The organism is Vibrio scophthalmi, assembly GCF_040869025.1.
Lineage (GTDB): Bacteria > Pseudomonadota > Gammaproteobacteria > Enterobacterales > Vibrionaceae > Vibrio > Vibrio scophthalmi.
The window spans coordinates 2,420,656-2,478,326 of sequence record NZ_CP134271.1 but is presented as its reverse complement, the minus strand read 5'-3'; the positions used below and the strand labels follow the sequence as shown (position 1 = coordinate 2,478,326).

General features: G+C 43.0%; 45 protein-coding genes, 1 tRNA gene and 4 pseudogenes (2 of these 50 only partly in view). 22 read left to right on the top strand and 28 right to left on the bottom strand.

Going from position 1 to position 57,671, the window contains the following annotated elements:
- A protein-coding gene (locus RJD38_RS11410) for a MalY/PatB family protein (protein WP_065545530.1) crosses the window boundary here: on the top strand, positions 1-1,074 show its 3' portion. It extends 123 nt beyond the left edge of the window; only the last 1,074 of its 1,197 coding nucleotides appear in the window; the start codon falls outside the window, past its left edge; the stop codon is at positions 1,072-1,074.
- A 134-nt stretch (positions 1,075-1,208) separates the two neighbouring features.
- On the opposite strand, the gene RJD38_RS11405 is transcribed toward RJD38_RS11410, so the two are convergent.
- Positions 1,209-1,604, bottom strand: a complete 396-nt coding sequence (locus RJD38_RS11405) for a hypothetical protein (RefSeq protein WP_065545531.1) — start codon at positions 1,602-1,604, stop codon at positions 1,209-1,211.
- A gap of 174 nt (positions 1,605-1,778) precedes the next feature.
- On the opposite strand from RJD38_RS11405, the gene RJD38_RS11400 reads away from it, so the two are divergent.
- The 3 genes from RJD38_RS11400 to RJD38_RS11390 are packed head-to-tail and all read left to right on the top strand — an operon-like array spanning position 1,779 to position 5,421.
- Positions 1,779-3,119, top strand: coding sequence for a DASH family cryptochrome (locus RJD38_RS11400; RefSeq protein WP_065545532.1), 1,341 nt, complete (start codon positions 1,779-1,781; stop codon positions 3,117-3,119).
- Positions 3,119-4,714 carry a cryptochrome/photolyase family protein gene (locus tag RJD38_RS11395; RefSeq protein ID WP_065545533.1) on the top strand — a complete coding sequence of 532 codons (1,596 nt, stop codon included), beginning with the start codon at positions 3,119-3,121 and terminating at the stop codon, positions 4,712-4,714. Before RJD38_RS11400 ends, RJD38_RS11395 begins: the two co-directional genes overlap by 1 nt.
- Positions 4,714-5,421: an SDR family oxidoreductase gene (locus RJD38_RS11390; RefSeq protein WP_005594588.1), complete on the top strand. Its 708-nt coding sequence runs from the start codon at positions 4,714-4,716 to the stop codon at positions 5,419-5,421. Before RJD38_RS11395 ends, RJD38_RS11390 begins: the two co-directional genes overlap by 1 nt.
- 44 nt (positions 5,422-5,465) lie before the next feature.
- Here the strand turns inward: RJD38_RS11390 and RJD38_RS11385 are convergent, their stop codons facing one another.
- Complete coding sequence (locus tag RJD38_RS11385) at positions 5,466-5,618, bottom strand: DUF2256 domain-containing protein (RefSeq protein WP_081467367.1); 153 nt, start codon at positions 5,616-5,618, stop codon at positions 5,466-5,468.
- A gap of 369 nt (positions 5,619-5,987) precedes the next feature.
- On the opposite strand from RJD38_RS11385, the gene RJD38_RS11380 reads away from it, so the two are divergent.
- Positions 5,988-6,683, top strand: coding sequence for a VC0807 family protein (locus RJD38_RS11380; protein ID WP_065545534.1), 696 nt, complete (start codon positions 5,988-5,990; stop codon positions 6,681-6,683).
- Between the two features lie 392 nt (positions 6,684-7,075).
- Positions 7,076-8,338, top strand: coding sequence for an HD-GYP domain-containing protein (locus RJD38_RS11375; protein WP_231893133.1), 1,263 nt, complete (start codon positions 7,076-7,078; stop codon positions 8,336-8,338).
- 612 nt (positions 8,339-8,950) lie between these two features.
- Here RJD38_RS11375 and RJD38_RS11370 read toward each other — a convergent pair.
- The gene (locus tag RJD38_RS11370; RefSeq protein ID WP_197497773.1) at positions 8,951-9,778 is read right to left on the bottom strand and encodes a hypothetical protein; all 828 of its coding nucleotides are present in this window, start codon (positions 9,776-9,778) and stop codon (positions 8,951-8,953) included.
- A 289-nt stretch (positions 9,779-10,067) separates the two neighbouring features.
- Between RJD38_RS11370 and RJD38_RS11365 the strand changes: the two genes are divergently transcribed.
- Positions 10,068-11,245 (top strand): IS3 family transposase gene (locus tag RJD38_RS11365; protein WP_367971291.1). Its coding sequence is split into 2 segments (ribosomal slippage): positions 10,068-10,326 and positions 10,326-11,245, totalling 1,179 coding nucleotides; the frame shifts between segments, so codons are not numbered across the junction.
- Between the two features lie 936 nt (positions 11,246-12,181).
- Here RJD38_RS11365 and RJD38_RS11360 read toward each other — a convergent pair.
- The 4 genes and pseudogenes from RJD38_RS11360 to RJD38_RS11345 form a co-directional block, all read right to left on the bottom strand.
- Positions 12,182-12,448, bottom strand: a pseudogene (locus tag RJD38_RS11360) (HU family DNA-binding protein); the annotation flags it as partial.
- Positions 12,449-12,961: 513 nt separating this feature from the next.
- On the bottom strand, positions 12,962-14,479 hold the full coding sequence (locus RJD38_RS11355) for an ATP-binding protein (protein WP_065545537.1): 1,518 nt from the start codon (positions 14,477-14,479) through the stop codon (positions 12,962-12,964).
- A 426-nt stretch (positions 14,480-14,905) separates the two neighbouring features.
- Positions 14,906-16,618, bottom strand: coding sequence for an ATP-binding protein (locus tag RJD38_RS11350; RefSeq protein ID WP_231893134.1), 1,713 nt, complete (start codon positions 16,616-16,618; stop codon positions 14,906-14,908).
- Positions 16,615-17,925 (bottom strand): SIR2 family protein, encoded by a 1,311-nt coding sequence (locus tag RJD38_RS11345; protein WP_231893135.1) that lies wholly within the window; start codon positions 17,923-17,925, stop codon positions 16,615-16,617. The genes RJD38_RS11350 and RJD38_RS11345 overlap by 4 nt, the downstream gene beginning before the upstream one ends.
- A 583-nt stretch (positions 17,926-18,508) precedes the next feature.
- Between RJD38_RS11345 and RJD38_RS11340 the strand changes: the two genes are divergently transcribed.
- Complete coding sequence (locus tag RJD38_RS11340; protein ID WP_065545539.1) at positions 18,509-18,973, top strand: hypothetical protein; 465 nt, start codon at positions 18,509-18,511, stop codon at positions 18,971-18,973.
- A 371-nt stretch (positions 18,974-19,344) separates the two neighbouring features.
- Here the strand turns inward: RJD38_RS11340 and RJD38_RS11335 are convergent, their stop codons facing one another.
- A complete protein-coding gene (locus RJD38_RS11335) occupies positions 19,345-19,902 on the bottom strand; it encodes a recombinase family protein (protein ID WP_065545540.1) in 558 nt (185 codons plus the stop codon).
- A 307-nt stretch (positions 19,903-20,209) separates the two neighbouring features.
- On the opposite strand from RJD38_RS11335, the gene RJD38_RS11330 reads away from it, so the two are divergent.
- A complete protein-coding gene (locus tag RJD38_RS11330) occupies positions 20,210-20,506 on the top strand; it encodes a hypothetical protein (RefSeq protein WP_065545541.1) in 297 nt (98 codons plus the stop codon).
- 132 nt (positions 20,507-20,638) lie between these two features.
- On the opposite strand, the gene RJD38_RS11325 is transcribed toward RJD38_RS11330, so the two are convergent.
- The 4 genes and pseudogenes from RJD38_RS11325 to RJD38_RS11310 form a co-directional block, all read right to left on the bottom strand.
- A complete protein-coding gene (locus tag RJD38_RS11325; RefSeq protein ID WP_065545542.1) occupies positions 20,639-21,100 on the bottom strand; it encodes a hypothetical protein in 462 nt (153 codons plus the stop codon).
- A gap of 121 nt (positions 21,101-21,221) precedes the next feature.
- Positions 21,222-22,478, bottom strand: coding sequence for a GIY-YIG nuclease family protein (locus RJD38_RS11320; RefSeq protein WP_065545543.1), 1,257 nt, complete (start codon positions 22,476-22,478; stop codon positions 21,222-21,224).
- Between the two features lie 4 nt (positions 22,479-22,482).
- Positions 22,483-24,507, bottom strand: coding sequence for a DEAD/DEAH box helicase (locus RJD38_RS11315; protein WP_065545544.1), 2,025 nt, complete (start codon positions 24,505-24,507; stop codon positions 22,483-22,485).
- A 23-nt stretch (positions 24,508-24,530) separates the two neighbouring features.
- Positions 24,531-24,824 (bottom strand): annotated as a pseudogene (locus RJD38_RS11310) (type IIL restriction-modification enzyme MmeI); the annotation flags it as partial.
- A gap of 104 nt (positions 24,825-24,928) precedes the next feature.
- On the opposite strand from RJD38_RS11310, the gene RJD38_RS11305 reads away from it, so the two are divergent.
- From RJD38_RS11305 to RJD38_RS11275, 7 genes and pseudogenes are all read left to right on the top strand, one after another.
- Entirely contained in the window at positions 24,929-26,137 is a 1,209-nt protein-coding gene (locus RJD38_RS11305; RefSeq protein ID WP_032073033.1) for an IS4 family transposase, read from the top strand.
- Between the two features lie 64 nt (positions 26,138-26,201).
- Positions 26,202-26,696, top strand: coding sequence for a hypothetical protein (locus RJD38_RS11300; RefSeq protein ID WP_065545547.1), 495 nt, complete (start codon positions 26,202-26,204; stop codon positions 26,694-26,696).
- Between the two features lie 125 nt (positions 26,697-26,821).
- Positions 26,822-27,151 (top strand): hypothetical protein, encoded by a 330-nt coding sequence (locus RJD38_RS11295; RefSeq protein ID WP_065545546.1) that lies wholly within the window; start codon positions 26,822-26,824, stop codon positions 27,149-27,151.
- A 160-nt stretch (positions 27,152-27,311) separates the two neighbouring features.
- Positions 27,312-29,447, top strand: a pseudogene (locus RJD38_RS11290) (class I SAM-dependent DNA methyltransferase); the annotation flags it as partial.
- A 107-nt stretch (positions 29,448-29,554) separates the two neighbouring features.
- On the top strand, positions 29,555-30,763 hold the full coding sequence (locus RJD38_RS11285) for an IS4 family transposase (RefSeq protein WP_032073033.1): 1,209 nt from the start codon (positions 29,555-29,557) through the stop codon (positions 30,761-30,763).
- Between the two features lie 16 nt (positions 30,764-30,779).
- Positions 30,780-31,049: pseudogene (locus tag RJD38_RS11280) on the top strand (type IIL restriction-modification enzyme MmeI); the annotation flags it as partial.
- 107 nt (positions 31,050-31,156) lie between these two features.
- Positions 31,157-32,365, top strand: a complete 1,209-nt coding sequence (locus RJD38_RS11275; protein WP_032073033.1) for an IS4 family transposase — start codon at positions 31,157-31,159, stop codon at positions 32,363-32,365.
- Here RJD38_RS11275 and RJD38_RS11270 read toward each other — a convergent pair.
- The 8 genes from RJD38_RS11270 to RJD38_RS11235 form a co-directional block, all read right to left on the bottom strand.
- Positions 32,334-34,415, bottom strand: coding sequence for an AAA family ATPase (locus tag RJD38_RS11270; protein ID WP_367971284.1), 2,082 nt, complete (start codon positions 34,413-34,415; stop codon positions 32,334-32,336). The two genes, RJD38_RS11275 and RJD38_RS11270, sit on opposite strands and share 32 nt — an antisense overlap.
- Positions 34,402-34,935: a hypothetical protein gene (locus RJD38_RS11265; RefSeq protein WP_065545549.1), complete on the bottom strand. Its 534-nt coding sequence runs from the start codon at positions 34,933-34,935 to the stop codon at positions 34,402-34,404. The genes RJD38_RS11270 and RJD38_RS11265 overlap by 14 nt, the downstream gene beginning before the upstream one ends.
- Before the next feature lie 5 nt (positions 34,936-34,940).
- Positions 34,941-35,570 (bottom strand): hypothetical protein, encoded by a 630-nt coding sequence (locus RJD38_RS11260; RefSeq protein ID WP_065545550.1) that lies wholly within the window; start codon positions 35,568-35,570, stop codon positions 34,941-34,943.
- A complete protein-coding gene (locus RJD38_RS11255) occupies positions 35,563-38,025 on the bottom strand; it encodes a hypothetical protein (protein WP_367971282.1) in 2,463 nt (820 codons plus the stop codon). Before RJD38_RS11255 ends, RJD38_RS11260 begins: the two co-directional genes overlap by 8 nt.
- Before the next feature lie 53 nt (positions 38,026-38,078).
- The gene (locus tag RJD38_RS11250) at positions 38,079-39,287 is read right to left on the bottom strand and encodes an IS4 family transposase (RefSeq protein WP_032073033.1); all 1,209 of its coding nucleotides are present in this window, start codon (positions 39,285-39,287) and stop codon (positions 38,079-38,081) included.
- A gap of 103 nt (positions 39,288-39,390) precedes the next feature.
- On the bottom strand, positions 39,391-40,287 hold the full coding sequence (locus RJD38_RS11245) for a hypothetical protein (RefSeq protein ID WP_367971281.1): 897 nt from the start codon (positions 40,285-40,287) through the stop codon (positions 39,391-39,393).
- Positions 40,287-41,708, bottom strand: coding sequence for a site-specific integrase (locus RJD38_RS11240; RefSeq protein ID WP_065545552.1), 1,422 nt, complete (start codon positions 41,706-41,708; stop codon positions 40,287-40,289). The genes RJD38_RS11245 and RJD38_RS11240 overlap by 1 nt, the downstream gene beginning before the upstream one ends.
- A gap of 150 nt (positions 41,709-41,858) precedes the next feature.
- A tRNA-Arg gene (locus tag RJD38_RS11235) sits at positions 41,859-41,935 on the bottom strand.
- Between the two features lie 310 nt (positions 41,936-42,245).
- Here RJD38_RS11235 and folD point away from each other — a divergent pair.
- Positions 42,246-43,106 carry a bifunctional methylenetetrahydrofolate dehydrogenase/methenyltetrahydrofolate cyclohydrolase FolD gene (folD, locus tag RJD38_RS11230; protein ID WP_005594575.1) on the top strand — a complete coding sequence of 287 codons (861 nt, stop codon included), beginning with the start codon at positions 42,246-42,248 and terminating at the stop codon, positions 43,104-43,106.
- A 579-nt stretch (positions 43,107-43,685) separates the two neighbouring features.
- Here the strand turns inward: folD and RJD38_RS11225 are convergent.
- From RJD38_RS11225 to RJD38_RS11210, 4 genes are all read right to left on the bottom strand, one after another.
- Positions 43,686-44,885 carry a NupC/NupG family nucleoside CNT transporter gene (locus RJD38_RS11225; RefSeq protein ID WP_005593253.1) on the bottom strand — a complete coding sequence of 400 codons (1,200 nt, stop codon included), beginning with the start codon at positions 44,883-44,885 and terminating at the stop codon, positions 43,686-43,688.
- 227 nt (positions 44,886-45,112) lie between these two features.
- A complete protein-coding gene (locus RJD38_RS11220; RefSeq protein WP_065545554.1) occupies positions 45,113-46,057 on the bottom strand; it encodes a LysR family transcriptional regulator in 945 nt (314 codons plus the stop codon).
- Between the two features lie 64 nt (positions 46,058-46,121).
- Positions 46,122-47,096 (bottom strand): lytic murein transglycosylase, encoded by a 975-nt coding sequence (locus RJD38_RS11215; protein WP_065545555.1) that lies wholly within the window; start codon positions 47,094-47,096, stop codon positions 46,122-46,124.
- Positions 47,097-47,122: 26 nt separating this feature from the next.
- Positions 47,123-47,404, bottom strand: coding sequence for a YcgL domain-containing protein (locus RJD38_RS11210; protein WP_005593255.1), 282 nt, complete (start codon positions 47,402-47,404; stop codon positions 47,123-47,125).
- 182 nt (positions 47,405-47,586) lie between these two features.
- On the opposite strand from RJD38_RS11210, the gene minC reads away from it, so the two are divergent.
- From minC to minE, 3 genes are read left to right on the top strand one after another with little or no spacing between them, the layout of a single operon-like run.
- Positions 47,587-48,249 (top strand): septum site-determining protein MinC, encoded by a 663-nt coding sequence (minC, locus tag RJD38_RS11205; RefSeq protein WP_065545556.1) that lies wholly within the window; start codon positions 47,587-47,589, stop codon positions 48,247-48,249.
- Positions 48,250-48,269: 20 nt separating this feature from the next.
- Positions 48,270-49,082, top strand: a complete 813-nt coding sequence (minD, locus tag RJD38_RS11200; protein ID WP_009387670.1) for a septum site-determining protein MinD — start codon at positions 48,270-48,272, stop codon at positions 49,080-49,082.
- Positions 49,083-49,088: 6 nt separating this feature from the next.
- Positions 49,089-49,352 (top strand): cell division topological specificity factor MinE, encoded by a 264-nt coding sequence (gene minE / locus RJD38_RS11195; protein WP_005593259.1) that lies wholly within the window; start codon positions 49,089-49,091, stop codon positions 49,350-49,352.
- A gap of 916 nt (positions 49,353-50,268) precedes the next feature.
- Here the strand turns inward: minE and adhE are convergent.
- Positions 50,269-52,965 carry a bifunctional acetaldehyde-CoA/alcohol dehydrogenase gene (gene adhE / locus RJD38_RS11190; protein ID WP_005593958.1) on the bottom strand — a complete coding sequence of 899 codons (2,697 nt, stop codon included), beginning with the start codon at positions 52,963-52,965 and terminating at the stop codon, positions 50,269-50,271.
- A gap of 650 nt (positions 52,966-53,615) precedes the next feature.
- Here adhE and RJD38_RS11185 point away from each other — a divergent pair.
- Both RJD38_RS11185 and RJD38_RS11180 read left to right on the top strand, forming a co-directional pair.
- Positions 53,616-54,257, top strand: a complete 642-nt coding sequence (locus RJD38_RS11185; protein ID WP_005593959.1) for a YchE family NAAT transporter — start codon at positions 53,616-53,618, stop codon at positions 54,255-54,257.
- A 77-nt stretch (positions 54,258-54,334) separates the two neighbouring features.
- Complete coding sequence (locus tag RJD38_RS11180; protein ID WP_005593960.1) at positions 54,335-55,186, top strand: ion transporter; 852 nt, start codon at positions 54,335-54,337, stop codon at positions 55,184-55,186.
- 113 nt (positions 55,187-55,299) lie between these two features.
- Here the strand turns inward: RJD38_RS11180 and RJD38_RS11175 are convergent, their stop codons facing one another.
- The 3 genes from RJD38_RS11175 to asd form a co-directional block, all read right to left on the bottom strand.
- Complete coding sequence (locus tag RJD38_RS11175) at positions 55,300-55,821, bottom strand: type II secretion system protein (protein ID WP_065545558.1); 522 nt, start codon at positions 55,819-55,821, stop codon at positions 55,300-55,302.
- A 169-nt stretch (positions 55,822-55,990) separates the two neighbouring features.
- Complete coding sequence (locus tag RJD38_RS11170; RefSeq protein WP_005593951.1) at positions 55,991-56,647, bottom strand: GntR family transcriptional regulator; 657 nt, start codon at positions 56,645-56,647, stop codon at positions 55,991-55,993.
- 327 nt (positions 56,648-56,974) lie between these two features.
- On the bottom strand, positions 56,975-57,671 hold the 3' portion of the coding sequence (asd, locus tag RJD38_RS11165; protein WP_005593950.1) for an aspartate-semialdehyde dehydrogenase. 422 nt of this gene lie beyond the right edge of the window; only the last 697 of its 1,119 coding nucleotides appear in the window; its start codon lies beyond the right edge, outside the window; the stop codon is at positions 56,975-56,977.

The window sequence follows — 57,671 nt, the reverse complement described above, 5'->3', positions numbered from 1 at the left end:
GCCTCCGCTCCTTGCATCACCGAGGCACTGCAGCAACGACTAGATCATGGTATTTTTGGCTACAGTCGCTGGAATCATGCCGATTTTAAACAGTCCATTTGTCACTGGTTTGCCAACCAATATCAAACAGAGCTAAATGAAGAGAGTTTGGTGTATGGTCCGTCGGTCATGTACATCATCTCTCGTCTGATTCAGCTTTGGTCCAAGCCTGGTGATGGCATACTCTATTTTGATCCTGCCTATGATGCCTTCAAGCCAATCATAGAGAGCGCTGATCGCATCGCGATACCGAATCCGCTGCAAGCCATCCCCCGTTCAGCACAAGATGCACAGCGCAGTGATTATCAGATCAATTGGTCACTGCTGGAACAACAAGCGGCCGATCCTAACTGCACAATTTTATTGCTGTGTAACCCACACAACCCGACTGGAAAAGTTTGGACCCAAGAAGAACTGAGCAAAATAGCTGAGATTACCCAACGGCATAAACTCTGTGTGATCAGTGATGACATCCACATGGATATTTGCTTTGAGCCTTACACTCCTTGGACAAAAGTAGCGCAAGATAACCGATGGGCGCTGGTGAGCTCAGCCTCAAAATCATTTAACGTCCCTGCGCTAAGTGGCGCTTATGCCGCGATTGGATGTGAGCAGACCAAGCAAGCGTATTTAGAGATCCTCAAACTGACCGATGGCCTGTCCTCGCCGTCTATTTTTGGCGTGATTGCCATGATGACCGCCTATCGCGAAGGAGCGCCTTGGCTTGGTGAACTCAGAGAGTATTTAGGCCAGAACCTTGAGTGGGTTGCTGAACGTCTCAACCAAGCGTTTCCGCAACTGAATTTTTGCCCGCCACAAGGCACATACCTCGCCTGGATCGATCTGACGCCATTAGGAATTGATATGGATGCGCTGCAACATACTCTGATCCACGATCATAAGATCGCCATCATGCGTGGTGACGCCTACGGTCCATTAGGTCGCAACCATTTGCGTTTTAACGTCGGCTGTCAGCGTAGTAAAGTGGAGCAAGGGCTAGAAGGGCTGATTAAGGCGATTGAATCGTTGAGATAACAACAAATCATCGTGACAAGTAGCGAACTTAAAATACAAGGGCTGATGAGAACGTTCTCATCAGCCCTTATTATCTTGAGCGATGTTTACAAGAAGTCTTTATCGAAGCTTGCTACATCATTGAAGAAAAGCGATTACCCTTCAATAGACTCATCGTCTTCGATACCACACTCAGTACAGCTTTGTAGTGCAATGTCATGCTCAAATACAGCAACTGTATTACCATCAGCCAATAGCTCAGCGATTTCATCTGCGACTTCTTTCTCATCGTCAGCTTCAATCTGGCCATCCAACTCTTCTTCCGAGTAACCGTAGAAATTCAGCAATAGATAATCACGCGCTTCTGCAGCCGTGCATGTCACGTTTACGGAAAGATCCGCTTCAATGTTGCCTTCAGCTATGATCGTAGAAAGTTGCGCTAAAACATCTTCCTTCATCGTTGCCGTTAGCCAACCAAGATCAACGTTTACTTGCGTTTTTTTACAGCCAAAGCAAGGTAGTTTCTGAAAGTAATATTGAAAGTTAGTCATAGTAAATATCTTCTTTAAGGTTTCTATAGCCAGATTATGCGCGTTTTTTTGCAAAATACTATCTCTAATACCTGGCCAAATTTCTTTGCTCCATTATCACCTCAACACTGATCGACTAACGCTTGCTCTCGTACCTAAAAAAGCCTGATAAAATAATGAACTTGGGAACTTAACGTGACAAACACAATAGGTCTATATTGGTTTACGCAGGATCTGCGCATTGAAAACAACCCGCTGCTGCAACGAGCTTCTCAAGAAGTCGATACGCTAATCTGCCTCTATTGCTTCCCCAAAATGACACGGTTTATCACTCATTACGCGCAGGAACATCGCTTCTCCGCAGCAAAAATACAGTTTCTATCTCAATCCGCAAAGTGCCTCCAAAAATCACTTACCGCACTAGGTCAACAACTTGTGGTCACCACATCGACTCCTTATGCCAAATTACAACGCATTATCCATGACCATTCGGTTGATCACTTATACTGCGACGCCTTCGTCGGCACTGATGAAAAACAGGTTTTACGGCAACTTAAAGAGCAATTCCCCTCACTGATTGTAACTCAAGACCATGTACGCAGCCTTTTCCGCAAGTCCGACTTACCATTTGAACTGAATGCTCTACCATCAACGTTTACCCAATTTCGCAAACAAGTTGAAGAACTCGACAAACCAGCACGCAATACAACAACTACAAGGTTACCACCGCCACTACAAATTCAATTTGAGGAAACATGGCCTAAGTTACCCCCCACTCAACCCGCGCTTTTTGAGGGCGGCGAACTTGCTGGGCTAACGCATTGTCAGCGCTATTTTTCCTCCCCCCTACCACAACACTATAAGCAAACTCGCAACGAGCTAGATGGCATGGATTATTCAACCAAACTGTCACCTTGGTTGGCGATAGGTTGCCTCTCACCATGTACCATACTTTCGATGTTAGCAGAACATGAGCATCAATTCGGCCGGAACGAATCCACCTACTGGATCTCTTTTGAATTGCTCTGGCGAGAATATTTTTATTGGTCAGCAATGAAACATGGTGCAAGGTTGTTTCGCTTTTCAGGCAATAAACCTAGCGCGCCACTGACGAGTTTCTATCCGCAAAGATTTTTGCAATGGAAGCGAGGCGAAACCCCTTTCCCGATCGTGAATGCGTGCATGCACCAACTCAACCAAACTGGCTTCATGTCCAATAGAGGTAGACAGATCGTCGCCAGTTGTTTGATCTATGAATTGCAACTGGATTGGCGCTACGGCGCGGCGTATTTTGAAACTCAGCTAGTCGATTATGACGTCGCATCAAACTGGGGAAACTGGCAATACCTTGCAGGCGTCGGTGCAGATCCGCGCGGTTCAAGACGTTTTGATCTCAACAAACAAACTCAGCACTATGACGCTGACTTGTCCTTCATTCGTCGCTGGCAAGGCCATTGTTCACACGCGCAAACAGATGGTGTCGATATGGTCGATTGGCCTATCGTGCCCCAAAAAGGTAATCAGGAGTCCATCTAATGCACTACACTCGAGTTCGCCTTATTTTGGGCGACCAGTTAAACGCCCAACACAGTTGGTTTGAACAGGTTGATGATACCACCTTATATTTAATCGCAGAGCTGCATCAAGAAACCCATTATGCGCCACACCACATTCAAAAAGTATGCGCCTTTTTTCTTGCTATGCAGGCATTTGCCAACGAGCGACAACAAGAAGGTCACCATATCCTACATTTGACCTTAGATGACACTCAGCACTTCGCCGATATTACTGCATTGATTGCCCACTACGTCGCCAAAGTCAATGCCTCTATTTTTGAATACCAGCGTCCCGACGAGTACCGATTACTCGCTCAACTCGCTAACCTGAAACTCCCTCCGCTAGCCAACAATAAAACCCCGTCGTCGCCAAGCAGGATAAGCACCACCAGCGTCACGACAAATTGTGTCGATAGCGACCACTTTATGCTGCCATATAGCGAGATAGAGCAACAATTTCCAGCGCAAAAACACATCATGATGGAACACTTTTATCGCCGTATGCGAAAGCGCTTCAATGTCATGATTCATGACGGTAAGCCCGAAGGGGGAAAATGGAATTTCGACGCCAGTAATCGTAATAAACTCAAATCTCAAGATATCGAGCAGCTCCCGCAACCTATGCTGTTTGGCACAAAGACCTGCGAAGTCCTCCAGCGCTTAAAACGACATAACATCAATACTATTGGCTCAATTGGTGACCAACTAATTTGGCCAATTAACCGTTCTCAAAGCCTCTCTTTACTCGCTTATTTTTGTCAAATTTGCTTACCTTTGTTTGGCCGTTTTCAAGATGCGATGACACAAGAACACAACGCCAAGTGGAGCTTGTACCATAGTCGCTTATCCTTTTCTCTTAATAGTAAACTGCTCAGCCCTGCAGAAGTGATTGATGCCGCACTTGAAGCCTATCGTAATAGGTCTGACATCGATATCGCTCAAGTAGAAGGCTTCATACGCCAAATACTCGGTTGGCGTGAGTATATTCGAGCAGTTTACTGGGCCAATATGCCCAACTACCAAACCTTAAACGCGCTCGATGCCACACAAGCTTTGCCTCACTACTTTTGGGATGGCGAAACCAAAATGTCGTGTCTACATCACGCGATTCGTCAGTCTCTCGATTATGCTTACGCGCATCATATTCAACGTTTAATGGTGACAGGGAATTTCTGCTTGATTACCGAAATCGCCCCCGATCAAGTCGACCAGTGGTATCTGGGTATTTACATCGATGCAATAGAATGGGTCGAGATGCCCAATACTCGTGGTATGGCTTTGTTTGCTGATGGCGGTATCGTCGGAACAAAACCTTATGCGGCGAGTGGCTCATACATCAACAAAATGAGTGACTACTGCAAAGGATGCCATTACAGCGTTAACCAGCGCAGTGGCGAAGGTGCGTGCCCATTGAATAGCCTTTATTGGCGCTTCATGCATAAGCATCGCCAACGTTTAGCCAATAATCCTCGCATTGGAATGATTTATCGCTCTTGGGATCGCACCGATCCGCAAATACAAGATGAGATATTGCTCACCGCAGAGCAATACATGCAGAATATCGAGGAGCTATGATGGAAATATTGGTCGTTGGCGGTAATGGCGGGATCGGCTTTGCAATGGTGCGTGAACTACTTATGAAATATCCAGATGCTCTTGTCCATGCCACTTACCGGCATGCTCTGCCTAAATGGCAGCATGACCGCCTGCAATGGCATCAATTGGACATCACCAAAGAAACACAAATCGCGGTATTCAGTGCACAGCTAACCAAGCTCGATTGGTTGGTGAATTGCGCGGGTATGCTACATACCCCGACAAAAGGGCCAGAGAAGAATTTAGCCTCAGTTCAAAGTGATTTCTTTTTGCATAACATCTCAGTCAATACTTTACCGACGTTGTTGCTTGCCAAGTATTTTTCGCCAATATTAAAACAGAGCCAAGCCCCTAAATTGGCCGCTATTTCCGCTCGAGTCGGTAGTATTACAGATAACCATCTTGGAGGTTGGTACAGTTATCGAGCCTCCAAAGCGGCGCTCAATATGCTTCTGAAAACCATTGCGATTGAATGGCAACGCACGATCAAACACGGCACCGTACTCTCTTTACATCCAGGAACAACGAACACGCCCCTTTCCGTGCCATTTCAGGCGAATGTACCACAAGGAAAACTGTTCGAATCACAGCAAGTGGCCTGCGATTTAGTCCGAATAATTGAAACGGTAACCCCACAACAAAATGGCGCATTTTTAGCTTACAACGGAAAAGTATTGCCTTGGTAGAAAGGAGAATAATCGACAATATCGGCAGATAAACTTTTATAGTTCTATTGATTCGACGCGATTTTTTTTGCGCGGCGACAACGTTGAGAACAATACACAACTTCATCCCAGTTGCGCTGCCATTTCTTTCGCCAAGAAAATGGCCGCAAGCAGACAGGGCAAACTTTGTGTGGCAGAGCCGATTTGAAACCTTTCACACTGTACTCCAAAACAAAATCAAACTGGATAATGAGTTTATAGACCGAAAAACAAACGAATTAAACACGCATCATTCCTTAACCGATAAGCATTGAACATCAAACCAATCTTCACCCCTATGACTTTATTCCCTTGGCCTCAAAATGCGTTTGAAGCAGGCTCAGAACACAGCACAACTTGCCCATACTCTTACGCTCAAATTGAAACGCATCACGTCCAAACTAGGTCTCTCGTATCCCAAACAATGTGACCGACATCATAAGTCGTTACATAACTCGACGCTTTAATGCTTTACATCTGATGCTAGGCAATTGACACTTCGTCTCGAATTGAAATCGCAGCCGACAGAGTAAAGTCAGTAGGAAATTATGAATAACACGACCGCGAAAAAGTCGAATCCTCTCTTCGAGATCCTCTTTAACGTCTTCATCCCTTCATTTATCTTGATGAAATTTAGTGGCGATGAACACCTAGGCACCGCAATGGCACTTGTCGTCGCGTTGCTATTCCCCATTGTTTACGGTGGCATGGATCTCATCCGCAACAAGAAGTTTAACTTTATCGCCGCGCTTGGCTTTGTCAGCGTTTTATTGACCGGTGGTATTGGCTTGCTAGAACTCGATACACGTTGGTTAGCACTTAAAGAAGCCTTAATTCCGGGTCTAATTGGCTTGGCCGTTCTAGGTTCAACCTTTACTCGTTACCCGTTCATGCAGAAGATGATCCTTAATGACACCATCTTAAATCTTTCTCTCATTAATGAACGCTTGCAACAAAGTGGGGGTAAAGCCGCTTTCGACCGTTGCCTTGTATCATCAAACTACCTGTTTGCGAGCACCTTCGCTTTTTCTTCTGCGATGAACTATTTCCTTGCCACTTGGATTGTCACCAGTCCTGCGGGAACAACGGCATTTAATGAAGAATTAGGTAAGCTAACCCTATACAGCTACCCGATCATCGCCATCCCTAGCATGCTGATGATGTTCGGTATCTTTTACTACGTCTGGCGCCAAATTCGCTCGTTGACCTCTCTAAAAACCGAGCAAATTTTTCATACTAAGTAAACTTTCAAAACTGAACCTGATGTTGATGACATTAGGTTCAGTTTATTGCGAGAGCACCTTATTTCGATAGCCACTCCCGGACCCTTTTCATTCGCTCCATCTCTTCAACAAACCCCCATATCAAAAACTTTTCGTATCAAAAACACTTTCTCCAAAACAGACCCCTCGAACTCAACTCAATAACCAAACAGACTAATTTTCAATCGTTTAAGTTAAAATTTAGCTTCAATTTCATCACATGGTTTAAGCAATGAGCAATAGCGCTCACCGACATCAACTTTCCGCTGAAATAAGATAGAAAAGTCCCGAACTCCGGAGTAGAGTCAGGCTGAAATAAAATACCAAGCATTCGTGCGAATAAGGTATTGCAGTTAATTTTGATATGAATGAGTATGAAAGTAAGACTTGATGTACAGCAGCTGCGTGTCGGCCATTATATTTATCTACCACTCAAATGGGGCCTGCACCCTTTCTTACTCAATTCTTTTAAAATCAAAAGTGATGAGCAGCTCAATATCATCAAGCAGCTTGGGCTAAAAACCATCACGATTAATGCACTGAAAAGTGATGTTCAAGATGTGGAAGCTCAACCAAGCAATCCCCCTCCAACGGAACAGGTATGCCATGAGCATTTACTCGAATCCGTTGCAGAAGATGCACTCGACCAAATGTGGCTTAAAAAGCAAGACAGTTGCAAGCAGTTTGCCGCCATTGAAGACCGTATTCATCGCTCTAAAGAGGCCTTTGCCAGCACGCTTAATGATGTTCAAGACCTTTTTGATCTTGATAAGCTAAGTGCAAATCCCAGCATCAGCCAATCGTTATCAATAGTAAACTTCCTCTACAAAAACATTGATACCGAGAGCGGCAGTGCAATTCATTTAATGAATGATTCTGTAGGCTACAGCCGATTGCATTACCATTCGCTCAACGTGTCGTTGTTATCGGTTTTGATCTGCCAGGCAAAAGGGTTTAACCCCAAGCAATGTCAGTTAGCGGCCTTCTCTGCGTTGTATCACGATATTGGCAAAAGCCAGTTGCCGATGAGTTTGCTGTCTAAACCAGAACCACTGGCAGAAGATGATCGCCAGCGGCTCGCTTCTCATTTAGAGAAAAGCCTAAAAATTTGCGCAAAGATCCCGAAGTTCCCAGAAGCCGCTTTAAAGTTAATTGGGCAACATCATGAGCTCAACGACGGTTCCGGCTATCCAAATAGTTTGAACCAAGATGAGATCCATCAACTCTCACGCGTGCTCATTTTAGCCAATGCTTATGACAAACTATGTAATGGCGTAAACAGCCAACATAGCCCTCATAGTGCACTGACCTACTTATACAATAAGTGCCGTGGGCAACATGATGTAAAAGACATTATGGCGTTAATTAGCGTTGTTGGCGTTTATCCGCCAGGCACCATTGTTGAGCTCTCTGACCATCAAATTGGGGTCGTGATTTCCACCAACAAAGAGACACGCCTAAGCCCATACATCTTGGTCTATGATCAAAATGTGCCTCGCACCCAAGCAGCCATCATCAATATTGCTGAATTTGGTTTGAGCATCACCAATGTCTTGGACAGTAAAGATCTCACACTCGATCAGTATCACTACTTGAACCCTTCAGCACAATCGACTTACTTTATTGATGTTGAATAGTCGAATTAGACGAAGCTAATTCATCGTAAGTGGACTTACGTATCAGTATTGTGGCTATTCGGTAAGATGAAGGAATCGGCATTATCGAATAATGGTCTAAGATCGCAAAAGCCCCGACAACTCATCGAGTTATCGGGGCTTTTAGAATATATGGCACGCCCTGCAGGATTCGAACCATTATAGAGTATAAATCATATACCCACTCAGTGGGTGGGTGGGTGAAGCAACTCTTAATCAAATCAATAGAAGCAAAGAATTTCAAATTAAAACACATAAAATACAACAAGTTACATTGACAAGATTTAAAACACCCTCTATAAAACACTTCTACTTTCACTTTTAAAGCCAAACCAACACGCGCGCACTAAAGTGCAATCGCAAATAGCAAATTAAGTGCACACGAGTGCGTGCGTGAACCTGACTTCATCATAGAGTGACGAAATATTGTTCGCAGTTTGGGCACCCTAGGGCACAAGTGTATTAGCGATGATCACAGTATTAGCGATGATCGTGCTGGCACGTATCTGGACATTATCGTGTTAGGGCTTTTGCACTAGTGAAGGCATTTCAGATTACCAAAAGTATGGAAAAGCCCTAGACCTGTGGCCAGTTTTACTTGCCCACTACATATCGATTCCTGATCGTTCGAATAGTGTCACCAAGGATGAGCTTATCTTCCGGAGAATCTAAAACTACATTGATAATGTCTGCCATCGCTTGATTGCTAAATCTAAATCCGCTAGGTAGCTGATTTAGTTCATCAAATTGGGCGTCAAACGAAAGGACAAAATCTTTATGGTCTGACGCTCTTCCATCTAGTACCGCATCAGGGATTTCAACATGTTGTGGTATTGGTTGAAGCGCTTCAAACTCACCAATGGCTTCTACGACATCAGCCCGTGAAGGCCAGTATTTAAGGTCATATTGATACGCCAGACTTTCAAGCTCATTTTTAACGTAAGCCCCAAAAAGATGGTTATGCTCTCCGCCTTGCACCAACGAATCGACTGCTGTTTGAAAATCATACCGACGAAAACCAGAGTACTCATACAATTCACTCTGGCGTCTTAGCATATCGGCTAGGCGACATGAAAGCTCCGAGATATCTTCTTGTATTTTGAGTAGCTCACGTCTATTGATTCTTGCTTGGATAAACTCTTCCTTCGCAAAATCTTCGCTCATCCAGATATGTTCCAATGTCAACCAAACAGCTTCAGCATTTGGCCTTTCTGATTCATAAAGGATTGCTAGTTTGTCAGCGTAACCAAACCGTTTGATTAGCTCGTTGAACACCCTTTCAAGATTTGATGCCTGATCAATCATCCGTTGCATAAGTGACCAGCGACTCATCAAAATTTTTTTCTCTCGGCTATCTTCAAGTTCCCTTTCTATAAAGGCTACGCAAAAGTCAGTTGGTGAGTTTGTTGGTAATTTCGTCACGATAGGCACCTCTAGTTTCTTTATTTTCGTACTAATATATCGCTTAGTAAAACGAGTTACCGTGTCTCAATATTTTTATTTATTGGTCTTCAGACACGCACACCTTCTGCAATTGATTTGGACATAAATATGTCAGTGAGTTTACTAATTTAGCAAATAATGAATTAAATCAGGTATTGTAAGTCTCTTAATGGCTGGCTAAATTCGCTATGCCACTTGTAGTGGCATAGTGAATTTGGTCACTTAGTTAGAGGTGATATCATCGCCTCATAAGTTAACAGGTGACATTATGACAAAACGTACAAGACGACTATTTAGCGCAGAATTTAAGTTAGAAGCGGCGCAGTTAGTCCTAGACCAAAACTATTCAGTGACTGAAGCAGCCCAAGCCATGAATGTAGGTAAATCCACGATGGATAAATGGGTTCGCCAGTTAAGAGAAGAGCGCCAAGGGAAAGCACCGAAAGCTTCACCTATGACCCCTGAGCAAATAGAAATTCGGGAACTAAAAAAGAAGCTGGCTCGCCTTGAAGAGCATAATGAAATACTAAAAAAAGCCACGGCTCTGTTGATGTCGGACTCACTGAACAATTCTTGATCATCAAGAAACTCAAGCAGAGCTACAGCGTAAAAACATTATGCGAAGTCTTCAATGTTCATCGAAGTAGTTATAACTATTGGCTTAAACGTCCAACTGTAATTAATGCTGAAACAGTAAACCTTCGCAGCTTGGTTAGCGAGGCCCATACTGCAAGCAATGGCTCAGCAGGAGCGAGAACCATTGCAGATATAGTCACAAACCAGGGCATAAAGCTTAGTCGTTACCGAGCGACTAAGCTGATGAGAACTCTTGGTTTTGTGAGTTGTCAAGAGCCAAAGCATCGTTACAGAAAGGCTTCACAAGAACATATTGAAATTCCAAACCACTTAGGTCGTCAGTTTGCGGTTACCGCGCCAAATGACGTCTGGGCTGGCGATGTTACGTATATTTGGACGGGTAATCGGTGGATGTATTTAGCGGTTGTTATCGATCTTTTTGCCCGCAAAGTGATTGGTTGGTCGATGTCGTTATCACCAGATTCTAAGCTAACAGGCAAAGCTCTCTCGATGGCTTATGAGTCTCGTGGAAAGCCTAAAGGTGTCATGTTCCATAGCGATCAAGGTAGTCACTATACCAGTCGTAAATACCGCCAATTACTGTGGCGTTTTCAAATAAAGCAGAGTTTATCTCGCCGAGGAAACTGTTGGGATAATGCGCCGATGGAACGCTTTTTTAGAAGTCTGAAAACGGAATGGGTGCCAACGGTGGGTTATCGTAGCTTTGCAGAAGCTCAACAAGAGATCACTCGATACATCATTGGATATTACTGCCAACTCAGGCCACATCAGTATAACGGTGGTCTAACTCCCAATGAGTCAGAACGATTATATTGGGAAAACTCTAAAACCGTGGCCAATTTTAGTTGACCACTACAATTTGACCTATGGACCCATGATAGGTTTAAGGTTTGGGTAAGTACCCAAACCTAATTTTTGTCATTTCTAGTTTGATGCAAGTCTGTTGAAGTTTAATTCCAAAAATATATCTTCTAGAATGGCAGGCTGGTTAGCATAAGCCTTTTTGACACTTTGTAAGAAGTAAATTTGGTTGTCTTCTTTGTCAAACGTTGTGAACCAATAACGTACTTTGACCGGGTTCACATCGTAATCTATATCTAGCTCCGAAAGTAAGCCTGCGTTTTGGAGTATAGAAGCGTGAGTGTCTATATCGTGATCAGAGCACCGCAAATAAAGTTTAATTTCTCTTGGATCGAAACCAATAGAGTATTCGTCTGCGATAAAAGCTCGATAGAAAGCTCTTAGATAGAAGCTTCTTGTAGTTCGTGGTAAGTCCGCTACTTTCTTAATATAATCCAGAGAATCATTAAAAAAGTTAGGATTACAGTCTGAAAGGTTAATATCCAAAACATTTAAGTTAGTGGGTAGTAAAGCTGACTCTTCCAATCCGAAGTCTATGAAGCTATCAGGTAGATCTACAGTTATTTTCTTCTCACGAACCTTTGCTTCATGATCTGCCTTTATGCATTTTAGCTTGTTAACGGGGTATTGGATGACATTATTGGTCACTTTGTGGTGAGTGGGGCACATAAGCATGAGATTTGATATGTGACGCCTTTGTTCGTTGGTTTGCTTTGGATTAAACCTTTGACCATTAGCTTCAGCTGCTTCAATATGACATATTTCCCCAATAAAGTGGTTATATTCATCTAGCATTTTGTGCGGGCAGTTTGGAAAAACACATTCATTTCCAGATAGAATGTATAATTCTCTCTTTGTTTTGAAGGTTGGATTTAAGCGTTTTACAGGCTCAACTAGTGATTCATTTATATTTTTACAATTAGCCACAGTATCTTTAAGTGCTTTACCAGCCACGAAAGCAGGAACGTTTGCAGCAGCAATGCGAATTTGTTGATCGGTTTTAGGGTTGATACCTGTTCGAGCTGCACGATGATTTACTTTAAACGTACCAAAACCAATTAGTTGTACTTGGTCACCTTCAGCTAGAGCATCAGACACTCCATTAATTATCATATCGAGTGCCATTTTTGCTTGGCCTTTCGATAGATCAGCTTTTTCTGCAATAAAGTCTATTAACTGAGTTTTGTTCATTTAGTCATCCTTTGTTATTCATAATAAACAGTCAATTCAATATGCCGTTGTTATATTTACCAATCTCTTTACTTCTGATGAGATTACTAGCCAATTAACGCTTTTTAGACTGCCTTTATCCGTCTTTCATTTTGGTCTATCTTGCGCTCTCTTTTTTATCAACTCAATTAATATTAACAAGTTACGTAATTTTTGTAGGTGGACAAAAGAGGAATTACTGAAAAATGCCACCTAATAGCTCTGTAGCAAATCATTAATGCCAGTAGGGCAGAACTAACATTAACAGAGCATGAATGAGCTTTTGTACTAACAAGAAATGGGGCATAGACGTCCCAAAACAGATAGACCTAGGGAGGGGCAGAAACAGCTTAGAATTGGTGTCCTAAGCCATGTTGTTCGGATACGCTGAATTTGAGGACGTTGCTTCCTAAATCAATGAACTAATCATCCGTACCGCGAACAGTTCATCAGAATCTGCACATGAATTAGGATGATGGGCACTATCACGTCACCCTAAGGATTGCCGAAAAACCTTGCCCAAAAACCTATCTTTTTCTTTGGAGTTGAGTCTTGATTCGATGTTTGTGGGTATCGCGATGAAGTATGGGTTTCAGGTAATCGGGCTCTTGTGTGCTCGTCGGCGATAGTGATTAGGGCTTTCGATGCAACCATCCCGAGAAGTGAGGTCAACTCTTGTTCGAAACCGATTGTGACGTCGACCTCTCCGCTTCGAGCATGAGCTATTTCGTGAAGCAGGGTCGACGCATAGCTCTCGACAGAAGCAAGTTCGTCGCGCTTGATGATGATTTCCGTACCTGTCCAAAGCCCCCTAGCTTCCGAGAAGCCCCCCGTCTCGGGGCGCATCGTTTCCGAGATTTTTACCGACTGAACCCTCGAAGGAAGTCCACCGACTAGATCTGCGAGCCTTCCGGTCATGTCGAACACCACTCTTTCGGCCTGTGAAAGCTTTTCTAGTGGGACAAATTTGAACTCGAAACAATCGTTCCACCCAGAAATGAAATTGCCTAAATCCTGTATTACGTTTCCTTCAGTATCAACCTGTCCCGACAGCTTTTCTTTGACGTTACTCGGAATTGTGATTATCTGCCGCCCATTTGCCCGAGCTTCCTCGACGAAACGCGGAGCATTCATAATCTCCTCATCCGTCAGGAACAGGACGTTTCCCGACGCATTGGTGATCTTCGATGCATGAACGGAGACATCCGTCCATTTCATTTCGTCGTGGAGTAAGCCGCTCCCAAAGTTACCGAGGTCATTGACGAGAGTTTGAGCAACTGCCTCCGAAGAGGAAGCTAGCAGAATGGATTTAACTCGGTCGGAGTAGGCGGTTCTCCCGACATTCGTTCGTTCGCGATTGAGAGCCTTCTTGATAGCAGTCGTCAGCGAAGTGATGTTGTAGGAAAACAGAAAATTTTCTTCTTCGGCGACGCGAATACCGTTAATGTAAATGAAAGAGACTCTACCCACTTTCTGCAAGACTTCTCCATATTGGTTTTTCTCTAGGCATTCTTCACCGGAGAAACATAGGAATAGACTCTTCGCCTTCTCAATATCATCTGTAGAACAGCCTTTCAAGATGAACTCTGTTCCGATGAATGCAGGGTCGGACGGTTCGGAGATGCAGGCATGTAGCGTGATGACATCAGAAAAATCATGTTTTTCAGAACGGTCGAAGGAGACATCGCAGAACTTAGAGCGGATACGGGTTTCGATTCCCAAGCGATCGAATGTGGCTAGAGCGTCCTTCAAGCCCACACCGAACTTTCCGATTAGTCCGGGATGTTCGAGCTTTTCTTGATTCTCGTTCATCGTGAAGTGCTCGTGTCTAAGACCACGGCCAAAGTCCCTTATACACCACTGACCTCGGTCATCACGTGAGATAATAATGTCCGCTGTGTCAGTCAATATCTGCTCGTCGAGAGCATTTGCAATGATTTCCCGAACGGCATGGAAAACGTCCCAGTTTTCAAGCATTCGATCTATATTTAGGTCAAACTTCTTAGTTACCATATTCACTCCGCTTCGACTCTTCCTGATACCCACGCCGTTTTAACTGTCTAAAAATAGTTGGATTAAATTTTGAGAGGTACAAATGTCCACTTCATAAAGTGGTGTAATGCTGACTTTTTGGACGCTATCACAATCGAATATTCGCAACTGATGCTCATATCAAATAAATGGCATATTTTTAGAATTTATGGGGTGTTGATGGGATTACTTTTAGTAGGGAAAACATGCTGATTTTCTGTAGCGTAGATAACTTGCTCTAAACGACTTTGGGGCACTTCTGAGTTACGAAGTGCCATTTGTAACGGTTCTGGGCAATTCCGTTTTGCGATTTCTGGTGAATGCCGGACTTTCGGATAAATCTTTCTAGGGTAAAAAGAAAAACATGACTTCAGAATTTTCCTTATCTCATACCAATAGATAGCTATATTACCAGTACAACTGATAACTTGGGCTATCAGACAATGGTGGATGCTCAGGTTTATGCACCTGAATTGTCAGAGGAATCGGGAAATCGACCCCAACAACAGCAAGTTCCCCTTGTTTTAGATTAGGTAAAAACTCGATCATCGACTTATCCACTTCTCCGCACGCTCGTTCTACAAGTTCACGGTCATTACTGTTAGTTAAGCGATGGACAAGTAAAGTACCCATTTGGCTTATAACACCTTCGGTAATATCCCTAGGTCGTTGAGTGGTAAGGCAAATATTCAAACCATACTTACGCCCTTCTTTTGCAATGATTTCAAAAGCATCAAGACGAGTTGCATACTCTTCAAATCCTACCTTCTTTCCAAGAAAGTTATGAGCTTCGTCGACTACAGCAAGTAAAGGTCGATTAGTAAATCGTTCATTTCTCGCATAAGACAGCAACTTACGTCCAATAACATTAGCTAGTATCTCCCTTGCATTAAACTCGTAACTAGTAGCACTTAAACACAAACGGAGAACACGACTATGTGAACTGAGAAATTCATCTAAAACTTGACCAAGAGAGTCCCCTTGAGATTCGTCAAACACTACTTCGAACGATGGTGATTTGAGTACAGACTGAATTCTTGTAAAAAGAGAAGAACAATAGCCTAAATCGTTTGTTGGGTCTCCCCAAGCATCATTATTTGACCAGCAACATTCTTGCTCTATTTGCCGCATGAGTTTTTTAACATCAAAAGGCTGTGTAGGTAAGTCCACCAAGGCTGAGAAAGGTAACTGAGTATCAGGATGTCGCTTTCGCATTGAAGCTCTATAAGCCTCTTTGCTTCGCTTAACTTTCATTAAAACACCATGCTCAGCTATAGACGGATCCAAGTGAACAAGCCTCAAGCTTCTTATAGCCTCCCTAAGTTTGGGCCCTTGAACTTTCCCTGATGGTTCAAAGAGAGTTAAAAAGTCAGATTCAACGAAGTCAGTTGGCGGAATTCTAAAACAAGTGGAGTCTTGATGCGTATTTATAGGATTCCCTAAATGACGGTGCATGGTATAGGACGTGGGTAGGCTTCGATACTCTCCTGTGGCATCAATAACGATAACTTTAGAGTTCGGAAACTTAGCGCACTCCTGAATAAGCCTAGAAGTTGTCCAGTTTTTTCCTCCTCCGGTTGAGCCGAGAATTGCACAGTGTCTACCAAAAAGCTTTTCGGGGCTTACTGCAACATCACTAGAAACACCTTCAGCTATAGAACCTAGTTTGATTAGTCTAGGCTGTTCCTTTGATATGGCACGATCTGATAGCTCAGGTAGCTTTGCAATAAACTCAGCAGGTGCTGAATAAACGCTATCCCCTATTCTTGGGTATGTTGTTACACCTGCAGAAACTGCCAATGTACTAAGGCAAACGGAGCCCAGAACCTGCATGTAACCTATTGCATCTATCTCATCGTCAGAACTTACATTAGCCAGAACTTGTCGTGCTTTTTCAGGTAGCCTAACATCTAGAACCTTCCCCAGAGTTAACCCCGTTTGTCCTTCAATAAGAACTAACTCGCCGACTTCTCCTCTACCGTAGCGCCCTCCGTTGTGATAACTCGCTGATTTCAATCCAGCCTTTGTCAGATTCAGCGTGATACCTTTTGCGTTAACTCCCGCGATCACTCCAACCTTAAGGGAAGGGTTTAGGATCCCACTATTCAATAAACAAATCACCCATTACCTCCTACCAACAAACGTTGAACGTCTTTACCGAGTTGTTCAGCAGGGCTCAGTGCGGCTAAGTTGGGTATCAATCCAGATAACTGCTTAAAAGAAGCATTAATGAATGTTACATCGGCTCCACAGGAAGATAAGTCTTGCCAATAATGACTACCACCACCGTTAATCTGCTCATATGCAGCATAATCAGAAACAATTAACTTCAAGCTAGGGTTAGATTTAATCGCAGAAAGAATAGGTTCGGATAAATGGTCATCATTAAAACCAAATCCGCTTACCACCAAGCAAGCGTTTGGTAACCGTAGAAATTCTAAGTAACGAGACAAAAGCTCTAGATGAGGTTGTATAAATGCTTGTTGGTACTTGCCTTTTGCTGGATAGATAAGACATGCTATTTCAGGAGATGGCTGCTGAACTTCATACACATCTTTATCTTGGTATTCCCAACTTACGGAGCCATGTAACTTATATAACTGAATCACACCTTGAATGAAGGACTGCTCTTCATTGGCTCTGTTAACCACATCAAAATTGAAGTATTGACCATTAAAACGACGCTTTCTTGTGTAGGAAAATCCATCAACGACCATCATCCCCAAATCAGAAGACGCTGTTTCAAAGCACATGTCATAGTTAGTTGTGAATACTTTTAGTCTTGGATCTCTTGTACGCCGCCTTGCTAACTTTCTGAGCGTTTCTGTATATGCTGAAATATCTGGGTTACCTATCGATAAAAAATCAGAACAAGCTTCAAGTATTTTAGCTTTACAAGAAGTTAAGAACGGCCTCACTGACTGGTCTTCTGGGTAAACGGTAAGGTATGCATCACAAGCAGACAAAAAGTGCTCAATATTAGGTGATTCAAGATCTGTATAGCGTAACTTGTCGCAAATGGCTTTGGCTTCCTCATGAAGCTGTTCGACTGCGTTCTCGATGCCATTATCTTCGGCGTTCACGAACATACATTTTACCCATAGGTCCCACATAGATGGGCCATTGGGCTCTCCAAGGGAAGCACCACTCCCAGCAAAGAGAGCTAGATTTGGAAGCTGAAGAGATGTTGAAAGGAACTCTGAAGCCTTTTGCTGGTTCAGTTCTAGACTATTACGAAGTTCATCGCTAAGGACACCTGTTTGTCGATGAACTCTTCTCATTGTTGGTTCGTCCAGTGGTAACCAGAAGGTAGAGTTAGAAAACTTTATAGCTAGCTCTCCTTTTTCAATATTACAAAAAGGTGGGAGAGGTGTTTGTGAACCAAAAACTTGCGCTGCAAGGTCATCAGGAGAAGATTCGTTAGTCATAATTAGCATCCAGTTCAAAAAGTAACTACTGGAGTCTACTTCGTTAGCTTGATAGAAACCATGATACAACCACATTAAAAACAATACTTTGGGATAAAGCTTATTGTTTGGTGTACGACCCCAATGCGGTAGACATTACATAGATAAGAGAAAGTAGGTCAAATCGCCCACTATGATTTGAGAGGTTGAGCGTCGCTGGCACGGAAAGGGGCAAAAGTGAGCTAACCGTGTAGCAAGCTCGGTGTCGAACTAAAGCTCGCTAATGGTTGCTAGAAAGAAGGACAGAATCGAAGGGACGGCGTCACCAGATCGCAAAAATTGAATTGAGCAGCTTTTGTTATAGACCCGTGGATTCTTATTTGTACGTACTAGTTATTGGGTTTAGACTGTTTTTGCCCTATCTGTTGATAGCACTAAAAGTAACCGTAGTGTCACATGTCAAAAATGCTGGTAAAACTGTTCCCCACAGAGTATTTATCTATGCGAACAACTATGCAGCGTTTTATGGAGCAGTTGAGCACGGGAGATCAAAATTGTGGAACAATAAGTCTTGTCTTAACTGAGCATAAAAAGAAGGTTTTCGATGCGTAAAAATGAGCTTTTCACCTTTGATAGTTGGCCTGTAGGTACACCAGAACGCTTAATTCATGGCTATTGGCAGCTAGGCATGATGAGATTTCATGCATTTGCAAGTGAATGCCGTAAAGAGTATCAAGATTCGTATAATCGCATTAACCATGAACTAGGTGCTAGTGTAGCGTACATCGACCTAGCTTCGATGGGAGAAGACTACAGATATAAATCGGAGATTTTAGATATAATTCGAAGTAATGAGCAAACTTGGGTTTGGTTTGCGAGTTGCAATGCGCTTCTAGATACTTCTCTTGCTGGCTGGTTACGGTCTGTTCTCACCACAACATATAACGTAAATCATATTCGAGCCACTTTTGTGTTCGACAACCCTGATCAATTCAATAACATCTGCCAAAGTTACTCGGCACCATTGTACAAATCGACCATAGATCTAGAGCTTATAAAGAGCAGTTAGCTTTGCTCAAAGTCATTGGACTTTTCTGTGTTTTTGAACTAGCACGCATACGCAAACACCTTGGTAAATGCTCTGCTCTGTAGCACCTTCACTCGTACGTGATTCAGTGATTGTCCACGCGTGGACAATGGGGGACAACAGGTTCAAAAAGAATGATGCGTAATAAACAACCTATAGCATTAGAAATGATGACATTCCCCCTTAACATACGATAGAAGCGACATCACCAAGCTTTGACCGCATTTCAGCTGTAACAGACCTTTGGACTGAAGTTTGTGGAGCTATCTCTCTGATCTGATTCGCTCTCTGAGAAAGGTGAGCGTGTATCCTCACTTATCCACCAAATTGAACCCATTTGAGTCTAAGAAACTTTATGTATCCTTCAGGACGCGATATACCGTTTGTCGAGACACACCGCATTCCTTACTTATTTGAGTCTTACTTAACCCCTCTACGGCTTTCTTACGTATCTCATTTATTACATCTGATGATAGCGAAGGGCGACCTATATGTTTTCCCTTTGCTTTTGCAGCCTGCATCCCCTCTCGTTGCCTGATGTTAATCAGTTTTCTTTCGAACTCAGCAAATGCACCTAGCATTTGCATTGTTAGTTGGGCGAATGGGTCTTCCTTGGTAGAAAACTCAAGCTGCTCACTAACAAACGTAATAGAAGCCCCTTTCTTGTTTATCTCCCCAATTATGCTTTGGAGATCTAGGAGGTTACGTGCTAATCGATCAATAGAATGAACATAGAGTTCGTCGCCAGTGCGAAGGTAATTAATGCACTCTGTAAGAACAAGTCTGTTATGCGCAGCCTTAGCAGACATTTTTTCAACAAACGTTCTGTCCAAATCCATATCGACTAGCTGCCTATCAACATTCTGTTCTGCACTAGATACTCTTATGTACCCAACTTTTTGAGTTGTCATTAACACACCTGATTATTATTTTGTGTAACTAAAATATAATACCTTTAGTTACAGAGTGTCAAAAAAATAATTTACACCTTATGTTACATACAAAACAGCACTTCAACAGGTGCTGCGCTTGTGTAACTAAAGTGTACCTTTTGATACAAAGCATCACTCATCCGTGAATAGATATTTTAATATTTGCTATCCTTTCAAACTTGTTCTGACAGTAAAAAAGTGGCATACATTCATAGACCAGATATGGCATGATGAACCGTTGAACTAAATGTCATGACGTTTGGGAAATTTAGAGGATAAATTACTTATGAAAGATTTAGTTGCTGAGGTAGAACAACTAGATAAGGGTGGGCTTTATGAATTTCAAATCGACAACGTTACTCTACAGGATTGTAAAATCGAGTTTTTGCTAACCATCACAAACTCCAGTAAGAACCTCGTTTTGAGTCGTTGGCGAGTTGCTTGTAGTCAATGCCGAAATATCGTAATTGATCGTTGTGAAATTCCACGTGATTTTAGCCTAAAGTACGATACTTTGATGATCGGTAAATCAGGTATCAACGGTTCACATTTTAGCGCTACTAAATTGGGCGTTCTAGTATAACATCCCAACCGTTTAAGAGAACAAGAGCACTTATATGAATTAGTCAGGACTCAATCTGTCAGTTTGCAAACCACTACAATGTAATCAGGGCTGACAGGTTTATGTCTTAATTAAACATGCAGGTTCATTCGGCTAAATGTTAGTTATTGCGGCACTACAGTAGAGAGGCATAGAACTATCCTTAAATAGGATATCTATACTTTGTTTTTTGCTGGAGAAGAAAATCACGGCTGTTGTATCGAAACAATCAAGAAGTCCGCGAAACTTAGTATGGAAAGTTGTTAGGTTCTGGTCAAGCAGGCGTTCAGTGTTTCTAATAATTAACAATGGTCGCTGCTCGTCACCGCATTCTCTAAGCAAGTCCTCTATACCGCCAATTTCACACACACCTAGTTGCTCACTTGCCAACTTAGACAAGTCAACAACTTTGCATACAAAGCCCAGCTTCCTAGCTAACGGCTCTAAGATACGTGTAGTATAGCTAGCAGAGTCGAAGTAATTACCATGCATTACAACGAGCCTAAATGTTGGTCCAAGTCCGACAGCTCTTATGCAGCGTTCGGCAAAACGCTCTAACTCGGGATCGATAACCATAATATTCCTACTATCAACCGAGAGATACTCGGTAGTTGTTAACTTTATATCTAATCGCTTACGATCAACAATTGCCTCCAAAGGGAGACATGTCATCCCCCCTGATTTATAGCAAACACTATTAAAGCGATGATTTCTTCACAACCCTACCAGTGGTATTGTCTATCCTGTACAGCGAAATCGTCCCATCAAGAATATATTTGATGACCTCTAAGACAGTAGTTAATGGCACATAAAACCACTCTTTGGGACTATAAGTTTGACCAGATTGTCCTTTGAGCGTGATGTTTAACCGTCGGTGTCCTAAGAAACCATGAATAAGCGTTTCGAGTTTGTGAGCATCAATGTTGTAGCACTCTGTTGTCATAACCACACGCACAGGCGCTTCTAAGAATGTCTTATCTTTCTCTGCATATTTGATACGCTCATCCACTGTACCATCTGTAAATCCAACCTTATAAAGGTTCGACTTATATTCAGCTAAAGCACTATCCGTACTCTTTGTTGCTAATACGTAGACAAGCCCTGTTGGAATGGGAGTATCATCAGGAGCCAGAGGTAAACCCTCACGCACAACTTTAGAACCCTGTTCATCGCGAACCAAACCATGTGTCAACGACTGAAACAACATGTGCATCTCAGTGCCATTTTCGAAGATTAGATGCAAACGAGCATTATAAGTACTATACCCCTCCAATCTTTCTCCGGCTGAATGAACATACCCCATAACCCCGTTAAGAATAAAAGCATCCCCAACATGGATCTTTAGCTCATGGCGAAATCTATCTAAAGACGATAAACCAGATTTTAGCTCTTGCTGTACCGTATCGAATATCGATGAATAACGGTGAAAATCTGCGCATGGCTGACGTTTCGCGATTTCGTCTGGTTGAACTTTCTTTTCCGCTGGGACATGACGCATTGTAAATAGATCTGGGGCATCAAAATCCAAAAGATCGTCATCATCCTCAAAAATATCGTCAAGAGATGTGACTAACTCCGATTTATCAGGTTTAACAGATAGCGGCTGATCTGCAACTTCTTCAGTGAGCTCATTTATGGCTACGGTAGCTTCGCCCTGCAATAAGCTATGAACATCAAATTGGAGCAGCGCCTTACATTGCTCGGGATTCGATTGAAATGCTTTTAAACGGCGGGCAAGGCGCTTCTCATCAAATGTTGGAGCATCAACGCTCGGCAGACGACCATTTAGCTCGTAAAAATGAGCAACTTCTTCAAACTGACTCGCTAATATATTTCCAGCAGGTGCTTTGACTTTCAGAGGGGTTACATCGAGTAACCCCAAATCATCCTCTTCAGAAAAGATGTCATCCAGATTGATCTTTTCTACCGCCTTAGAAGAACGTAATCGAATCATTTAGTTACCCTTGCTTTGCCATTCGTTGTTGTTTCATTTTTCGAATGTAAGCGAGCACCTCTGCATAACGTATCTCTATCGGGTCTGATGAGTTAAGTGACGGTTCACGTTGAAACTCCGCCTTAAAAGCTTTAATTCGAGGCCAAAGCATTACTGCTTCTTCTTCAGAAACCTTTGCTTGACTGGCTCGTACTGCTTGCTGAATAGTCTTCAAAACCGCAGCATCAACAGATTTAGACAGTATTTCGTAAGCGCCATGGAAAGGGTTTACCGAGTCAATCAAGTCAATATCTAAATTCTCAATATTAATGAACTTATCACCCAATTTTATGAACTGATTATTCAGCCCAGAATCTCCGTTCTCATTTGAGCGATTTTCTTTACTATAAGAAGCGCCACCATCTTCAATTACGGCATCATCAGGAAGATCTTTACCATCAATTAGACCGCCGTGCTGACCTATATACAGGCTTTGTAAAACTCCAGTTCTGACTTGTTCTATCTCGTGCTCTTCTAGATCTGGATATAAAGTCTGAATGACTGATGGAAGCTCTATTTCATTAATCACTTCAGCAGGGATCGTTTCCGTTATCGCCCCCTTGGTCACAGATTCTTTAGCAAGCAAAGCTGTTAGGATCTCACCCTTATCACCATTAAGGATATCTAATACCTTCTGTGAAACAGGGGTTGCTGTATCATCAACAATGACGGTATTGGCTGGTAAGCTTTTGCCATCCCATTGAGATCGCGGCTTAAACTGAATGCTCGGCGCTAGTATTTGCTCCATCAAAAGCGAAGTAGTAATCGCTTTAAGCATGTTATTTACAGACACTTTGACATCGTCATCTTGCGCATCAGGTTGAGCGATAAGGTTTGTAAATTGAGCATGACTTTTTCCTGCACTATCACGAGTAGCACGACCGATGATCTGAACAATTTCAGTCATAGAACTTCGGTAACCGATAGTCAGAACATGTTCACAGTAGGGCCAATCAAAACCTTCTTTCGCCATACCTAGCGCAATAATGACGTCCATCTGCTCCGGTGAGTTAATATCACGCAAATACGCCTGAACCTTAGGTCGCATATCGCTGTCATCCACTAAGTTTGCAACCAACAAGGTTGTCCCTGTTTTCTTGCATTTAACTTGATAAATGCCAGTGTCTGGGTCTTGCATAATGACATCGCCAAGCACTTCAAGAATTGAGTCTACCTCAGTGTATTTGTCCTTCGTGGACTCACCAGAATTAACGTTCGGAATATGAACAATCGTCTTCTTAGTCGGGTCTAAAACTGATGGTAGAGCACCAATGTAAGCACCTTGATAGAAATGATAGCCAATACCTAGCGTCTTCAGATGCTTATAGCCGTTTAACTGTTCATAATAGGTGTATGTAACCTTGGTAAAAAGAGCCTCATCTTCTGGGAGCAAGATAGGAACTGTATCACCTCGAAAGTACGACCCAGTCATCGCAAGAACATGGGCTGACGACTGTTTCATTAAGATATCAATTAGGCTACCTAATCGACTGTTTTCATCGGCAGACACATGATGAAACTCATCGATAGCAACAAGACAATCATCAAAATCGGTAGGAGATAACTTATCAAAAACACTACGAAGTGTTGAATGAGTACAAACTAACGTTTGATCATCACTTTCCATAAAGCGTTTGAATGCGTTACTTTTTCCGCTTTCACTGCCATTAATACATAAATTGTTTTCAGGTTTTACAGCCCAATTAGCAAAGAAACCAAACTGCATTAAGTCAGTGTCTTTGAAAGAGCCGCCAATAGACATTTCAGGTACAGCAACAATGACCTTACGAATGCCTTGGTTAACAAGCTTATCTAACCCGAGAAACATCAATGCACGTGACTTTCCTGAAGCAGGAGGCGCTTTGATTAGCAAGTACTGACTTGCACGCTCGGCGAACGCACGAGCCTGCATTTCTCGCATCCCCATATCATTATGAGATGCACTTTGCCCTGTTTGGTTGTAGCTAACTTGTAGGATATTGTTTTCCATAATCTAAATCTTTGCCAACTTTATTATTTATTTGTGATTAGTTCTTCATAACGCTCTAAAAGAAAAGCTAACCGTTCAGATGAATCTTTAAAAGGTTTATTCCTGAACAATTTATCTACCGCTAGATCTAGATTCTGATGTGCTTCTAAAAGGTCGTTTGGCATGGTGTCAGGGTTATATAATTCAGCTAAGGTTTTACCCGGAGAGTCCTCCCTAACTAACAGTATATTCTCAGCTAACAAACAGATTTCTTCTTTTTGACTATTAGTTGGAGATGGCCATGGAAATGTATTATAAACAATTGTTGCAGAGTACTGAGGAATCCCCTAATGATTTTGATAAAAATCATAAATTTAAGGTAGATGCACATCTTGTCATGTGATCAAATGGTTCTGAGAAAAATCAATAACCAGACAACAAGATGTGCGAACTCGATATTTTACACGACTCTCTTTACCAATTCTGCCCTGAATTGCACTTAAAACGACTCAACAGTTTAACGCTGGCTTGCCACGCATTACTTGAATGTAAAACGCTCACTCTTACCGAACTTGGTCGTAACCTGCCAACGAAAGCCAGAACAAAACATAACATCAAACGAATCGACAGATTGTTAGGTAATCGTCACTTGCACAAAGAGCGACTCGCTGTATACCGTTGGCATGCCAGCTTTATCTGTTCAGGTAATTCGATGCCCATTGTTCTTGTTGACTGGTCTGATATTCGTGAGCAAAAACGGCTTATGGTATTGCGGGCTTCGGTGGCACTACATGGTCGTTCTATTACTCTTTATGAGAAAGCCTTTCCGCTTTCAGAGCAATGTTCAAAGAAGGCTCATGACCAATTTCTAGCCGACCTTGCAAGCATTCTACCGAGTAACACTACACCGCTCATTGTCAGTGATGCTGGCTTTAAAGTGCCATGGTATAAATCCGTTGAAAAGCTAGGTTGGTACTGGTTAAGTCGAGTCAGAGGGAAAGTGCAATATGCAGATTTAGGTGCGGAAAACTGGCAACCTATCAGCAACTTACATAGCATATCCTCAAGTCGCTCAAAGACTTTAGGCTATAAGAGGTTGACTAAGAGCAACCCAATTTCATGTCAAATTGCACTGTATAAATCACGTCCTAAAGGCCGAAAAAATCAGCGTTCGACACGGACTAATTGTCATCATCCGTCACCTAAAATCTACTCCGCTTCGACAAAAGAACCATGGGTTTTAGCGACTAACTTGCCCGTTGAAATCCGAACACCAAAGCAACTTGTTAGGCTCTACTCGAAGCGTATGCAAATTGAAGAAACCTTCCGAGACTTGAAAAGCCCAGCCTACGGTTTAGGCCTCCGTCATAGCCGAACTAGCAGCTCAGAGCGCTTTGATATCATGCTGCTAATCGCCCTAATGCTTCAACTGACATTTTGGCTTGCTGGAGTTCATGGTCAGAAACAAGGTTGGGATAAGCACTTCCAAGCTAACACTGTCAAAAATCGAAATGTACTCTCAACAGTGCGCTTAGGGATGGAAGTTTTGCGGCATTCTGGCTACACAATAACGAGGGAAGACTTGCTCGCGGCTGCAACCCTGCTTGCTCAAAATCTATTCAAACATGGTTGTGCTTTGGGGAAATTATGAGGGGATCCCTCAGGGTTTAATATGATGTTTTAGTATATCCTATACAATAGATAGGGAAGTTATTTTGAAGATTTTATATTTTGACCCGCGAACAATTTTATACTCACGTGCTTATATTAATAGTAACGAAGAAGTGAAGTCTGCTTTCTTTAACTATAAGTTTATGAGTATTAAACAGACGTTGTTAAACATAGCACCAGATAAAAAAAGTGCTCAGATGCTAGCAGACGTAGCACAGCAAGCTGGCGCACTGTTGTATCCGACTTCACCACAGTCGTACACACGTGAGTCACTCATTCAAAGTGGTGTTTTCAATGATAATCAACTGGCTCCTTTCGTTGACTTGAGATATAGACTTAGATTAGATGATGCAGACTGGTTGAGAACGACTAGAAAGCATGCTGAACTTTTGAACGCAAGCTGGTATGTATGTGGTGATTTCGAAGAGGATATGCGAACTGCTATAGGTACGTTCGCAGAAAGAGTATTTTACATTGATTATGAAAATGGAATCGATGAAAACACTATTAATATGATTCGAAAAGCAATGATAGATTAATCGAAAATATAGGCGATAAAAATTAACAGAATCGACGTTGAAGTAATTTATCTTTTTGTTCTGAGAACTCTTTGTACAGCGCCTCTTAGTGTATTGACGTTTCCGGCGGAAACGCTTTTGGTCTTATGCTGAACGTTTCCGGCGAAAACGCTTTTGGTCTTATGCTGAACGTTTCCGGCGGAAACGCTTTTGGTCTTATGCTGAACGTTTCCGGCGGAAACGCTTTTGGTCTTATGCTGAACGTTTCCGGCGAAAACGCTTTTGGTCTTATGCTGAACGTTTCCGGCGAAAACGCTTTTGGTCTCATGCTGAACGTTTCCGGCGAAAACGCTTTTGGTCTCATGCTGAACGTTTCCGGCGAAAACGCTTTTGGTCTCATGCTGAACGTTTCCGGCGGAAACGCTTTTGGTCTTATGCTGAACGTTTCCACCAGAAACGACATTCCAGTTTCATAACTTACTCATTTGATTAGTGTCTATACATTTTGTTGGCATGGTTAATCGCTTAGCAGATAGATATTGGTAAACAAAAATATTGTATGCAAATCAATGAGCATTCTGGCTTTCAAGGGTATAATCCAACTCATTATTAGAGTTCCCTTACCTAGGAAAAATCATGACCGTCAATCAAGCCAAGATTTTTGAACAGCTTGAGCAGCTCGTTGAAGCTTCAGAACCTAGCGAATTCATCTATGGATTTCTTACCGCATTTAAATTTCCTAAAGCCACAATTACTCAGCTTCGACAAGGTGGAAACCGCAATGTTGCTAAGATTGAAGGTCATATTGGACTAAAGAACAAGCTTTACTATTTCCCGACGAATGAGTCGAAAGATATCGATGCGGCTTTAGATGATGTCATCGCTGATCCAATGATCGCTAGGAATAAGATCCGCTATATCATCACTACTGATTTTGAACGCTTTTTAGCGTGGGACAGTGCAACTGGCGAACGACTAGATATCGACTTTGAAGTTCTTCACCGAAATTACAGTTTCTTTTTGCCACTAGTGGGGCTTGAGAAAGCCATCTTAAATAGTGAAAAGCCAGCAGACGTAAAAGCGGCTGTAAAAATGGGTAAGCTATTTGACCTGATCCGTGTTAACAACGACTTGAATACTCCTGAAGATATTCATGCGTTAAACGTCTTTCTTACTCGTTTGTTGTTCTGCTTGTTTGCAGAAGATACAGGAATCTTCCCTCAAAAGAGTCAATTCACCTCAGCGATTAAGAGTGTGACGTCTGAAGATGGCAGCGACTTAGATCAGTTTCTTCATGACTTATTCTTAGTTCTAAATAGTCCCGACGGTAGTGACCTTCGCAAACGCCTACCTCAGCATTTAACTGATTTCCCATACGTCAATGGTGGTTTGTTTGAAAGCGACGAACCAATTCCTGAACTGGGGAAAAAAGGTCGTCGTATTTTAATTGAGTGTGGTCTTGAAGATTGGAGTGCCATTAATCCAGATATTTTTGGCAGCATGTTTCAAGCGGTTATAGATGTCGATCAGCGAGCACGTTTAGGTCAGCACTATACCTCTTACAGCAACATTATGAAGGTGATCCAGCCCCTATTTTTAGACCCTCTACGAGCTGAACTAGAGAAACAACGTAACAGTGTCAATGGTCTTAAGCGTCTGCTTGTGAGACTTGGTGAAATCAAGGTATTTGATCCTGCTTGTGGTTCAGGAAATTTCCTGATCATTGCGTATAAAGAACTACGTCTTCTTGAAATTGAAGCCATCCAAGCTCTAATGAAGATCGATCAAGGTTTCTTTATCACCAACATTCACTTAGACCAGTTCTATGGGATTGAGATTGATGATTTCGCTTGTGAAATTGCACGTCTTTCTTTGTGGCTAGCGGAGCACCAAATCAACAAACAGTGGGAAGAGCATATTGGTCCTGCTGAGCCTGCATTACCGCTAAGAGCAACAGGCAATATTGTCGGTGGAAATAGTCTTCAACTAGAGTGGGATGAAATTTGCCCTAAACAAGATAATGATGAAGTTTATGTAATTGGTAATCCACCTTTTCTAGGCACTTTAGGTAGAAGTTCTGAGCAGCGCAATGATATGCAAGCAGTATTTAAAGGTTTTAAATCGCTTGGATATCTCGATTTTGTAGCATGCTGGTTTTGGAAAGGTGCTCAGTATATTCAATCATCGAACGCTGAATTGGCTTTAGTTGCGACAAACTCAATATGTCAGGGAGAGCAATCTGCTACATTGTGGCCAGCCATCTTCCAGTTAGGCTTACATATACACTTAGCGTATCCAACCTTCCCATGGGCTAATAATGCTAAAGATAAAGCAGCTGTTCATGTTGTTATTGTCGGCCTCTCAGGCACCTCTAAAAATAAAAGTCTATATCAATATGTTAACGGAGAGTGGCATCGCCAATCTGTAGATAATATTTCTCCTTACTTAGTTATTGGTACTGATATAGCGGTAACACCATCCAAGCAACCATTGGTGAAAGGGGTTCCTAAACTTCTGTTCGGGAATAAACCTACAGATGGAGGCAATTTCTTTTTAAACAAAGATGAGTTAAATGAGTTGTTAAGGTTAGAACCTACAGCGGAAAAGTGGGTTAGAAAAGCACTTGGAGCAAGTGAGTTTCTTAACGCCAAAGATCGTTGGTGCCTATGGCTTGTAGATGCGTCTTTATCTGATATAAATAGGATGCCAGAAGTACAAAAAAGGGTGGATACAGTAAGGGAGCTAAGGATTAAAGCTGGTCATAGCGCTGCTCTGAGGAATCCCCTAATGATTTTGATAAAAATCATAAATTTAAGGTAGATGCACATCTTGTCATGTGATCAAATGGTTCTGAGAAAAATCAATAACCAGACAACAAGATGTGCGAACTCGATATTTTACACGACTCTCTTTACCAATTCTGCCCTGAATTGCACTTAAAACGACTCAACAGTTTAACGCTGGCTTGCCACGCATTACTTGAATGTAAAACGCTCACTCTTACCGAACTTGGTCGTAACCTGCCAACGAAAGCCAGAACAAAACATAACATCAAACGAATCGACAGATTGTTAGGTAATCGTCACTTGCACAAAGAGCGACTCGCTGTATACCGTTGGCATGCCAGCTTTATCTGTTCAGGTAATTCGATGCCCATTGTTCTTGTTGACTGGTCTGATATTCGTGAGCAAAAACGGCTTATGGTATTGCGGGCTTCGGTGGCACTACATGGTCGTTCTATTACTCTTTATGAGAAAGCCTTTCCGCTTTCAGAGCAATGTTCAAAGAAGGCTCATGACCAATTTCTAGCCGACCTTGCAAGCATTCTACCGAGTAACACTACACCGCTCATTGTCAGTGATGCTGGCTTTAAAGTGCCATGGTATAAATCCGTTGAAAAGCTAGGTTGGTACTGGTTAAGTCGAGTCAGAGGGAAAGTGCAATATGCAGATTTAGGTGCGGAAAACTGGCAACCTATCAGCAACTTACATAGCATATCCTCAAGTCGCTCAAAGACTTTAGGCTATAAGAGGTTGACTAAGAGCAACCCAATTTCATGTCAAATTGCACTGTATAAATCACGTCCTAAAGGCCGAAAAAATCAGCGTTCGACACGGACTAATTGTCATCATCCGTCACCTAAAATCTACTCCGCTTCGACAAAAGAACCATGGGTTTTAGCGACTAACTTGCCCGTTGAAATCCGAACACCAAAGCAACTTGTTAGGCTCTACTCGAAGCGTATGCAAATTGAAGAAACCTTCCGAGACTTGAAAAGCCCAGCCTACGGTTTAGGCCTCCGTCATAGCCGAACTAGCAGCTCAGAGCGCTTTGATATCATGCTGCTAATCGCCCTAATGCTTCAACTGACATTTTGGCTTGCTGGAGTTCATGGTCAGAAACAAGGTTGGGATAAGCACTTCCAAGCTAACACTGTCAAAAATCGAAATGTACTCTCAACAGTGCGCTTAGGGATGGAAGTTTTGCGGCATTCTGGCTACACAATAACGAGGGAAGACTTGCTCGCGGCTGCAACCCTGCTTGCTCAAAATCTATTCAAACATGGTTGTGCTTTGGGGAAATTATGAGGGGATCCCTCAGAGCGCTGCTCTAAAAATGGCAGAAAAACCACATTTATTCATGCAAGTTAGCCAACCAAAAGAGGGGAAATATATATTAATTCCTAGTGTTTCTTCTGAAAGAAGGACATACATACCAATTGGATTTTTTGAGGCAGATGTTATCGCAACAAACCTAAACTATATACTTCCGAACGGCTCACTATATGAATTTGGTATTTTAACGTCACTACTACATAATGATTGGATGCGTTTAGTTGCTGGTCGTTTGAAGAGCGATTACAGATACTCTGCACTGAGGAATCCCCTAATGATTTTGATAAAAATCATAAATTTAAGGTAGATGCACATCTTGTCATGTGATCAAATGGTTCTGAGAAAAATCAATAACCAGACAACAAGATGTGCGAACTCGATATTTTACACGACTCTCTTTACCAATTCTGCCCTGAATTGCACTTAAAACGACTCAACAGTTTAACGCTGGCTTGCCACGCATTACTTGAATGTAAAACGCTCACTCTTACCGAACTTGGTCGTAACCTGCCAACGAAAGCCAGAACAAAACATAACATCAAACGAATCGACAGATTGTTAGGTAATCGTCACTTGCACAAAGAGCGACTCGCTGTATACCGTTGGCATGCCAGCTTTATCTGTTCAGGTAATTCGATGCCCATTGTTCTTGTTGACTGGTCTGATATTCGTGAGCAAAAACGGCTTATGGTATTGCGGGCTTCGGTGGCACTACATGGTCGTTCTATTACTCTTTATGAGAAAGCCTTTCCGCTTTCAGAGCAATGTTCAAAGAAGGCTCATGACCAATTTCTAGCCGACCTTGCAAGCATTCTACCGAGTAACACTACACCGCTCATTGTCAGTGATGCTGGCTTTAAAGTGCCATGGTATAAATCCGTTGAAAAGCTAGGTTGGTACTGGTTAAGTCGAGTCAGAGGGAAAGTGCAATATGCAGATTTAGGTGCGGAAAACTGGCAACCTATCAGCAACTTACATAGCATATCCTCAAGTCGCTCAAAGACTTTAGGCTATAAGAGGTTGACTAAGAGCAACCCAATTTCATGTCAAATTGCACTGTATAAATCACGTCCTAAAGGCCGAAAAAATCAGCGTTCGACACGGACTAATTGTCATCATCCGTCACCTAAAATCTACTCCGCTTCGACAAAAGAACCATGGGTTTTAGCGACTAACTTGCCCGTTGAAATCCGAACACCAAAGCAACTTGTTAGGCTCTACTCGAAGCGTATGCAAATTGAAGAAACCTTCCGAGACTTGAAAAGCCCAGCCTACGGTTTAGGCCTCCGTCATAGCCGAACTAGCAGCTCAGAGCGCTTTGATATCATGCTGCTAATCGCCCTAATGCTTCAACTGACATTTTGGCTTGCTGGAGTTCATGGTCAGAAACAAGGTTGGGATAAGCACTTCCAAGCTAACACTGTCAAAAATCGAAATGTACTCTCAACAGTGCGCTTAGGGATGGAAGTTTTGCGGCATTCTGGCTACACAATAACGAGGGAAGACTTGCTCGCGGCTGCAACCCTGCTTGCTCAAAATCTATTCAAACATGGTTGTGCTTTGGGGAAATTATGAGGGGATCCCTCAGTGCTGTGTATATCCAAGATCTGTCAACAATCCTAGAAGAATCAACAACCACAACAACCCTATCGAATTGCGACCCCTGAGCTTTGTGTACCGTAATACAATATGATGCAGATAGGCTTTGAAGTAGAGGCTCTGTTATAGCTACTTTAGAACCATCTAACAGAGTCACCTCGCCAAAAATATCGTTAACCCTAGATACCGAATCTAACACCCCCATAGTGCCATTCTGAACACCTTCATCCCAAAAATTTTTATTAAATACAACGGGATCACCTTTTCGAAGAGTGATTTTGCAGTCACCCACAAAATCTCCTTCTTCTGACTCCAAAATAGGCGCTCCGTGAGGGTTGATAGAAAACTGTGTTGCTCGGTTGATTTCTGTAACTCTGGTATTACTTCCAGCAACCACCGTTGCATTTCCACAAGCCTCTGCCATCAATTCAACAGCTTTCTTAGAGAACAGTCGCCTTGGTGTGTTATAAAAGGTTACATTCCCCATAGTCAAGTCAGCAGGTGTAAGCCCATGCCTTATCAATTTGGTATATTCGGGAATTCCGCTATCTTCAGATGAACGTTTAACGATATCTAGTTCTACTGTTGGCAAACATTTAGCCTTAATGAAGTCATGCAATGCCAACCCATACCCTATTGGCGGTAGCTGATACGGATCTCCGACAAAGATAATTCTAGTATTTTCGGGGATTTTTCGCAGTAAGCGAAACAATAATGAGATATCCACCATACTGGCTTCATCAATAACTACGACCGATTTATCACCCGCTTTCATGTCACCTTTCATGAGAGCACCGTGTATCGTTTGGGATAAATATCCTGTGGCAGATCGGATACACTCAGCGGCTCGTCCCGCAAGAGCCATAGGATAAACCTTGTACCCATTCTGATTCAGAGCCTTGAATAGAACTCTAAGTACTGTTGTCTTTCCTGTACCAGCTCCGCCTGTCAAAATGAAAACGCCACTGGACATCCCTGTTTTAACAGCCTCTTTTTGTTTTGCTGTTAATTCAAATGGAAGATCTTTTTGAGCAAGATTGAATGTCCGCTCCATTTCAGAAGACCAGCTAGATGCTTGTGACTTCAGATGGAGTAGTTCTACCGCAATGAAGTGCTCCATGATCAAAGGAGCAATGGCATGAAAGCCAAACTCAGATTTACGAACTTGCGATGCTTTGTTAACTAGTCTCAAAGACTCAAATGCTAAACTTTGATTTTTCAACAGACTTCTTAGTGATTTATAGAGTATCTTCTCATCACTCACTGTATGTCCTTTCTCAAGCTCTTTTTGAACCACATATTCAAGTGCTGCAACCAATCGCCTTTCATCGCACTGGCTGGTGATATTGAATGTTTTAGGGTTCTGAGCAAGAGCATCTATTTCGTTAAATGACATGCCAAGAGATATCGCAGCATATGGGTTAGCTTTGATAGCTTTAATCGAATCTATGCCGTGAAAAGTAACAATCTTATTGATTGTTGATGTTTTGAAACCACATTCCCTTAACCATTCAGCGTGTTCCAATGTAGAATATTGCTTGCAACATTTTACGAATAACTTGGCTATCTTCGGTGTCAGGAAGTCAAACTTCGACAAATCATTTTCATAAGCATACCTAAATACGTCTTGGCCTAATTTGCTCCATATAACTTCAGCTTTTTGTGCACCAATCCCTTTAAAGTCAGGACTTTCAGACACGTAACGCTTAAACTCCTCTCCCGTATTAGGCATTAAACAGCGCATATTAACGGCTCTGATTGTATAGCGTTTACGGATCTTGCCTGACCTAAAGTTTAAGTTCTCAGGGGCTCCCTCGTAGTCTCCGGTAACTTTCCAGAGCTGTCCCTTTGAAAGAGGTATTGAATTGGAGTCCTTTGGTGCCTTAACTACATACAACTTGTCTTTATGACCTGTATCTGGGTCAGCATCATGACCTTCAACTCGCTCAGCAGTAAAAACTAAGTTTGTGTTAGAAAACCAAATAGCAATTACACGCATAGTCCAGAGTTGATTAATGCTTTTCAAAGAAAATAACTCCGTGTTTAGTCATCACATCAGCCAACCTTCCTGCTTTTCCTCGACTTTCTAGTTTTGATTCCAGATGTGCAATCTTAGCTTTGAGCATTTCATTTTCCGCAATAAGTACCTGATTATTTATGTTAGATTTACTAGTTGATGGCACTTTACCTTTTACGTTAGATCCTTTTTTATCTTTTGGAACTTGCAGGTGTTCGTTAAGAACTAAGTAGTCGAGTAGCAACTTAAGATCCGACTGTATTGATTTACTTTTGCGAACACTATCTCGGTTTGGAAAGCCAAGTGTATCTGCAAGAGTTTGAGGTGCGAACGCGCCTGTTTGATTGCTAATATGAGTTAGGAAGTCTAAAATTCCCTCTTCAGAAATAGTAAGGCAGGTAAGATCTAGCTCTTCCTTGATATTTTTGATTTTAGCCGCTTCACTTTTACATGACTTAGTAAAATCAATGTGGTCATAAACCCATAATCGAAATGTAGAATGCCTTTCTTGACCTGTTTCTAAACTCATATAACTTAATCCTTAGGCTGTTCCCTAAACCATTTAAAAAAGGCTGGACATTTTTCTTGACCAATTAGCGTTTTATTGCCTTGAAAATCGAACTTGATTATCTGGTAATCTTCCAGTTCAAGTCCAAATTCTTCGCAAGTCTTCATCAGCTCGACTAAAACTTTATAAACTGCAACCTCTTTATCAGAATACTCTTGTTTAATGCCACCATCAGTCCGAGACTCAATATCTGATAGCCTTAGTCTATCCATCTCAGAATTGGCGTGCTGGAGAGCCTTACGAGTTAAGCTCAAGTCTGATAAAGTTTTACTCAATTCAAGTTGCGTGATCATCAACTCCTCTTGCAACTGAGATTCTTTGTTTTGAAATTGCTTTTTTATGCGCTCTTCAGTTTTGTAATAACTCTCAACGAGACTCCTGTATTTACTCCCTTTACGACGAATTGTTGAACCATTCATAGGTTCACCTTTTAGTTCAGTAAATTTCGCAGCAACAGCATCAGTTAGCGCAGTAAAACTACTGTATGAGTTGCAGTCCATATCTCTTAAGATGTCTTCGATGACTGCTTTACGATTAATAACACCATTAAGTTGATGTTTAATCATCTCATCGTAGCATTTGATTTCATTAGACAAGTTCAAGCTCCTCCAATAGTGGTACATCTGTTTCTTGTTTCATTGTCTCTACTAAGAGAGTTTCAGGGTCAGTACCTTTAAGTTGGGCAAGCATACTTAAGTTTTGAACAACATACTTCACCGGATCAAACTCCAGCATCATTCGAGTGTTTTGGGAAAGCTCAGGTACTTTCTGTCTTTGTACCTTTACTCTTAACTTGGTTGCCACCATTGATGCTAATCGTTTTAAGTTCTGACTTTGAAGTGAGGGGCTTCCACTAACCTCCTTCAGCCGGGCCAGTAAACTATTTGAAAGTTCATCATCAGGTACATATTTGTATTGTTCTAGAGCGCTAGCTCCAGCAATAATATATTTATCTGGGTTTTGACGAATATAACTGTGCTTTGTCAACCAATGTGATGCTATTCGAATTTGTTCATTACACTTAGCCTCTAATTGCGTTTTTTCAGCGTTATTTGTCGATAACATAAGCATCGCAGAGTATTCCTTTGCCTCGTCGAGTGCTTTACGAGCAGCAGCTCCAATAGCGACCTTATTGTGACTTGTAATACATGCATGTGAACATTCATGGCAGTTCATACGACCATGTTCGGCGATGACATCCTCAGGACACTTGTTATCATAAGGACATATATGGGTGTAGTTAATTGCTAAGCCTCGCCCTCCAGACTCTTTAAAGGCTCTTAACGCATCCCCTGAAACTGCGAAAAACGGCAGATCTTTGTTGTGATCATCTTCAATCGGATCAAACAATTGAGCTAGCATATCTTCAGTAACAAGAGTTTCCTCTGCTGAAACGACATTGTTACTAGACTGCATTTTATCTTTGAGAATGGAAAGAGCAGCCGCATCTTCTGGGCTTGCTTTAGTGTAATATCCAATAGTTCCACTGGTTTGCCCAGTCATCGCCTTTACGGCATCTTCATCACCAGTTGTAATGTTGATCACCGTTACCAACTGCGCTCGAAAACTATGTGGCGTAAGGCTTGTTTTCGGTATTAATGGTGAATAGGCTACAGGTTCGTCCAAATCTTCATATTGACATAACATTACCTTGGTCAACTCCGTTAGGTTATGCTCCTTTACCAATTCAAATTGCCCAACCTTAAGATTAGACGGAGTTAGGGTTATCTTAGTGTCAAAATCAATAGCGTGCTTATTGAGCCACTCTTCAAACATATACACAAACGCATCCATATTTGGATGAATATCGCTGTGTGTCACTGAGCCCTGAAGAAGTGGTCGAAATTTTCCTTTAGCAGATTTCTCATTATTTTGGTAAGGCTTAGGCTCTACGAAACTACTACCCGAAAAGTTTTTCCGCATCTCTTTTGCATGACAAAGAAGCATCATAACGTCTTCTTGAATACAACTTTCCAATCCCTGCACCCGTACCTTATCCGTACGAACTCGCAAAGGGACATGGGAAGTAGCAGGGTCTTCAACATTCGTTGGAATGTAATCAGCATCAAATGTATCTGCACAGAGATGAGCACCATTCGAAGATCTTTGTCCTGCATACGCCGAGACAGTTAAAGTCAATAAATGCTGGTAGTTTGCTATGTCTACAGTTGTTGAATTCTCACCAACAACCATTTTTCGAGTACGTTGGCGCATCCACATAGGTAACTTAACCTCTCCGATTTCAAGCTCTTTTCCACCAATAGCAATGGAAGTCGGTATGTAGAAACGATCAAAATTTTGAGAATAAGTTATCTCATCAATCCACTCAAAACCCTTAATTTTCAGAAGTTTTTTTCGATCTAACTCTAACGCCAAACGCCTCTCTAGTGACGCTTCCTTTGCTATTTCCGTGGAAGAACAAAATACAGCTGCTTTTGCTAGCTCTTTGAGCCACATTCGAAAAACCACCCAATACCCGATTTGAAATGTATCCTTTTTAGTTTTACCGGAACGCTTGTAACCAACATTCCTCATTTCTGGGATAGGGTTTTGCTTCAAATTGAGACCTTCAAGTTCACCGTATCGATCCATGGTAGCCTCAAAGTATCGTCTCAAACCCGCACAAGTTTCTCTTAGCTGATTAGCGCTACTTTCCCCCGAAAGAGCTCGACTTGTCATACCCTCGATAAAGGATAAAAGTGACATAGGATAGATTAACTCTTTTCCTTGCTCCTTAGCTTCTTGTAGATAAGCCCTATGAAGAACAGGATCTTGCTTAACGAAAGCAGAACATAAGAACTTACTCGGCGTTTCTGGATAATCAAAAAAGCAATTTGGATGCCTCTGATAAAACCACGGTAAATATGCAAAAAGATATGCATTAAAGTACTGAAGGACATTAATTCGAGTTTTAGCGGTATTTTTCTCAATGTCAGTTAAATCTGTCCACGCTAATTGAGTTGTCTTCCATAAGTTATCATCTGAAACAACAAGGTTATCTGGTGCATATTCACTAATCTTTCGACTTAACTTGAACTCACCAAACGACACTACATCAGTACTAGTGTTTTGAGCGTAAAGCAACTTAACACTGAGGGATCCCCTCATAATTTCCCCAAAGCACAACCATGTTTGAATAGATTTTGAGCAAGCAGGGTTGCAGCCGCGAGCAAGTCTTCCCTCGTTATTGTGTAGCCAGAATGCCGCAAAACTTCCATCCCTAAGCGCACTGTTGAGAGTACATTTCGATTTTTGACAGTGTTAGCTTGGAAGTGCTTATCCCAACCTTGTTTCTGACCATGAACTCCAGCAAGCCAAAATGTCAGTTGAAGCATTAGGGCGATTAGCAGCATGATATCAAAGCGCTCTGAGCTGCTAGTTCGGCTATGACGGAGGCCTAAACCGTAGGCTGGGCTTTTCAAGTCTCGGAAGGTTTCTTCAATTTGCATACGCTTCGAGTAGAGCCTAACAAGTTGCTTTGGTGTTCGGATTTCAACGGGCAAGTTAGTCGCTAAAACCCATGGTTCTTTTGTCGAAGCGGAGTAGATTTTAGGTGACGGATGATGACAATTAGTCCGTGTCGAACGCTGATTTTTTCGGCCTTTAGGACGTGATTTATACAGTGCAATTTGACATGAAATTGGGTTGCTCTTAGTCAACCTCTTATAGCCTAAAGTCTTTGAGCGACTTGAGGATATGCTATGTAAGTTGCTGATAGGTTGCCAGTTTTCCGCACCTAAATCTGCATATTGCACTTTCCCTCTGACTCGACTTAACCAGTACCAACCTAGCTTTTCAACGGATTTATACCATGGCACTTTAAAGCCAGCATCACTGACAATGAGCGGTGTAGTGTTACTCGGTAGAATGCTTGCAAGGTCGGCTAGAAATTGGTCATGAGCCTTCTTTGAACATTGCTCTGAAAGCGGAAAGGCTTTCTCATAAAGAGTAATAGAACGACCATGTAGTGCCACCGAAGCCCGCAATACCATAAGCCGTTTTTGCTCACGAATATCAGACCAGTCAACAAGAACAATGGGCATCGAATTACCTGAACAGATAAAGCTGGCATGCCAACGGTATACAGCGAGTCGCTCTTTGTGCAAGTGACGATTACCTAACAATCTGTCGATTCGTTTGATGTTATGTTTTGTTCTGGCTTTCGTTGGCAGGTTACGACCAAGTTCGGTAAGAGTGAGCGTTTTACATTCAAGTAATGCGTGGCAAGCCAGCGTTAAACTGTTGAGTCGTTTTAAGTGCAATTCAGGGCAGAATTGGTAAAGAGAGTCGTGTAAAATATCGAGTTCGCACATCTTGTTGTCTGGTTATTGATTTTTCTCAGAACCATTTGATCACATGACAAGATGTGCATCTACCTTAAATTTATGATTTTTATCAAAATCATTAGGGGATTCCTCAGAACTTAACACCTTTCTTATAAGTAGCACCTAACTCAAAGTTCTGAGCGCCTTGCTTTAAGGATTGAAACTCTCCAAAAGTATTTGATATGTAACCACTGCGATTTGATACAACTTCGCCAGTGGACATGGCATAAGTCGCCACTTCTTTAGGTCTTCTAATAGCGTATAGTTCTATACACTCTTGAACCCAACCGTTCGGTAATAAGCCTTTTTTCTCAAAATGTTGACAAACTTGTTTCCAGCTCAGTTCAGCTGATGGCGTGAAAATATAATGCTCAACACGAAAATCAACAAAAGACTCTACTGTCATCTCATCAAATGATTCGATACCACGGCAAATCATGTATCGAGAAAGAGTAGCGGTCTGTGATGTCAAAGATGTTTTTTTGATATTTAAGTCATCAAATCTTGAAGTAAACATCCCTTTATATTTTTCACGACTTTTGTCAGTGACATCAACCCAAATTTCTAAAGCAAGTTTAGGGTAACATGAGCTGATAGGGCTACTTGCTAAAATCTCATCTTTGACTGTTTTTTCATATCGAAAATGAGCAGGGAGAACTGCGTCCTTTTTCCTAGCAGCATTAGCTAAAAGTGCATTTAATGTCGAACGGAAGAAATGTTTCTGGTTATTAGTAATGCCATTATTAGGAAATAACCTGTCCATCACATCAACCCACGTCGTTGCTACACAGATATTGTCCAACAAGATTTCCATCATCTCGTTTGTCCAACACTGGACATTGTTGCGTAGCCACCATACACACCACATTCTTTGGTGTTTATTTTTAGCTGGTGCTGTTAATGGGCTGAGGTGTTCTAGATCTGCGGCCAATGATTTAGCAAGCGCCTCTAGATTTTCAGAAGTGTAACAAGGTAACGGTTGAGACATTATTTTAGTTCAGCTCCAAAATAGCTATTAAGTAATAGCTTTTGTTCACTATTGATTATTCCGCTCTGTACGAGTCGTAAAGCTCTATCGATCTTATTTTGAGTAAGCTCTATATCTGGCAGTGCATATGCTTCCGTAGAAGATATCTCAGAGTGAGCAATTAGGCGCTGGACAATATGCTTATCAAGCCCTTGGATAGGGGTGCCATCTTTTCTATAGCCAACGACTATGTAATTACGACAGTGTACGCCATACATATGACGAAGAGAGTGAAGAGCAAGCTTCCGGACAGGTAGACCCCTGTTCTTATACACAGCTTTGAGAGCTTGTTTGAAAGGGTATTGTCTGGTTTTATCGGCTGACAATATCAAAGGGCGACCTAGGTATTTACCGCGGTCCAATACAACGAAAAGAAAGCTATGCCCTACATGCAGTGGCTGCCTTTCCTTTACGAGGTACTGTTGCAACGTATCAAAAAAGAACGTCCTAAAAGGTTCAATAAAAAAAGTTTCAGGAGTTGTACGCCCCTTATAAGGTATGCGTAACGCAGTCTCTCCGCTAATTTCCTCAAATTCATTGCTGTAAGCAAGTGGTCGTGTTCTAGGATCAACGCACTTTACTGATCTATTTTTGATATCAATGTCTTGCAATAACACGCTTGCTGCTTCCGTTTCTCTCAGACCTGTACCCATTACAAGTGATAAAAACAAACGATCTCGCAAGGTTCTTGTCTCATTCAATACAGGAATAGCATCTTCATGTGGTAGTGCTTTCTTTACAAACGCCCCCTCCGGAGCGGGACTGTAAGACGACTTTTTAGCCTTAAGAATAGAGCTCCTACCTAGTTTAGGGCCATTGCGCACGACTCCTGCTATAACAGACTTCTTCAGTAAAACCTTACGTTGATTGGCTGGAATCTCTTTACGAAACAGAGCTTCTCCAAACATCACATCAGGAGATAAAGATAGATCAATCAGACCCAGCTCGGAAGCTGACTGCATTTCAACTTGAAATTGTGCAGATTCATTCAAAAAACCTCGAACCGAAGAGATGATTCTTTGATTCGTGGAATGCGAAGTCGGCATACGTTTTGTTTTTTTAGCAGCCAAATAAGAAAGAGTTTCACTCGAAGAATTAGTTCCCATCGAGAGGTAGTTTGGAAACTGTAAAATCATTTCTGTTAGCAAAGGAGTGCCAGTTTTCACTCCGATATTTAATTTTACAATCTCATCGGGATCATCCAAAGCGTTAAGGTAGGCGAAAAACGTTCGCAGGTCTGCTGCTTTATTCATAGCAGTATTCTCTGGCGCGGTTCTAGCTAAATCATTCACATAAAAGTTGTATGCATCAACGGGTACGCCATCAATATAAAGAGCACTTGATTTTTGCCCTGTAGCTAATTTAAAAGAAATGTGTTCCATTTGTCGAACCCTACGCATGCACTAATTTTTTATACTTTTTATAATATATACAAGTGCACGTCAAGTGCACAATAAAGTACAGACGAAAAAAAACCACCGCTTTGAATTCGGTGGTTTTTTATCTTAAGTCGTTAAACTTAAGAAGAAATATGGCCGAGGTGGAGGGGCTCGAACCCCCGACCACAGACTTAGAAGGTCCGTGCTCTATCCAACTGAGCTACACCCCGGCAGGTATATCACTGTAACTTACTTACGCACTGCTATCTTATACTATATAAGAACCTGCGACCACATCCTTAGAAGGGACGTGCTCTATCCAGCTGAGCTAAGGGCGCGCTACAGGGCAGGATTATACGAGTTAGAACGCGCAACACAAGACCTTTTAGTAACATTCTGATCTGAATGCTTAAAAAAAGGGCAGCGCTGAGGGCTATGATTAAAAACACCACGAAGCAAACGTTTGCTTATAGATGTTCGTCAAATTTTTTGCGACAATACCCCGCGTATTACTCGCCATTCTATTTCTGAAGGAAAGTCATGACAGCTCAAAACATTGATGGGAAGTTGATATCGCAAACTGTGCGATCTGAAGTTGCTGCACGAGTGAAAGCGCGCAAGGAAGCGGGTTTACGTGCACCAGGTTTGGCTGTGGTTCTTGTGGGTGAAGATCCCGCATCACAGGTGTATGTAGGCAGCAAGCGTCGCGCTTGTGAAGAAGTTGGCTTTGTTTCAAAGTCATTCGATTTACCCGCCACAACCAATGAACAAGACTTACTGAGCTTGATCGATGAATTGAATGGTGATGACACGATTGATGGCATTCTAGTACAGCTACCTTTGCCTGCCGGTATTGACACCACACACGTGTTAGAAAGAATCCACCCAGAAAAAGATGTTGATGGTTTCCACCCATACAATGTCGGTCGTTTAGCTCAACGTATTCCAAAGCTACGTTCATGCACACCGAAAGGCATTATCACTCTGATGGAACGCTACAACATCGAGATGCGTGGTAAACATGCGGTTATCGTTGGAGCTTCTAACATTGTTGGCCGCCCAATGACGTTAGAGCTACTTTTGGCTGGCTGTACCACCACAACATGCCATCGCTTCACTAAAGATTTAGAAGGCCATGTACGTCAAGCTGACGTGGTTGTCGTCGCGGTTGGTAAGCCTAACTTTATTCCGGGTGACTGGATTAAGAAAGGCGCGGTGGTAATTGATGTTGGTATTAACCGTTTAGATAGCGGCAAGCTGGTTGGTGATGTGGAATATGCTAAAGCCAAAGAGCACGCAAGCTTCATTACCCCTGTTCCAGGTGGTGTTGGCCCAATGACAGTTGCGAGCCTAATTGAAAACACCATGATGGCGTGTGAGCAGTTCCATACGGACAAATAAAAATTTGAGAGGCGAGAACGCTCCGCTTCGAGAATATGTTCCACAGACTGATGAATAACCGAAGGGTTGGCGATGATCGTCAGCCCTTTTTTGATCGATAGAGAACGCTGCGCTCCGAGATTTTAGATGCGAGAATCGAAAGGCAAATCCACATAAAGATTTTCGGTGATCGAAAATAACTACCTCACCCTACTTCGTCATCCTCGAGAGGGAGGAACGACTGAGTCGGGGATCTCTGGCTTCGGCGCACATAAATCAGATTCCCTACTCGCGCTTCGCGCTCTATGGAATGACCAAAGGGTTAAAGGCGCTGCGCTTAGAGATTTGGGAAGTGAGGATAGTGAGAATAGTGAGAGCGCTACGTTCCGAGAAGCGAGACTAGCGAGAACGCTTTGCTCCGAGATTTTAGATGCGAGAATTGAGAGACGAGAAATGAAAAAGCTATGCTTGGTATTCAAAAAAGGGGTTAGCGTAATACGCTAACCCCTTTGAATTCTTAACATACTCCTCACAATTCTCACCGTGAGGCGCAGGCGAATTTTCTAGAATCTCAATTCTAAACTCTCGACTCTAAAAACCTTAAAGGCTCAGAATCACACCGGCAAGTGATGCGCTCATCAAGTTTGCCATTACGCCCGCCGCAATTGCGCGGAAGCCGTATTGAGAGATGAAAGTACGCTTTTCAGGTACGATACTGCCCAAGCCGCCGATCAACATCGCCATGGTTGAGATATTAGCAAAGCCACACAGTGCAAAGGTCACGATCGCTTGTGAATGTTCACTTAGTAACGGTTTCACTTCCATTAATTGGATGAAAGCCACGAATTCGTTAACTACAATCTTGTTACCAATCAAAGAACCCGCGATAGTCGCCTCGCTCCATGGCACGCCAAGTAGCCATGCAACCGGTGCAAATAGGTAACCAAGGATCAGTTCAAAACTTAGATCGATACCCACTAGGCCACCAGCCCAACCAAGAATACCGTTTAGCAGCGCAATCACACTGACAAACGCAAGTAAAGTTGCGCCTACCGCTACCGCGATACGTAAACCAGACATCGCACCATCAGCCATCGCTTCAACAACGTTAGTCGCTTTTGGCATTTCAACGTTCTCAAGTTCAACTTCTGGAGCAACAGTTTCACTTTCTGGCATCATGATTTTTGCCATTAAAAGGCCCGCAGGGGCAGACATGAACGCAGCGGCAATCAGGTAGTTTAGATCGACACCCAGTGATGCATAACCCACTAACGTGCCGCCCGCAACAGATGCCAAACCACAGGTCATGACTGTAAAGAACTGCGAATCTGTCATGTGTTTTAGGTAAGGCTTAACCACCAATGGCGCTTCAATCATACCCACGAAGATGTTCGCAGTAGCAGAAAGCGATTCTGCACGACCAATGCCCAGCAATTTTTGTAAACCACCACCGATAAGGTTAATCACTTTTGGCATTAGGCCAATGTGGTACAAACCAGAGATTAGTGCTGAGAAGAAGACGATAATACCTAATACATTAATCGCAAAGGTAAAGCTGCCTGTTGCCAAGCCACCAAATAGGAACGCAATCCCTTCTTGGCCATAGTTGATCAAGTTTGATACTGCGGCAGTCACATTACCTAACGCATCTTTACCTGCTGGCACATAAAGCACTAACAAAGCGAAAGAGACTTGTAGCGCAAATGCGAGTGATACCGTGCGGTAATTAATGTTTTTACGGTTGGTTGATAACAACCATGCGGTGAGCAAAATCGCCACAATACCTAAGATTGAGTTCATAAAATGAATCCGACTAAAAAGGGGGAACGGGAAAGGCATCGGATGATAGCGGCGAAAAAATGAGATGCAAGTCACACTTGTTGCGAAGTTGTAGTTCTCAGTGGTGCTTTTTGCACCACTTATTTAACCTGCTGTTTTATATAAGGATAAACGATTGCTCTAACGATTTATTTCCAAATGGAAAAGATGTTTCCAGCTTTGGAAATAATAAACCTTGGTTTGACGGGCTAGTTAGGTCGGCTAATGTAGGGGGAAAGTTGAACATCCCAATAGCAAGGGTTGCCAATTTTATCTTTGATAAATTCGATCACCGCAGAGGTTTTCTTCGGCAGATAATGGCGACTTGGATAGACGGCATAAAACGGCATGGTTTGGCTGGCTTTCCACTCTGGTAACAATTGAATAAGCTGGCCATTTTTAAACTCATCGCGGATCAAATACGTGGCCAAATAAGCAATACCCCACCCTGCAACGGCTGCATCACGCACCGCTTCGGCCAAATCCACTGAGTAGTTACCCGATACTTTAACATTCAACTGCTGCTCGGAATTCACAAAGGCCCAATTGGTGTAATCGCGCTCCCAGCTACGATAAATTAAACAGTTATGATCGCTCAGATCGTGCGGATGAACGGGTGCAGTGTACTGCATTAGGTAGTCTGGTGAGGCTGCAACCACAAACTGACAATCAGCAATACGACGAGCAATATAGCCTTCAGGCAGATGCTCGTTGTTAGTGATCCACAGATCAAGACCTTCTTCGAGCATATCAACCTTATAATCGAACAAGTGAACTTCTACTTGTAAGTTCGGATATTGCTCTCGCAGCTCTTGGATCGCAGGGATGATATGCAAAGTACCAAACGATTGAGAAAGCCCAAGTTTAACAAGCCCCTCCACTTCATCTCTCTGGCTTTCAATTTCATTTTGCGCTTCATCAATGATCTTAACGATCTTTTGGCAATGTCGATGAAAGCGCTCACCCGCTTCAGTGGCCGTGAAACTGCGCGTAGTTCGTTGAACTAACTTCACTCCAAGCGATTGCTCTAGCAGCGCCAGCTGTTTACTGACGTGCGAAACCGACACGCCCAAGCTTTTGGCCGCAAGGGTGAAGTTTTTATGTTTAAGCAAAGCGGAAAAGACCACCATTTGCGCGGCTCGATCGGAAAGCACTGCATCTCCTAAAAATGAAAGGGGCTCAATGAGCCCCTCAAGATAACACGTTTGAATAGAACGCTTAATCTAACATAATGCGGTCAGCAAGATGGCTAACAGCCAATGCGAAGTAGTAAGAGCGGTTCCACTTCATTAAAACATTGTAGTTGTTGTAAACAAGGTAAACGCGACCATCAGCTTGATCCGGTGCGGTTAACCAAGCTTCAATATCGTTATCTAACTTGGGTAATGGACGGCCATCATAACGGGTGACGCCCAACTTATTCCATTCGGTCAAGGTTTTCTGTTTGCCTTCTACACGACCCTCAATGCTCATATCAAAGTTAGCAGGCAGTTTTACTTGGCGACCCCAAGTATATGAATCATCCCAACCAGATTGGCTTAGGTAGTTCGCGGTTGAAGCAAACACGTCTGCTTTGGTGTTCCAAATGTCTTTCTTACCATCGCCGTTACCATCCGCAGCGAAGCTTAAAAATGAACTTGGCATAAACTGACATTGGCCCATCGCGCCGGCCCAAGAGCCTTTCATATCATCAACGTCAATGTGGCCTTGATCGAGGATAGTCAGTGCTGACATCAGCTCTTTACGAAAGAACTCTTCACGGCGTCCTTCATAAGCCATCGTCGATAGCGCATCAACCACGCTGTAGTTACCGGTGAATTTGCCAAAGTTACTTTCTACGCCCCATAGCGCGACAATAAATCTTGGCTGTACACCGTACTCTTCACCAATACGAGTCAGCTCTGCTTTGTGTTCTTTGTATAACTCTTTCGCTTGTTTTACTTTCCACTCTGGCACAGCGCGCGGGATATACTCATCTAAGGTGAGCTTTTTCTCTGGCTGATTGCGATCTGCTTTCACAGCACGTGGTTTAAAAGTAACGTCGGCAAAAGCACTGGTGACTATCGGTTCTGAGATGCCGTTTTCCAATGCTTGGATTTTCAAGAGTTCGACGTACTGCTCAAAGCTTTTTTCTTGAGCAAATACTGAAGATGTAATGGTTAAGCCTAGTACGACTGACAGTAGTTTTTTCACAATTGCCCTCCTTGAGCAATCCGATCTTATTCAGATTTCTGACGTGCTTTTTGTTCTTTGTATTCGTCTAATAAATTTTTTGGTGGCGGCGGCAGTTGTAGGAAATAGCCTTCGTCGTTCATCGATTGTTTCACTTTTTCGACATTCACTTGTGCTAGGGTACGACCTTCAAGTTTCACCACCATCACCATGGTAGGTTTACCAAACATTTGCATTAGCTGGTCAGGAACTTGTGAAAAATCGTCCTTTTTTGGCACATATAAGTATGCACCTTCTTTTTTCGAACTTTTGTAAATAGCACAAATCATGGGAAGCCTTTAATCCATCTTAGTTTAAAGAATATCAATCTTAAGTCATTTTTGGGAAGAAAACGCCCAAATGAGAGCAAGATAACTTGCTGACCGTATGCGGGGAATATAACATGACACCCCTACTCTCAGGCAACGTCATTTCTACGACGGCGATAACCCAATGAGGTCCAAAGTAAAAGATGTCACATACCCCGGATTTAAAAGGTAGTAGTTTTACTTTGTCAGTTTTGCACCTTTCTGACAACGATGTCGAAAAAACTATTCATTTTCTGAAAGAGAAGGTCGAGCAAGCTCCCGCTTTTTTCACATCAGCGCCAGTGGTGATCAATGTTTCCCTTGTACAAGGTGATATTGATTTCTCAGTATTGAAGCAAGGTATTTCCGATGTCGGTATGATCCCGGTCGGCATTACGGGCAGTAAAGATAAACGCACCCAAAATATGGCAAGTGAAGCGGGCTTTGCGATTATGTCGGCGAGTAAATCGCCAGCGCAAGCACCGGCAACAATGGCGCCCACTAAGATCATTCGTACTCCAGTACGATCTGGCCAGCAAATCTACGCCAAGGATGCCGATCTCGTGGTGCTCAACCACGTGAGTGAAGGCGCGGAAGTGATTGCTGATGGCTCCATCCACATTCATGGTACATTGCGCGGTCGTGCAATTGCTGGAGCCAATGGTAATAAAGGCGCAGTCATCGTATGTAATAAATTACATGCAGAATTAATGTCTATTGCAGGACACTATTGGCTTACTGAACAATTTGCTGAAGAATTTTGGCAACAAAAAGTTTTATTTGGTTTAGATGATGACTCGCTAAAGTTTGAGTTGTTGACGATTTAAAAGATTATAAGGAATAAAGAATGGCACGCATTATTGTCGTCACGTCAGGTAAAGGTGGTGTGGGTAAAACAACCTCCAGCGCTGCGATTGCCTCAGGCCTTGCGCTAAAAGGGAAAAAAACTGCGGTGATCGATTTTGATATCGGTCTACGTAACCTTGATCTTATCATGGGTTGTGAGCGCCGCGTGGTGTACGACTTTGTTAACGTCATCAATGGTGAAGCAACGCTAAACCAAGCGATGATCAAAGATAAGCGCACTGATAACCTGTTCATTCTGCCGGCTTCTCAAACTCGTGATAAAGATGCGCTAACCAAAGAAGGCGTAAAACGTGTTCTTGATGAGTTAGACGAAATGGGCTTTGACTTTGTTATCTGTGATTCACCAGCAGGCATCGAGCAAGGCGCGTTGATGGCACTGTACTTCGCAGATGAAGCGATTGTGACCACTAACCCTGAAGTCTCTTCTGTACGCGATTCAGACCGTATTCTTGGCATTCTAGATTCTAAATCAGTTCGCGCAGAACAAGGTTTAGAGCCTGTTAAGCAACACCTTCTGCTGACTCGTTACAACCCTGCACGTGTAAACCAAGGCGAAATGCTAAGTGTTGAAGATGTAGAAGAGATCCTACACATTTCTCTACTGGGTGTTATTCCAGAAAGCCAAGCAGTACTGAATGCATCAAACAAAGGTGTACCAGTAATTTTTGACGATCAGTCTGATGCAGGCCAAGCTTATGCAGATACCGTTGATCGTCTATTGGGTGATCAAATTGACTTCCGCTTCCTAACTGAGCAGAAGAAAGGGATTTTCAAACGACTATTTGGGGGCTAACACGGCATGTCATTATTGGAATTTTTCCGTCCACAAAAAAAGAATTCTGCAAACTTAGCCAAAGAGCGTTTGCAAATCATCGTTGCTGAGCGTCGCAGCCATGATGATCCGGCACCGTCATACTTACCGCAACTTAAAGAAGACATTCTAAAAGTGATCAGTAAATACGTTGCCGTTGATCCTTCAATGGTTGATCTGACGTTTGAACACAAAGACGACGATATCTCTGTGTTAGAGCTCAACGTCAAGTTGCCAGACGAAGAGAAGTAAACGCTTCTCCGCGAATTAAAGAGCCGATGCCAACGCATCGGCTTTTTTGTGCGAGCGAGAAGCGAGAGCGAAGAGAACGCTGCGCTCCGAGAGTTTAGAGGCGAGACAAAAAGAAAGAAACGAGAGGCGAGAGCGAAAACCTAAGCGTTGCCGCAAGACAAACCGCTCACCCAATGCCGTCATCCTCGAGAGAGAGGAACGACCGAGTCGGGGATCTGCAACTTCACCGCACAGAAGCAGATTCCCTACTCACGCTACGCGCTCTATGGAATGACCGAAGGGTTATAGCCACGAGAGGTGAGAGAAGAACGCGACGCTGCGCTCCGAGAGGCGAGACGGAAAAAGAGCAGGACGCTGCGCTCCTAGAAGCGAGATGAGACGAAAAGAAAGAAGCGAGATATGAGCGCGTACAGCTAAGCTTTGCCGCGAGACACACCACCCGCACGATTTCGTAATCCTCGGGAGGGAGGAACGACCGAGTCGGGGATCTACAACTTCACCGCACAAAAGCAGATTCCCTACTCGCGCTACGCGCTCTATGGAATGACCGAAGGGTTATGGCTATGAGAGAAGTGCGGGACGCGAGAGTCGAGACGAACAAAAAGCAGGACGCTGCGCTCCGAGAAGCGAGACGAGAGAAAAGCAGGATGCGAGAGGCGAGAGCGCAAACCCAAACTTTGTCGCGAGGCAAACCACCCGCCCGATTTCGTCATCCTCGAGAGGGAGGAACGACCGAGTCGGGGATCTCTCGGCTCTTTGCTCTCGTTTCTCAATTCTCTACTTCTCCACTCTCAAAGCGCAGCGCTCTCAATCCGTTCTAAAGAAAAAAGCCCCTGTCTTTCGACAGGGGCTTTGCACTTTTCCGATAAAGTAGATTTCGTGCTAGCGAAAACCTAACTCATAGCTGGGACTTAAATTAAGCGCCCGCTTTTTCTTTCTTAGCTTTAGCTGGTTTTGCTTCTTGGTCAGCTTTCTTCTTGATAACAGTTGTACCTTCGAAAGTTTCGCCTTCAACAAATGCAGTGCCAAAGTAAGAAGCAGTTAGAACTTCTTTTAGCTCGCTGATTAGTGGGTAACGAGGGTTCGCACCAGTACATTGGTCATCGAACGCTTCTACTGATAGCTCTTCAAGTTTCGCGATAAAGTCAGCTTCGTTAACACCTGCAGCTTGGATTGATAGTGGGATATCCAAATCAACTTTAAGCTCTTCTAACCAAGTTAGTAGACGTTCAATCTTCTGAGCAGTACGGTCACCAGCTTGGCTTAGGCCTAGATGGTCAGCAACTTCAGCGTAACGACGACGTGCTTGTGGACGGTCGTATTGAGAGAACGCAGTTTGTTTAGTTGGGTTATCGTTCGCGTTGTAACGTACAACGTTAGAGATAAGTAGTGCGTTAGCAAGACCGTGTGGTAGGTGGAACTCAGCACCTAGTTTGTGTGCCATTGAGTGACAAACACCTAGGAATGCGTTCGCAAATGCCATACCAGCGATAGTTGCTGCGTTGTGCACTTTCTCACGAGCGATTGGGTCAGCAGAACCATTTTTGTAGCTTGATGGTAGGTATTCTTTAAGCATCTTAAGAGCTTGCAGAGCTTGACCATCAGAGTATTCGTTCGCAAGAACTGATACGTAAGCTTCTAGAGCGTGAGTTACTGCATCGTAACCACCGAACGCTGTTAGCGACTTAGGCATGTTCATTACTAGGTTCGCATCAACGATAGCCATGTTTGGCGTGATTTCGTAGTCAGCTAGTGGGTACTTAGCACCAGTCTTGTCGTCTGTAACAACAGCGAATGGAGTAACTTCTGAACCCGTACCTGAAGTTGTAGTGATACATACAAGCTCAGCTTTTTGACCCATTTTAGGGAACTTGTAGATACGTTTACGGATGTCCATAAAGCGCATTGCTAGTTCTTCAAAGTGAGTTTCTGGGTGCTCGTACATAACCCACATGATCTTAGCTGCGTCCATTGGAGAACCGCCACCTAGAGCAAGGATTACGTCAGGTTGGAAGCTCTTCATTGCTTCAGCACCTTTCTCTACTACAGATAGAGTTGGATCCGCTTCTACATCAAAGAATGTTTGAACTTCGATACCTTGAGCTTTTAGTAGGCTTACTACGTCATCAGCGTAACCGTTGTTGAATAGGAAACGGTCAGTTACTAGGAACGCGCGTTTCTTACCTTCTAGGTCGCCAAGAGCGATTGGAAGGCTACCACGACGGAAGTAGATTGATTTCGGTAGTTTGTGCCACAACATATTTTCAGCTCGCTTCGCAACAGTTTTCTTGTTGATTAGGTGCTTAGGACCAACGTTTTCAGAGATAGAGTTACCACCCCATGAACCACAACCTAGCGTTAGTGATGGTGCAACGTTGAAGTTGTACAGGTCACCGATACCGCCGTGAGTTGTTGGGATGTTGATAAGAATACGTGCAGTCTTCATCTTGTCACCGAAGTAACGGATGCGGTCTGCGTTCACGTCTTGGTTAGTGTAAAGACCAGATGTATGGCCGATACCACCGATTTCTACCATTGTTACTGCTTGAGCAACGGCGTTTTCGAATGAAGACGCACGGAACATACCAAGAGTTGGAGATAGTTTCTCGTGAGCGAATTCGTCATCGTAAGATACTTCACCTAGGCCTTCACCCACTAGAATCTTAGTATCAGCTGGCACTTTAACACCCGCCATTTCAGCGATTGCTACTGCAGGTTGACCTACGATTTTCGCATTTAGTGCGCCATCGATAAGAAGCACTTTACGTACCTTATCTGCGTCTGCTTTGCTTAGTACGTGACCTTTGTGAGAAGCGAAACGCTCTTTCACTTCGTCATATACTTCATCCATTACGATAACTGCTTGCTCAGAAGCACAAACTACGCCGTTATCGAATGTTTTAGACATAAGGATAGATGCTACAGCACGTTTAACGTCTGCTGTTTCATCGATAACTACAGGAACGTTACCTGCACCTACGCCGATTGCTGGTTTACCAGAAGAGTAAGCCGCTTTAACCATGCCTGGACCACCAGTCGCAAGGATAAGAGCGATACCATCGTGCTTCATAAGAGCGTTTGATAGCTCAACTGAAGGTTGGTCAATCCAACCGATGATGTCTTTTGGTGCGCCCGCTGCTACTGCTGCATCTAGAACAAGTTTAGCTGCGTCGTTAGTAGAGTTTTTAGCACGTGGGTGTGGTGAGAAGATGATACCGTTACGAGTCTTCAGAGAGATCAGAGATTTAAAGATCGCTGTAGAAGTTGGGTTGGTTGTTGGAACGATACCACAGATGATACCTACAGGCTCAGCGATAGTCATTGTGCCTAGGTTGTCATCTTCTTCAAGGATGCCACAGGTTTTTTCGTCTTTGTACTTGTTGTAAATGAACTCAGACGCAAAGTGGTTCTTGATTACTTTATCTTCAACAATACCCATACCAGACTCAGCAACCGCTTGTTGTGCTAGCGGGATACGAGCATGGTTAGCTGCTAGAGATGCTGCGCGGAAAATCGCGTCTACTTTCTCTTGAGAGAACGTAGCAAATTCTTCTTGAGCTGCTTTTACGCGAGCTACTAGAGCATCTAGTTCAGCCAAATTAGTTACAGGCATAGGGAATCTCCTAAAATTAACAAATATTAAAAACTTTTTATTAAGCTCGTTGTTGGCTCGCTTTCACACTGTTTAGCGGCTTAACTAACAACACTCTTAGTAAATTGCTTTCAGGGCTGAGTATAATATTTCAGAGTATGAAAAAAATTGACTCAGATCAGTTCTGAAAAATTAATTACTCCCTTAGTGGTACCCACCTAAGAAAAACAACCTTAACACACTGATTTAAAAGAAATATAACCCTGAACCATCAATGTTCAAAAAAACCGCACTTAAACAACAAAAGCTCAAAAACTTTCAAAATTCTGTAAAAAAGTTTCATTTTTATACAAAAACGTCTCTTGTAAGCGCGGTTTCACGTGCTACTGAGAGTATATCCAAATCCCATTATCTCTCTACAACTACACATATCTTTTGTTGAAAATGTGCGAATGTTAACGTTTATGAAATTTGAAACCTTACATTCCACGCCTATGGTGTAACAAATCGTTCCAATGCCGTTCACAAAACCGTCAATAATAAGATTTTCTCACTCGTAGTGGCCTTTATACGTTAGATTTTTTCATTCGTTTACTCTTACGTAATGAACTACATTATGCGCGAAATTACCCCATTAACTTTTTCATTCCGTCAACGCGTGAGTCACTATTATGCAAACTATCGAGCTTGCGATATTTCTTCAGTTCTTTTTAGGCCTTGTGGCCGCTGTTAACCCTATTGGCATCATGCCGGTGTTCGTTTCTCTCACTGGTCATATGACGTTGGAGGAAAAGAAAAAGACAGCCCTCACTGCAAACGTTGCAGTTGTCGTTATTTTGATCGTCTCTTTATTAGCAGGACAAGTGCTGTTAGATATGTTCAGTATTTCACTCGACTCATTCCGCGTTGCGGGTGGCTTGCTGCTTCTTAGCATCGCATTTTCGATGATGAGCGGTAAGTTGGGTGAAGATAAACAAAACAAACAAGAGAAGACCGAGTCAGTCACTCGCGAACAAGTTGGCGTTGTGCCACTGGCTATGCCGCTAATGGCGGGCCCAGGTGCGATCAGTTCAACGATTGTTTATGGCGCACGTTACCCAAGCATGTTCGACACTATGGGGATTATTCTCACCATCATCGCTTTCTGCTTTTGCTCATGGTTATTATTCCGCTCAGCCCCACTGCTTGTTCGCTTCCTTGGCCAAACAGGCATTAACGTTATCACCCGTATCATGGGTTTGATCTTAGGTGCTCTTGGTATTGAGTTTATTGCGAATGGCTTACGTGGCCTTTTTCCAGCCTTAGTCGGTTAATACTCCTTTGATCGCTGGTTAGCCTCCCCTTCCCTTTCTGGTATGATGTGGCATCTGATTTTTAACGATGACACATCATGCCAAAGACTTCTTTAAAGCATCATCTCTACGTCATTATTTTCGGCACCCATACCAAAGCGGGCCGTGCCTTTGATATTAGTTTGATCATTGCAATCTTAATTTCATTGGTGGTTCTGGTATTAGAGTCATTACCTTCAGTCATGACCGAGTGGAGTACCGAGCTACGTTATTGTGAGTACGCCTTTACTGCCTTGTTTACCCTTGAGTACATCCTCAGGCTCTATTGTTCGCCTAAACCCAAAGCGTATGCCACCAGCTTTTATGGTGTGATCGATCTGCTCGCGATTCTGCCAACCTATCTGGCGATATTCTTCCCTGCAGTGTCATTTATGGGTGTGGTGCGTTTACTGCGTGTAATGCGCATTTTCCGCGTGCTGAAGTTGGTGCGTTATTTACAAGATTCCAATATCTTGTTGCGCTCGCTTTTGATGGCAAAACGCAAGATTTTCATCTTCTTTACCACGGTAGCGATTTTAGTCACGATTTTAGGCTCGTTGATTTATGTTATTGAAGGGCCTATCAATGGATTTACTAGCATACCGCAAAGCATTTATTGGGCGATCGTCACCATTACAACGGTTGGCTACGGTGATCTCGTGCCGCAAACAGCATTAGGGAAAGGTATTGCATCAATTACCATGCTATTGGGTTATTCCATTCTTGCCGTGCCTACCGGGATCATTACGGCTGAATTAAATCAAGAGATGAAGTCTCACCGAACATTGGTTAAATGCCCAAACTGTTCAAAGTCTGGACATGAGTCTGATGCGATGTACTGTAAGTTTTGTGGCGGGGAGTTGGCTGAACCCGATGCTCGTATGGTCACACAAGGGTCTGAGCTCGATTGATCAGTACAAGATTGTTAATTGAAATATCAAAAAGGGTGTCGTTTGACACCCTTTTCGTTGGTCGGATTTAGTTGGTGGTCTTGATATCTTAGAGCACACTTAGTCGTGACGGACTAACAACCATCCGTCACTGTTTCAATGGCATACTCATCACCGACCTGCATTGCAGTTGTGTATTTGACATAGCACTGAGTCGCTTCAATCTCACCATTAAAATCACTGCCTGTGTATCCGCGCAAATAGCTCGAACGCGTTACGATCCAATAATCAGGGGTGGTCAACGAGCCATTATTTCGTGCCGCCCAAACCCATTCTTTACTCAGATCATGATAGCCTTCATCTAAAGTAAGAAATTCAACTAAACCTTGCTTGTTCACCGCGGGATAGCCAAATTGGATCGAGCCCGCCCCGTCAATGGCATAATACGCTTCGTTCTGTTTATCCAATACCACTGCCTTACTATGAGCAAGTTCCACTGCATCACGCACCACTGCCGATACACCTTGCAGAGCAGAGGTATTAGCACTGTCTTTAAGATTGATGAATTTAGGCATCGCCACCACAGCCAAAATCGCCAAGATAACCATCACCACCACCAATTCAATCAGTGTAAAACCTTGTTTCGTTCGCTTCATCGTTGATCCCCTTTTACCAAGCGGAGTTACGGTAAAGGAGCTAAGTCAGCGGCATGTCATTGATTTGTTAGCGCAAGTCAGAATCTAAATCGTTCGCCACTAGACTGGATATGAAAATACCCGCTCAGTGGCGGGTATTGAGGATAGGTATAACACCGACTACGATCAATTATGCTTGGTTATTTTTGATCGACTCACAAAGTGGGGTTACTGGTGTGATATTAGCTTTAGCTTCTTGCCACGCCAGTTCCGCATTACCGTTACAGATCGCATCGATCATCGGTTTATGACTTAGCGCACTTTGCGACAAATCGTAATCAATGTGGGTCATACTTAAATAACTCAGCAATTGGTTAGCGATCTCACCATAGGCTTTTTCCATGCGCTTACTGCAACTCACCTCGATGATTTTACGATGCAGTTTAAAGTCAGCTTGGCTGATTGCTTGAATATCATCAGGAGCAGAAGCACATAAATCGCAATATTCTTGGAACAGCTCACTCAGGGCTTTCTTATCTTGCTCTGAAGCTTTTTCAGCCGCCATCGCCGCCGCTTGGCTTTCAAGCGCGACTCGTAGGTTGTACAGTTCCCATAAGTCGTCTTCATCAAGCATGAATACATGCCAGCCAGCGTAAGGCTTTTGCACCACAAGACCTTCGTGGGACAAGGTGTTGAGCGCCATTCGAACTGTACTGCGTGACAGCTCCAAATCCTTGGCTAGGGTGCTTTCAACAATTTTCTCGCCTTGTTCCATTTCACCGTTCACGATCTTCTCGCGAAGGTAGTCGGTGGCTTGTTCTTCTAAGCTTTGTTTATTGATTATCATTGTTTGAAGTTATCCGTTGGCTTTATCTATACACAGTCATCCTAAACTGGCATATCGAGCACATTGTCTGGGATCTGTGCGTATCATAGCAAACTCTGCTTTCCAACCGCACTACTGTAGTAGTGAAAACAAGTGCAACGGGTTAAATATTGAGTTGTTGCCGCCTAATGTGATGATAAATCACGCACTACCACAACCATTACCTCTTTGCTCAGCGATCTATTCTTTATCTAGCACCAATAATAAAGGCTACCCCATGGTAGCCTTTGATGTTACGCGTCACTCACTCGCCCCTAACAACGACCTGTTGCGGGAAGTGATAACGAATTATTGTTTTTCTGCCAGAATGATACGCAGTGTACGACGTAGTGGTTCTGCAGCACCCCACAGTAGTTGGTCACCAACAGTAAAGGCATTTAGGAAGTCATCACCCATCGCCATTTTACGTAAACGGCCTACAGGAACAGACAGTGTGCCCGTCACTTTTGCCGGGGTCAGCTCTTGTGCTGTAATGTCTCGCTCGTTCGGGATCACTTTAACCCAATCGTTATGAGTTGCGATGATTTCTTCAATCTCATCCATTGGCACATTTTGCTTCAGCTTAATGGTGAGCGCTTGAGAGTGACAACGCATTGCACCGATGCGCACACATGTACCGTCAATTGGCACTGGTGCATTTTGGAAGCCTAAAATCTTGTTCGCTTCAACACCCGCTTTCCACTCTTCTTTGCTCTGACCATTATCACGCTTCACATCGATCCACGGGATCAAAGAGCCTGCCAGTGGCACACCGAACTTATCGGTTGGGAAAGAGCCACTGCGCATGGTGTCGGCCACTTTTTGGTCAATATCAAGAATTGAGCTGGCTGGATTTGCAAGCTGTGAGCTGACGGCGTCGTTCACCACACCCATTTGTGAAATGAGCTCACGCATGTTTTGTGCACCCGCGCCAGAAGCTGCTTGATACGTCATCGCGCTAGTCCATTCAACCAACCCTTTTTCAAACAGACCACCAAGGCCCATC

Bases quoted from the DNA above. Each gene is read 5' to 3' on its own strand.
- RJD38_RS11390 (WP_005594588.1), top strand. From the start codon at position 4,714: ATGGAAATATTGGTCGTTGGCGGTAATGGCGGGATCGGCTTTGCAATG.
- minE (WP_005593259.1), top strand. From the start codon at position 49,089: ATGTCATTATTGGAATTTTTCCGTCCACAAAAAAAGAATTCTGCAAAC.
- RJD38_RS11330 (WP_065545541.1), top strand. From the start codon at position 20,210: ATGAAAGATTTAGTTGCTGAGGTAGAACAACTAGATAAGGGTGGGCTT.
- RJD38_RS11275 (WP_032073033.1), top strand. From the start codon at position 31,157: ATGTGCGAACTCGATATTTTACACGACTCTCTTTACCAATTCTGCCCT.
- RJD38_RS11225 (WP_005593253.1), bottom strand. From the start codon at position 44,885: ATGAACTCAATCTTAGGTATTGTGGCGATTTTGCTCACCGCATGGTTG.
- RJD38_RS11250 (WP_032073033.1), bottom strand. From the start codon at position 39,287: ATGTGCGAACTCGATATTTTACACGACTCTCTTTACCAATTCTGCCCT.
- adhE (WP_005593958.1), bottom strand. From the start codon at position 52,965: ATGCCTGTAACTAATTTGGCTGAACTAGATGCTCTAGTAGCTCGCGTA.
- RJD38_RS11405 (WP_065545531.1), bottom strand. From the start codon at position 1,604: ATGACTAACTTTCAATATTACTTTCAGAAACTACCTTGCTTTGGCTGT.
- RJD38_RS11295 (WP_065545546.1), top strand. From the start codon at position 26,822: ATGCTGAACGTTTCCGGCGAAAACGCTTTTGGTCTTATGCTGAACGTT.
- RJD38_RS11320 (WP_065545543.1), bottom strand. From the start codon at position 22,478: ATGATTCGATTACGTTCTTCTAAGGCGGTAGAAAAGATCAATCTGGAT.
- RJD38_RS11355 (WP_065545537.1), bottom strand. From the start codon at position 14,479: ATGGTAACTAAGAAGTTTGACCTAAATATAGATCGAATGCTTGAAAAC.
- RJD38_RS11340 (WP_065545539.1), top strand. From the start codon at position 18,509: ATGCGTAAAAATGAGCTTTTCACCTTTGATAGTTGGCCTGTAGGTACA.
- RJD38_RS11305 (WP_032073033.1), top strand. From the start codon at position 24,929: ATGTGCGAACTCGATATTTTACACGACTCTCTTTACCAATTCTGCCCT.
- RJD38_RS11170 (WP_005593951.1), bottom strand. From the start codon at position 56,647: ATGATAATCAATAAACAAAGCTTAGAAGAACAAGCCACCGACTACCTT.
- folD (WP_005594575.1), top strand. From the start codon at position 42,246: ATGACAGCTCAAAACATTGATGGGAAGTTGATATCGCAAACTGTGCGA.
- RJD38_RS11180 (WP_005593960.1), top strand. From the start codon at position 54,335: ATGCCAAAGACTTCTTTAAAGCATCATCTCTACGTCATTATTTTCGGC.
- RJD38_RS11345 (WP_231893135.1), bottom strand. From the start codon at position 17,925: ATGACTAACGAATCTTCTCCTGATGACCTTGCAGCGCAAGTTTTTGGT.
- RJD38_RS11335 (WP_065545540.1), bottom strand. From the start codon at position 19,902: ATGACAACTCAAAAAGTTGGGTACATAAGAGTATCTAGTGCAGAACAG.
- RJD38_RS11375 (WP_231893133.1), top strand. From the start codon at position 7,076: ATGAAAGTAAGACTTGATGTACAGCAGCTGCGTGTCGGCCATTATATT.
- minD (WP_009387670.1), top strand. From the start codon at position 48,270: ATGGCACGCATTATTGTCGTCACGTCAGGTAAAGGTGGTGTGGGTAAA.
- RJD38_RS11380 (WP_065545534.1), top strand. From the start codon at position 5,988: ATGAATAACACGACCGCGAAAAAGTCGAATCCTCTCTTCGAGATCCTC.
- RJD38_RS11395 (WP_065545533.1), top strand. From the start codon at position 3,119: ATGCACTACACTCGAGTTCGCCTTATTTTGGGCGACCAGTTAAACGCC.
- RJD38_RS11315 (WP_065545544.1), bottom strand. From the start codon at position 24,507: ATGGAAAACAATATCCTACAAGTTAGCTACAACCAAACAGGGCAAAGT.
- RJD38_RS11245 (WP_367971281.1), bottom strand. From the start codon at position 40,287: ATGTCTCAACCGTTACCTTGTTACACTTCTGAAAATCTAGAGGCGCTT.
- RJD38_RS11175 (WP_065545558.1), bottom strand. From the start codon at position 55,821: ATGAAGCGAACGAAACAAGGTTTTACACTGATTGAATTGGTGGTGGTG.
- RJD38_RS11265 (WP_065545549.1), bottom strand. From the start codon at position 34,935: ATGAGTTTAGAAACAGGTCAAGAAAGGCATTCTACATTTCGATTATGG.
- RJD38_RS11210 (WP_005593255.1), bottom strand. From the start codon at position 47,404: ATGATTTGTGCTATTTACAAAAGTTCGAAAAAAGAAGGTGCATACTTA.
- RJD38_RS11285 (WP_032073033.1), top strand. From the start codon at position 29,555: ATGTGCGAACTCGATATTTTACACGACTCTCTTTACCAATTCTGCCCT.
- RJD38_RS11240 (WP_065545552.1), bottom strand. From the start codon at position 41,708: ATGGAACACATTTCTTTTAAATTAGCTACAGGGCAAAAATCAAGTGCT.
- RJD38_RS11185 (WP_005593959.1), top strand. From the start codon at position 53,616: ATGCAAACTATCGAGCTTGCGATATTTCTTCAGTTCTTTTTAGGCCTT.
- RJD38_RS11325 (WP_065545542.1), bottom strand. From the start codon at position 21,100: ATGGTTATCGATCCCGAGTTAGAGCGTTTTGCCGAACGCTGCATAAGA.
- minC (WP_065545556.1), top strand. From the start codon at position 47,587: ATGTCACATACCCCGGATTTAAAAGGTAGTAGTTTTACTTTGTCAGTT.